The sequence below is a fragment of the Acetobacter cerevisiae genome, assembly GCF_001580535.1.
Classification (GTDB): domain Bacteria; phylum Pseudomonadota; class Alphaproteobacteria; order Acetobacterales; family Acetobacteraceae; genus Acetobacter; species Acetobacter cerevisiae.
On the sequence record NZ_LHZA01000144.1, the window covers coordinates 1 to 55931 of the forward strand.

A 55931-nucleotide genomic window follows, 5' to 3' on the forward strand; every position below is an offset into this window, starting at 1 on the left:
AGATTGAGAGGAAAACGCTCTAGGTTATTTTGCGTCGCTCAAGACCTCTCGCGGGGCGCAAGGTTTTGTTTCCGCGTTTCTTCATGTGAGCTTAACGGGCTTTTTCCGGGTTGAGCAGAGATTTGCACTGCACATAGGTCTCCTTGTGCCGGAAGACGAACAGCAGATAATAATCCAGTGCGCGGCTGCGGCGTTTGGATGTGTGCGTGTAGAACGGGAAGACATCAAACGGGCCTTCATACCCCGGGGGAATGGGGTCCTGCTCCAGAATGGTTTTAACGCGGAACAGCGGGATATAAATATGCGTAGCCCCGGCATTGCGGCGCACGTGCCAGAGGTTCTTGCGGAACTTCTTCAGCCGGTCGGGCAGAATGAAGATCATGTTCTCTTCAATAAAGCTTTCGTCCGGGGTGCTGTTGCGCAGGTAGCGCATGTCATCGGGCATATCACAGAAAAAATTATAGCCCTGAATAATCATGATGGTCTTTCTGGCTGGTCTGTCTGGTAGGAGTGGCCGCGGTTAGCGCAGGCCGCCATAGGGGTCATCGTGCACGGTCTCTGCCTTCTGGCCGCGCTTGCGATGCCTGAGATAAAGCACGAGACCGAGCGGCACAATCAGCAGGGTGCTGTAATGGCTCAGGTTCGGCCATTTTGAACTATGCAGCAGGATATCCGTGGCCTGCCCGGCACAATAGATCCCGCCTGCCAGGGTGCCCGCAGCCAGCAGCAGGCTGAACACACCGATGGCGATTTTCTGCGCGATGCTGTTTTCAGGCATGGAGCCCTCCCCTGTGGTTTTGCCGGCTGGACGGATGCGGGCAGCCTATCACGGCAGGCGTGGGGGCGTCACGGTTGAGGGGCTATGCGCCCGGACGATGGTGTGACGATAGCGCAACGGAGTGAGCACACCGGCGTTAGAGGCAGGCTGGCCCTGTTGTGTGAAATGGCAGTAGGATGGGGCAACGGCACAGGCCGACCAGAGGACTATGAGGAACCAGATGCACAGCACGGAAACAGGCGCACAGGCCACAGCACGACAGACGCGAACTGAGCGCGCTGAACAGACAGCGCGGCGTGGCCTGCGGCGCGGCGCAACGGGTGGCGTGCTGGCGCTTGGGCTGGCCGGTGTGCTGGCGGGCTGTGCGGGGCAGACGGCCACGCAGCCGGTAGCGACCTCTGGCAAGCCGGACGGGATTTATCAGGCCTCTGGCAATGAGCCCTCCTGGAACATGACGCTGGCGCAGAACATGCTGACGCTGGAAACGCCGGACGGGCCGCGTATGGCCGGGCCGGTTTTGCATGCGCATGCGGAAGGCGGGAACCGCACTTATGAAGCAAAAGCGATGCAGGTGGAGATTACCGCCAAAACCTGCTCCGACAGCATGAGCGGCCAGAGTTATGCGGACACGGTGCGGATTGTGACACAGGGCCGCACCCTGACCGGCTGTGGCGGTACGCCGCTGGCCCCGACCAACCTGAACGGCACGCGCTGGGTCGTGACGGCACTGGACGGGCACCGGCTGGCCGATGGCAGCAAGCCGCCCTCTGACACGGACCGCACCACGGATGAACCGGGCCTGAAAGCCGGAGCACCGGACATGGCCCCGACGCTGGATATTAATGGCAGCGGCAAGATTTCCGGCTCTGACGGGTGCAACCGTTATGTGGGTGGGCTGGAATTTGGCAAGGATGGGCGCGTAAAGGCCTCAGCGCAGGGGGGCATCAGCACCATGATGGCCTGCCCCGGCCGACAGGATACGATAGCCCGGCAGTTCTCCGCCCTGACCCGTGCTGTGACGCACTGGCGGACGGACGGGAACGTGCTGGTGTTAGAGACGGGTGATAAGAAAACTGTGCGGTTGCGGCAGGTTTTTTAAGGAAATCAGGCCCCGCTGCGGGCTGCCATGGCGGCGGCGCGGGCGGCGGCTTTTTCTTCTTCGGTCCAGATTTTGCGTTCACGGACTTTCTGCGGCTTGATCTGTTTGACCGGGCCGCCACCGAGGACGGGGGCGCGTTTGGTGGAGGTGCGGGCGTCTTCCGAATGCCAGGCGTGGTCTGTGTTGACTGTCAGAGTGCAGCCAATTTCACGCTCGACATCATGCAGCCAGGCGCGCTGCTCGGCATCGCACAGGGTAATGGCGTAACCGCTGCGCCCTGCCCGGCCTGTACGGCCAATACGGTGGACGTAGCTTTCCGGCAGGCTGGGCAGGTCGTGATTGAAAACATGCGTGACGGTATCAACATCAATGCCGCGGGCCGCAATATCGGTTGCCACCAGAACCTGTGCGGTGCCGGCGCGGAAGGCGTCCAGAGCGCGTTCCCGCTGACCCTGTGACTTGTTGCCGTGCAGGGCTTCCGCCGAAATACCGGCCTCGGTGATGAAGGCGCAGACCTCGTTGGCGATATTCTTTTGCAGGGTGAAGACCACGGCCTGACCCATGCCGGGTGTACGCAGCAGTTCCAGCAGGGCTTCTTTCTTGTGGGCTGCATCCATGAACATGACGGACTGCTCGATGCGGTCCACCGTGGTGGAGGGCGGCGCGATTTCGACATTGGCTGGATTTTGCAGCAGGCTTTCGGCCAGCGCTGCAATGGATTTCGGCATTGTTGCAGAGAGCAGAATGGTGTGGCGCTCTTTGGGCAGGGTGGCGACAATGCGTTCGATGGGTTTTGCAAAGCCCATATCGAGCATCTGGTCGGCTTCATCCAGCACCAGAGCTTCAAGCTGGGAGAGGTCACATTCGCCCTGCGTCACCAGATCCAGCAGGCGGCCGGGGGCGGCGACGATGACGTCCACGCCGTTTTTCAGCGCATTGATCTGATGCATCGGGCTGACACCACCGAAGATGGTGGTGACGGTGAACGGCAGATGCCGCCCGAAATTTTCAAACCCATCGGCAATCTGAGAGACCAGTTCCCGCGTGGGGGCCAGAACCAGCACACGTGCGCCACGTTTGGGGACCGGACGCGGGTTTTGTGCCATGCGGTGCAGTAGCGGCAACACGAAAGAGGCGGTTTTACCGGTGCCGGTCTGCGCCATGCCGAGCAGATCCCGCCCTTCCAGCAGCAGCGGAATGGACTGGGCCTGAATGGGCGTGGGGGTGGTGTAGCCTGTCTCGGCCAGGGCATCCTGCAGGGGCTGCGCCAGAGGGAGATCGGCAAATGTAATAGACGGGGACATGCGGGCAGCGCCTCCGGCGCTCAATAAGGCTGCGCCGGGTAGGGCATCGCGTGTTTGGAACGGGAGCTTTTTACGGGTGGGGAGAACGGGCGTCAACAGAGGGTATGGGGGGGATGCAGAATGATGTGGTGTTTATTTTGGTAATTTGCTAAATAGCGAATCATGAATGATGTGTTTAAAGCCCTTGCTGACCCGACCCGCCGCGCCATTCTGGAAATGCTGCGCGCGCGGGAGATGACGGCTGGCGACATTGCAGACTGCTTTACCCTCGCCAAGCCGACCCTTTCCGGGCATCTGGCCGTATTGCTTGCGGCGGACCTTGTGCATCGGGAACGGATTGGCACAACTTTAGTCTATCACCTCAAACTTTCGGTGTTGGAAGAGGCTTGGCTGCGGCTTGCTTCCACCATGCGCCTGGGAAAGAGTGACCCCTCATGCAGCACAGATACGGCCCCCGCCTCTCCTTCGCGCTGATTGCGGCAACGGCTGCCATTGGTCTGGTTATCCTCTGGCTTGCCCCGGCGGATGCGCTGGTGCCGGTCCATTTTTCCGGCCGGTGGGTGCCTGATCGGTTTGCGACGCCCCTGCATGGGATTTCGATATGGATCGGGTTGCTGAGCGCGCTGTGGCTTGTGTTTTTTGGCATCCAATACTGCTTTCGGTCCGACACCGGTTTGCAGGCGTCTCTGCCGGTTTATGATCTGGCGTGGATTACGCTCACAGCATCTCTTTGTGCTCTGGCTGTTGGGGCCATGGAGTATGCGGTGGGGATTAAAGTTGCTTTGGGGTCCCTCAATGCTGTGATGACCGGGGTTTTCTTACTGGTTGTTGGGAACTGTCTGGGGAAAATCCGGCCCAATAGTCTGGTGGGTATTCGCACCCCGTGGACAAAAGCCAATGCACGGGTTTGGGACCGCACGCATCGGGCCTGTGGACCGCTGTTTATTCTTGCAGGTGTCGGGTTGATTGCTGCCGGTTTTGGGATGCTCGGCCGACCGGTGGATCTGAAACTTATCAATTGTGTCATGCTGGGGATGCTTGCGTTTTGCTATGGTCTTTCATGGCTCTACTGGCGGCAGGAAAAGACGCGTGGGTGAACTGAAGAGGCTGGTTCTTCCGGTGGGTGCAGGTGGGCTTTTGATGGGTCCAACACAGGGGTTTGCGAACCCCGTGCAGTGGGAACTGTTTGACCCGCAGCATCAGTTTGCGTTGTCTGAGGGGGCACCCTGCCCGGATGGAGAAAAAGCGGTGGTGCTGCACTCTGCCACCGCCAGTCCGACGCAATATGCTGTGACGCAGACTGCGCTTTCAACAGATGGTTTGCAGAACAAGGTGTTGCGCCTGCGTGCGCAACTGAGCGTGCAGGATGTGCAGGCAGGCGCTGGTCTGTGGATGACGCTTTATGACGGCACAAAGCAGATCGGGTTTAGAAATACGCAAAAGGACATGGTGCGTGGGCAAAGTGTGACCCGCATGCAGGAGATGGTGGTGTGGGTGCCGCCGCAGGCGACACGGGTTGTTTATGGTGTGCTGCTGCGTGGACCGGGGACAGTGACCGCTTGCGGGCTGCATGTTGGGCCGGTTGTGCCCGCGGGAAAACAGAATGCTGATCAGTCTGTTGCTGTGCAGACCATGGCTTTTGCAATCAATACCATGCGCACACAGGCGCTGCATGCATCTTTGATTGACTGGGAGAGCCGCACGCCGCCTTTGCTGGAACTGGCCAGAGTGGGGTCGGCTGATGATCTTTATGCCGAGATCCGGACTCTGCTTGCTGACCTGCATGATGGGCATAGTTTTGTGATGCCGCCTGATACGGTGCGCAAGCTGGCCGCGCAACCTGAGCAGATGCCAGTCTTTACGAAAAAAGCGCCTGATATTGGAAGCATTTCACTCCCCTTTTTGATGTCTCATTCTGCTGAAGGGATGAAAGAATTTTCCCGCACGGGGCAGCAGATTTTTGCGCAGGCTGCTGCTATGCGCGGGTGGATTGTGGATCTGCGCCACGATAGAGGCGGGAATATGTGGCCGATGGTGCAGGCGTTGAGGCCGTTGCTTGGCAGTGGGGAGCTGGGCTTTTTTGAAGACAGGGCGGGCAAACGCTCTGCCCCTTGGCGAGCCGTGGCGCAAGGCGTGGTTCCGCAGGACGATGGACCGGATTTGTCCCACGTGCCGGTGGCGGTTCTGCTTGGCCCGCAGACCGCCAGCGCGGGGGAAGCGGTGGCGATTGCGCTAAAGGGGCGGCCTAACACGCGGTTTTTTGGGACCGCCACGCATGGTCAGACCAGTGGGAACAAGAGCTTCACCCTGCCTGATGGTGGGAGGCTGGCAGTGGCCGCAGAGTTTGAACTGGACCGGACGGGCAAGCGGTATGAGGGGCCGGTTCAGCCGGATGTGGTGGAGGCTGATCCTGATGCTGCCGAGCGGGCGGCGGAAGTGTGGTTGCGGCAGGGGTTTTAGGGCGGGTCAGCAAGAGGGTGTTGCGTTAACGCGTGCTTTTTAAAATGCGGGCCGGGTTGCCTGCGACGGTTACACCTGCGGGCACGTTGCGCGTGACGACGCTGCCTGCGCCGATGATGGCGCTATCTCCAATTGTGATACCAGGCAGGATGATGGCCCCGCCACCAATCCAGACAGTCTGACCGATAGTGACGGGGCGGCCAGACTCAAGAAGCTGGCGGCGTAAGGCTGGGTCTCGCGGGTGGTCCGCTGCAAGAATTTGCACGCCGGGACCAATTTGTGTGCCGTGGCCGATATGGACGGGCGCGATATCCAGAATGACACAGCCAAAATTCAGAAAAACATTATCGCCCAGGAAAATATTAAAACCATAATCACAATGGAACGGTGCGCGCACCGAGACATTTTCCCCCACCGCGCCAAGCTGTTGCCGCAGGGCCTGCGTGCGCTCTGCCTCTGGTGCGGTGCTGGCGGCGTTGTATTCGGCCAGCCATGCGGCGCACCGGGCCATGTCCTGCACCAGTTCCGGGTCACTCGCGCGATAGAGCTCGCCGGCCAGCATTTTCTGTTTTTCGGTCATGAGGGAAATCATGTCAGATCATGCAGGGCTTTGCCAAGGGGAGCGCCCAGAGACCACTCTGAAAACTGCACCTTGAGGCCAGCACGCTCCGGGGTGCAGCACATGGGGCCGACCAGATAAGACGCGGCCTGTGGAAACGGTGCCAGACGCACAAGCGGCCAGAATTTGCCATCTGCCGACACCTGAAGGCGCAAAACGCCATTTGCGACGGTTGCCCGCATCCAGAAATCCTTTGGGTTGCCCTCATAAGGAGCGGTGGCCCAGTCCGAACAGCCGTTTGTCAGAACGCTGCTAAGCATGGCGCGGCCATCTGACAGTTCGATCCCGGCTTTGACCCAGCGGCTTTCATCAACACGGACCATGATGCCAGCCTGATCATACAATTGTTCATACTCTGCACGAATCCGAAGCTGAGCTGTGAAGCTTCCCAGTGCCGGCATACCGTAAAAATGGCCGCTGTCACGCGTAAAGCCATAAAACGTTTCACGCCAGAAATCCGATCCTTCATCGGTTATCATCTCGAGCGTTTCCGGCGTGAGGGTGCTTTGGTGCGGTTTATTCAGCCAGATGCCGCCATGCCAGAGGGACTGTTTTTCTGCTTCTGACGTCATGGCGGGGGCTTCCCTGTGTTGGTGAGCACTTGGTCTATCGGGACTTTGATAGGCACGTGTCAGAGTGCCCTCTCTCCTTTTGGAAAGCAACTGACAGGGCCCCTGCTTTAAGGTGTCCGCCATGCAGCATTTCCATCGATACTGTATAGCGTTCGATAGTTTTCAGAAATTCGCCGTGACGGAGAAGCGGGCGGAGCGGGGTTCGAGGGGGTGGTAGGTGGCGCCGGTTTCGACGCGGGATGTGGGGGTCATGCGGTAATCGTAGGCGTATTGGGAGGCGGAGGCGTGGGTGTTGGTCAGGTTGTAGATGCTGGCCTGTACCTGAAGGTATTTTGTGATGTGGTAGCCGACATCCATGTTCACCTCCTTATAGCCGTGGGAGCGCAGGGAGTTATCTTCGATTAAGGGGTAGGAACCGAGCCAGCGGAACTGCACACCACCGAAAAAGCCGCTGGGGTGTTCCGCCAGCAGGCCGAAGGAACCGATGAAGTTAGGGGCGTTGGCCACATAGCGCCCCGGCAGGCCATAGAGGCCGGGATTGCCGGTGAAATAGCGGGCGTGGGTGGAAGCAATATCTGCGTTGAGTTCCAGCCAGGGCAGCGGGTGATACTGGCCGGAGAGTTCAAACCCCTGCCTGCGGCTGGGGGCACCGGCATCGTTCACGCCTTCATCCGCGTCGTAAGTGAGTTCTGAACTGAAATCGATGCGGAAAAAGGCGGCCTGCAGGTTCAGTTTTGGGATAATGTTGGTGCGGACGCCCAGTTCCTCACTGGTGGCACGGGTCATGAACGGGGTGGCGATGGCACCGTTGGCAATGCCATCAGTCGGCACGGTACCAAGGACGGCGCGGATATCGTTAGAATGGTAGCCCTGCCCTGCGCTGATATAAAATTCCGTTTTATACCACGGGCCGAAAATCAGGCTGCCTTTGGGCTGAAAAAGCCACTGATGCACACGGCCCCTATAACCGGAAACGAGGCTGTGATCTGAGCCTCCGTAATAATCGCCACGCAGGCCAACAACGGTACGCAGCCAGGGCAGCCAGTGGGTGATGTTCTGGCCGAACAGACCGACATTGCCTTGTGAGACGTTATCCGCATTACAGACATACTGGCCGGTGGGCACGCTGCTATCCGGGCAATCGGGCAGGACTTTGCGCTGGCGGGTGTGGCGACGGTCGATATAAATGCTGTCCCAGCGGCCTTGTACGCCAAAAATGGTGTCTGTAGCGCGGTGCAGGAAGATGTCGTGCCGCTGGTATGCCGATGTGCCGCCAAAGGTGGTGCGGGTTTCGTCCTGCTGTTCCTGATCGCCATTGATGGGGTCGTTCAGATAATGGCTAAAATCGTTCCATAGGGTCAGGCGGCTATGCACGACGTAAAGCGATGTTTTGAGCTGCCAGTTATCGTTATGCAGAATATGATGCGCGGAAACGCTGAACCGTTCGGAATAGCCGCCGTCGCTTGGGTCCAGAGAGCCGTAACGGCTGATGAGGCCTTTCTGGTAGGCCTCCAGAGGCTGGTCGGTCGTGTTGTTCCATTGGCCTCGGTAATACAGGCCGGTCAGGTTGAATTTGGTGTGTTCTGTGGTGTGGGTGTAGCGCGCGGCGGATTTGATGCCCCGGAAGTTGTCCGGGTGCGCCCACGGGCCGTTCAGATGGTCGATTGAGAAAGCGCCAAGCAGTTTATCGCCATTTTTGAAGTGCGCTGTATCGCCAATAAAGGCATGTTCATCGCCCAGTGTGCCGAGACTGCCAGAAGCCTGCCCGCGCAGGTCATCCGTTAAGCGGATATGGTCGGACCCGACGACGCCGAAGTCCCCGACATCCGCGTAAAAGGGGCCTTTGGTGTAGTCGATGCCCTGTGCGAGTTCCGGCATGAGGAAATTGACATCTGTATAGCCCTGCCCGTGGGCGTGGGTGGGTTCATTAACCGGGATATCATCCACAAAACTGGCGAGATCTGTGCCGTGGTCCAGATTGAAGCCGCGGAGAAGATACTGGTTGGCCTTGCCCTCGCCCGAATGCGCGGTGACGACCAGACCGGGGACAGATTCCAGCAACTGCCCCACTCGATAAACCGGCCGCAGGCGGAGTTCCTTGGCGGTAATGCTGCCCTGACTGGCCGTGAGCGCGCGGCCCATGGGATCTGTATGTGAGGCGATGACCTGAAGATGCTCTTCCCCGTGGGCCTCGGTTGTTTTGTGGCCGATGAGTTTTTGGGGTGACCCTGCCGGCGTGATGGGAGGCGTGACCGGGGAGGCGCGGCGGGCTGCATCTTTGGATGGCGTAGGTTTTGCAGACGGTGCGGCGTGTGCGGTGGTGGTGAAGGCAGAGGCGCAGAGGAGCGCGACGATAAACGGAGAGCGTCCGCGCCGGACAGGACGCAGAGACACAACGTGACCCATAACTGTTCCCCGATATCCGGCTCACCCCGTCCGGCTATCATGACTGAGCGACGAAGGCAGGTCTCCTGGCTCACGGGGGTTGTCTGATGCGCCTTCCCAGCCGTTATGGGGCCAGTGGCGTGATGCATCAGCGCACCGTTTACAGTTGCGGGGGCAGCCGCTGCCTGAACCCCGGGCCTGTGCGCCCAGCCGGATCCTTCAGCGTTCCCTTTTCACTCGCTTGCGCGAGACCTTCGACAGCCGCAGAGGTAGGGGATGGGCTTTGGGTGGGTCAAGGGTATGGGTGCCTTGATTTCAAAAAAACGTCACGTGCTGGCAGGAGCTGGCCGGTGTAGGAAGGAGGCGTGAAATCCTTCTGCTTGTGAGCAAGATGATGCCTCAGTCTTCCCGTCCCGGACCAGAAATTTCCTCTTCCTCTGTGCAGCGGGAGGCCGCGACGGAACGCTGGCTGGCCACGTTGCGCCAGAAAATAAAGGCAGATGGCACGCAGCCGCGTGTGCATTTTAGCCGCACGCCGGACCGGCCGCTGGACCATGAGGGCGTGATACGGGATTTTGAATAACCGTTCACATTCTGTGAGCGGAGGCAACGGCCTTTTGTCCTGAGCGTTTCAGGCAGGTGATGGCATCCGGCGTTCCGGATGCAGCGTGCTTTCTGACGTGATGAGGACCCTGCCGTGATGACCCTGCCCCGCAAACCGGTTTTGAGTATGGCGCTGGCTGCTGGCCTGCTGGCGGCTGGTGCGTTCATCGCCCCGGCACAGGCCCAGCGTAGCATGCTGTTTTCTGGCACCCTGGCGCCGGAGCATGGCGCGCCTGCGCAGGTGCATGGGAATGTGGTGGCGCTCTATTACGCCGGGGCGCATGTGCTGCGCTATACCGTGACATGGGACGGGCTGAGTGGGCCGGTAACAATTGCGCATCTGCATGGCCCTGCCCTGCCCGGCAAGGATGGGCCGCCGGAAGTGACGGTGCATGGCCCGTATAAAAGCCCGCTGAGTGGCAGTGTGATGCTGAGCACGGAGACGGAGCGGGATTTGCTGGACGGCCGTATTTACCTGAACCTGCACACCCAGAAATATCCGAATGGTGAGGCGCGGGCGTGGTTGGGGAAGAGTGAATAGTCCTCGAGAAACACGCAAGGTTTACTACATCTGAATACCGATTTTGGGGGCGAGCCAGACCATGCCCAGATAGAGCAGGATGGTGACGCCGCAGCCGGCGCCTAATGCCAGCCAGAAGGGCACGCCATGCCGCATGATCCACGGGATGAGCAGGAACATGGGCAGGGATGGCAGCACGTACCAGAACGTGGCCCCGACATGGGCCTCCATGCGGGCGGGATCTTTGGTTTCCAGCCAGAGCCAGATCATTCCAAAGACGGAAATAAGGGGGAGAGAGGCCACCAGCGCGCCAAGACCGGGGTAGCGGCGGGCGAGCGTGGAGACCAGAGCAATGGTCAGCCCGGAGAGAAGGGCTTTGAGCCAGAAAAACATCATTCTTTCCGGTGCAGAACCCCTCCCTCTGCTGAAAAGCTGACGGAGGGGCTGGCAGATTTTAGAGGTGGGTGTCGCCCTGCCGGGGCTGAGCAGCCTGCCCCTGCGGCGGCATCTGGCCGGGCTGTGCGCCGTTCTGCGGGGCACCTTCGGACGTCAGTTTGCCGGGCTGGGTAGAATGTTCCACGTCATACGCTGTGGCCTTCTGGGCGTAGGTGCCTTTTGCGCCGGGATGCTCCTGATCATACAGAGCAGCCTTCTGCTTGGCTTCCTTACGATAGACGTGGCGGCGATACATGCCGGTGACGCAGCCCCCCACGGCACCCAGAACGCCATGATTGGCGACATGGCCGCCCACAGCGCCCACAGCCCCGTATTTCAGGCAGCCGCCCGGTTCCGCCTGTGCGGCGGTAACTGTTGTGCCAGCCAGAGCGGCAAGAACGCTCAGAGTGATCAATCGACGCATCTCTATTTCCTTTCTTCTGCCAGATAATGAGGCAGATTTCCCTGTAAATGTATCGAAAGAGTGCTGCGGAGACAATGTGCGCCCGCTTGCGTCCCCTTTGCGCAGAAGAACAGGTCTTTCTTTGACGCTGCCCTTTTATTCAGCGGTACGGCACCCCATATTTAAAAGATAACAAAATGAAAAAAATAAGGAGGCCGTTATGAGACGCCCCTTTGACACCAGTCGCGCAGGCTCTGGTTTCCTGCATGGGTCTCGCTTTTCCCGGGGTATTTTGAACCCCCGCTCCAAACGGGCTGAGCGCCCGGAGACTGAGGCTGCTGCACAGACGTCAGGCACCACGGCCTCAGGGAACGCTGGCGCGGCTCAGGGACGCACACAGGAGCCGGACGGCGCATCCTCCGAAAAAACCGAGAAAAGCCCGGATGAAACCACCGATCAATGCTTTGCCTGAAAGCCGACGTCAGGCGGCGGGCAGTGTTGCGAGGAACGTTGTGACCAGCGTTTCCAGAAGAGTTTGATCTGCGGGAGAAAACCGATCTTTGCGCGGGCTGTCGAGATCCAGCACGCCGAGCAGGTGGCCTTGTGCGACCAGCGGAATGACGATTTCAGACGCCGAAGCGGCATCACACGCAATATGGCCGGGGAACGCATGCACATCCGCCACGCGCTGGGTGGTGCGGGTCTGGGCGGCGGTGCCACAAACCCCCTTCCCCATCGCAATGCGCGTGCAGGCCACACGGCCCTGAAAGGGGCCGAGGACCAGTTCACCCTGTGACGCGGACGCCTCTGGCTTTCCGGACGGCACAGCGGAGGCCAGCGTAAACAGCGTGGCCTGTGCTGTTGCGTGCGGACGGTAGAGGTAGAACCCGGCCCAGTTGAGATCTGGCAGCGCCTCAAAAATAAGGGCGGCCAGATTAGCCATATTGGCCAGAGGATCCTGCTCCGCCGCCAGCAGACCGGTAGCGGCGGAGAGCAGATCTTCCGGGGTGAGGCGATGGGCCGGGGCGCTCATGGTGTGCGCTTACTGAGCCAGCAGCGCCGGGCCGCGCAGAGCGGAGCGGCTGCAGACGGCTTCCTGCTGGTCCCGGTTGAGGGTTGTGATGTCAAACATCACGGTCGGGCTGAGCATCAGACGCCCCTGCCCGCCCCATGCGTAAGCCGGGTTGGTACGAATGCCCTCGCGGCTGGCGAGCTGGCGGCCGAGGGTGCGAACGGTGGTGTCCGTCACCAGTTTATGGGCGTCACAATAATACATCAGACCGCCAACGTTTTCCGCCGACGCATGTTCCACCGTGGGGATGCCATCATAATCCAGCACGCCGGGCGCTGCGGTGGCTGCTGTCATCGGGGCAGGACCGGCTGGCACCGTCAGCACGCCGGACGTGGGGGCCTGCGCCGCGTGCGCCTGCGGCAGAGCCGCGGACAGAGCGAGACAGCCGGTCAGGGCCAGAAAGACAGGGCGAAGTTTCAGCATAGGCTTGGTCCTCTTGGTATCTGCCAAACGGCAGTGAGGGGGACAGAATAAGGACAGACATCAGCACGCGGCAAGGGCGGGCTGCTCTGCGTTGGGTGGGGGGATGCCAGGAGGCTGGATGCGGGGAGGTGCATTACCAGACGGCTGAGATGGTGTTGCGTGTTGCCTGAAGGGGCTCGAAAGACTTAAGACGGGGTGCAGTTCTTTTGATGCACCCTTTTCTTTTGAGCAGGTCGTCTTTTTCCATGTCTTATGAGCCGCCTTTACTGGCACAAAACAGAAGACGTCTTGGCTCTTTTCTGTATCGTTCCTTCGCCATTGTTTTGTTTGGCCTGATTCTGTTTCCGGAATTTTATCATCTTGGCTCTCAGAGCATCGAACCATGGGATGAAGCCCGTCATATTGGCTCAGCCTATGAAATGCTTTTCCGGCATGACTATGTGGTCAATTACTGGCAGGGCAAAAAAGATTACTGGAACCTGAAGCCGGTTTTGAGTTTTTTGCCGATTATTCTGTCCGTCAAGCTATTTGGTAAGGGACTGATGGCGGCACGCCTCCCCTCCCTGCTGGGATTTGTGGCGATTGTTCTGGGGCTTTACCAGTTTGCGGCACGCAAATTCTCACGCGTGGAAGGGCTTTACGCCATCACGCTTTTTTCCATCTGGTCACAGGCTCTTAGTGTACACAGTTTTCGGGTAGCTGATGCGGATGCGCTTTATTCCACTTTTTACCTGTTCTGTATCCTGCTGTGCCTGAAGCGCACCAGCCTGTCCTTCTGCCTTGCGTGCGTAATGGGTGCCTTGTGTTTCCTGACTAAAAGCTGGCATGCCCTGACATTGCTGCCGCCGCTGGCGCTGACGTGTGTGCTGACGGAGCGCTCTATTCGCCTGCCCTTCAAAGGCATGCTGTGTGGTCTGGCCCCCATCCTGCTGTGGGTTGGGGTGCGGATCTATGAGGATGGTCCAAAGTTTCCGCAACGTATGGTGACATACGACCTGCTCAAACGAACAGGCATACAGATTGAAGGGCACCATAACCCTCCCTCTTTTTACATAACGGGCTTTGTGCACGATTATCCTGCTCTGCTCTGGCAGCTTGGATTTCTGACGCTGGCCTTTGGAGCGGCTTGCTGGTGGCCGCGGTTGCGAGCGGCCCGGTTTCGCTTTGGCATACCACGCGCGCTCAAAGCCGAAATGCTGATTCTGGCCGTGGCAGTACTCTCTGTTTTTGGGATGTTTACCGCAGCAAAGACGCGCCTGTTCTGGTACACATTTCCAGCTTACCCGATACTCTGCGTGCTGATGACCTACGCCTTTGCGCTGCTGCGGCCTGCGTTGAAAACCGTGGCGGGTGGCCTGGCGGCGGTGTTTTTTGTGATGTCCTTTTCCGCATCCTGGCAGCGGACGAAGGCTCTTGAACTTCCGGCTTTCTATTATCAGCTTCAGGCCGCGGCCTGGATGCCGATGACCAATGTGCAAAAGGAGGGCGTGATTGAGCAGGACGACTATGCTGCGCTGCTCACCTACCTGCCTGTCCCGCCGACTGCCATCCATATTGGACCAGACGAGGGCAAACCGCATACGCTGGTTATCCGCGATAAAGACGCGGGGGCGTGTGACGGATGTGCGTTGGTCTCCAAGGGGGACCGGTTTGATTTATTTTACCGGGACTAAGAGCAGAAGGACGAAAGAACTCGCTGATTCGAAGTGATCTGCCGAGGCTTTGCAGGGCACGTTCCGGCCTGTTTGTGGCGGTTAGGCAGGAAATTTACCCCTCCCCCGCAATACAGGCTTGGCAACCCCCCTGCCTTTGCGCTAGGGAGAAGCCCAAGGACCCGTAGATCAGTTGGATAGATCGTCAGATTCCGAATCTGAAGGCCGGAGGTTCGAATCCTCTCGGGTCCACCACTTCCGTAAAATTACCAATTAAAACAAGACGTTGAGATGCGATTTTTGTGCATCTGACGGGTTGTTTTGCGCCTGCTTTGGCGGCGAAGAGGCTACGGTCGTCTGGTTCTTTCTGCGCTGTTGTCTTCCTGGTATCCGCTTCCCGCGCTGGCCGCAGCTGGGCATTGCGCATTTGTGGATGCTGTTTTTGCGAAAAGGTATTGCGAATGGTTCTCATTCGTGCTTTTTAGGGGATCTCTCATCAGAGATAGGGGCTTTCTGAATGGTCATCTGCTCTTGCAACAGCCTGACTCACAAAGACGTCGAATCAGCCGTGGCGCATGGCGCTACCCGCCCCAGTGAAATTTACGCCTCCAAGCGCTGCAAGGCGCAGTGCGGGAACTGCGTGCCCGGTGTGGTGTGCATGCTGAAGGAAGTGCGGATGCGTCAGCGTCAGGCAGCCGAAACTGTTGCCCATGCGGCCTGCCTACCAGTTGTAGTCCAGTCCGAAGCGCTGAGCGCCTGATCGGATTGCTTCGGGCTTATCGTGCCTGTCAGCTTTGGCTTTCCGGCCTTGTAGGCACATTGCAGCGGCATGACATCGCCGCGCTCAAAAACGCTCTGATAACTGCCTGACAGCGTGAACGGATGCTTTGGCCGCTCCGCTGTGTTGGGCATTCGTCGCGCCTCTTCCCTCCTCCCTACCAAATCACATGCATGGCCTCAGGCTGTGGGCTGTGGGCTGTGGGCTGTGGGCTGTGGCGCAAGGATGTTAAGGGTGTCTGCGTAAAGAGCATGGCTGGCTCCATATGGCTTGCAACGGAACTTTTGCCTTCCCACGTCATTTGTAACAACAGAACGCTGCATCTGTAGCGCCTGAGCAAACAAGGACGAGATTCATGCCGAAAACAGCTCCGACTGCGAAAGAAGCTCATATCCGCGAATATCTTGGCACACCGACCGACCTGAAGGCCGATGCTGTTAAGGAAGTTGCGGCAGGTCTGGCCGATACGCTGGCCGACGTGTTTGCGCTGTACGTCAAGACGAAGAATTTCCACTGGCATATGAGCGGTCGCCACTTCCGCGACTACCATCTGCTGCTGGACGAACAGAGCGCGCAGATTTTTGCCATGACCGACCCGATGGCCGAACGTGCCCGCAAGATTGGTGGCACGACGCTGCATTCCATTGGTGAGATTTCCCGCCGCACGCAGGTGCTGGACAATGATGCGCTGTATGTGACGCCGGAAGACATGCTGGCCGAACTGCGCGACGACAATCTGGCGCTGACGACCCGGATGCGCAAAGTGCATGCCGTGTGTGATGACGCCAACGATGTGGCGACTGCCAGCCTGCTGGAAAACTGGATTGATGAGACGGAGCGCCGCACGTGGTTCCTGTTTGAAGCCACCCGCCCGGCGTTTGGTAAAAACGACTAAATGATGCTCCGGCGTCTTTTTCGCCCTTGAGAAAGACGTCGGATTCGCCTAAAAATTTTCAAAAATTGCATTTCAAAAAAGATTTTTATGAGAAAAATTTCTCATAAATAAGATTTTATCTCCATAAACCTGCATTCTTCTTATATAGAAAACAGAACCCCTTAAAATAATCTTTTTCTGGACATCACTTTTTTGAAAATTTCATTCAGAAAAAGTATTTATTCTTTTATTTTATCTGTATTTCATTGAATATAGTTTATGGGCAGATATACTTTCAAAAAAGACTCCAATCGCCCCTAGCGAAAAGGTCGCTTTCAATAGCTGGAAAGTACCTTTTCCTTTTTTTCTGCCTGCACGCAGGCGGCTGCGATTGTAAGCCGCGAAACCGTAGCAACACTAATTCCAAAATCTTTTGCCACGGATTTCAACGATTCTCCGTTTGATCGCCGCCGGATCACATCCTGCTTTTCCTGCTCGCTTATTTTGGAAGGGCGGCCCATACGCTTGCCTTGCTCAATGGCTCTGGCACGACCTTCCGCTGTACGCGTTCGGATCAGGTCGCGCTCAACATCTGCAAGACCAGCTAAAACGGCCAGCATCAGACGCCCCGTGCTGGTATTCGTATCGGCCCATGGCTCTGCCAAAGAATAAAAATGGCCCCCTTTTTTAGTAATGTCATGAACAATTGCGAAAAGGTCAAAAGTACTTCTTGCAAGCCGGTCAATTCTTGCAACGATCACAGTATCCTCTTTTTTGAGACTCCTGACCATTTTGCGAAGCTGATCACGCTGCGCATTCGCGCCACTGACTTTTTCACAGAAAATCTTTTCGCATCCGTAATTTTTTAGGGTTTTTAATTGCGTATCAAGGGTTTGTCCGATCGTACTCACCCGTGCGTATCCAATTTTTCTACGAATATCACGCTTCCTCGTCAGCTTATAACGTCACATAAAAGAGATTATTATTTTTTTAAATCCTGAATTCCGGTGTGTCGGGAACTCTTAACGTAGACCCAGCCACCGTTAATACGATTTATATTCAGGACAATAACGTATTCCATACCGGCTCTGGCAGCACAAATAACGAGACGGCCGTTATTAACGGTGTTTCACAAAACACCCATTTTGGCATTGCCGGCCTTGAGACAGCCCCGACCTCAGCTGCCTATACGGAAAACTCTGATGGGAGCTACACCCTCCAAATCACCATGGCTGATGGCAGCGATCTGACCTATAAAAACCTTCATATGGCAGACGGCTACACACCGCCTGCAACGCTTGCCATCGTCCCGGATAGCAGCAGCTCCGGCTGGGATGTTGAAGATACGTCCTCCGCTGCACCAACCGGCGGGTATACGGACAACGACCTGCACCAGCAGATGGCGGCCGTCGCCACAAGTTCAACAGCTGCCGGTGGGGATACGTCCCAGTACAGCAGCGCTGCCACAAGCTTCCACCAGCACGACATGTCCTGGCGCTGGACAGGTAGCACAGGCGGTGACTGGAATGATCCGGCAAACTGGACGCTCTATGACAGCACCAATAATGTCGTCGATACCTCCAACATGGGCAGCACAGCTATCCCGCAACTGGAGCAGAATGCTGACGTCAATATTGGCGATAGCAGCGGCAACTCGACGACGCCGATTACTGTTGTTGACAATGTTGCTGATTACAACCAGATCCGCAGCCTGAGTGTCTGGCAGAACGTAACTTTAAAAATTACCGCGCAGGCGGGCAACAATTACGTTGGCAATGTGTTTGCCACCGCCGGGTTTGAAAATAACGGTAATATTATTATTGATACCCCCTCTGATGTTGAACTGGGTGGTGTCGCGATGAATCGTTCAAGCGGCACGATTACCATCATGAACAACCAGGGGAACGTGACGCTTGATAACGGCGAACTGGACAATGGTGGCACACTGAACCTGATCAATGCCTCACTGGGAACCGTGGACAAGCCTGTCTGGGTACAGGGCGGCACGGTCAACATGACCGGCAATAGCACAGTGTTTGCTCAGCCCGGGATCAGCTACAGCAGCGCAACCACTGTTAATGTTGATCCTTCTACGATCAATACAGTCTATATTGACGACAGTGGGGATAAGACGACCGCACAGAACGTGGTTGTAAACGGTGTTTCTGCTGATACGCGTTTTGGCATTGCAGACCTGACCGCGGCCCCTGTTTCTGCGACGTATACACCCAACGCAGATAACTCTTCTTACACCCTGACCATCGGGCTCGCGAACGGGAAAAAAGTCACCTATGGCACCATTGTGCCGGCTGATGGTTACACGCCCACCTCTACCCAGATTGTGCAGGACGCCTCCAACAACGGATGGCTGATTGAAAATGCTGATACGGAGACCTGCTTCCTTCCTGGCAGCATGATCCGGACGACCAGCGGGGAAATGCCGGTTGAAAATGTTACGCTGGGCACCCAGCTTGTTACGTTTGACTGGAAGAACGGTCGTGAAGTTATCCGCCCTGTTGTTTGGGTTGGCAAGGCACACAGCAGAGTGCTTACCGAGTTGCCGCATGATGAAGCTGGCTACCCTGTGCGTGTTCTGAAAAATGCTATTTCTGACGGCGTTCCTTACAAGGATATGCTGATTACGCCTGAACATTGCCTGTTCTTTGATGGGCACTTTGTGCCTGTGCGTATGCTGGTTAATGGTAAATCAATTTTCTACGACACCAGCATTACTTCCTATGACTATTATCATGTGGAAACGGCAGAACATTCGGTGATCACTGCCGATGGGATGCTGACCGAAAGCTATCTGGATACCGGCAACCGTTCTACCTTCCGCCAGGATGGCAAGGTCGCAGCACTTCGCGCTACCGGCGCACGGAGCTGGGACGCTGATGCCGCTGCACCGCTGTGCGTTGCCAGAAACTTTGTGGAATCCCTGTTCCGCACTCTGGAAGCGCGGGGAAATCAGGTCGAAAATTGTCAGACGCCGGCAGCAGGCCTGACGATGACGCATGATGCGGATCTGCATCTGGTTATGGCAAATGGCGCTGTTATTCGCCCTGTCCGTCGCGATGGACAGGATTACAGCTTCATGATCCCGGCTGGCGTTGAGGCTGTCCGGATTGTCTCACGCGCAAGCCGCCCCAGTGATGTGATTGGCCCGTTTGTCGATGATGCCGGTATCTGGGCGTTGCTGTGAGTTCCATCCACTTCATGAGCAGCAAAATGCAGAACCAGATTACCACGTATCTGAATGATGCGGGTCTGGACGGCTGGCATGCAGCGAACGGCCAGAGCGAAACGATCTGGACAAACGGTAACGCCCTGCTTCCGCTGTCTGAACAGACAGACGGCAGAATGGGTCTGCTGATCATCACGGCTCTGCCGGCTGAAAACTATGGTGTTGATGCTGAACAGACGGCCGCTGTGAAAAAGCTTTCTGCCTGATTTTTCTGCATACTCTAATGAAAGGCACCATTCTTTGCGGAATGGTGCCTTTTTTCTTTGTGCTTCCTGGACTGGCTTTACAGGTCAAACCGGGCGTTGAGATAGACGCTTCTGGGGGCGCCGACGAAGAAGTAGTCGGAGGCCAGAACGCCCCAGTAGTGGGTGTTGGCGACGTTATCCAGTTCTGCCCGGAAGGTTACACGGTGTTTGCCGATATGTGTGCGGTAGCTGGCCCGCAGGTTGAGCAGGGTGTAGCCGGGGATGTGATAGACGTTCATGGCGTCCCCCCACATTCTGCCGGTGTAATGCACCTCGGCTGAGGCAGACAGGCCCGGCACGGCCTGAATGTTGTTTGTGAGCGTAAACATGTTCTGGAACGTGGGAATAGCTTCCGCCGTGTTGCCCTGAATGGAGGGATCGGTTTTTTTGTATTTTGAGGCCTCGATCCCCAGACTATCCGTCACCACAAAGCCGAGTGGCAGATCCACGTGGCCGTTCAGTTCAAACCCCTGATAAACCTGCGTGCCGCTTGAAACATAGTAATTGTCGGCATTGGCATATTGCGCGCCGCGCGTGATGCGATAGAGCGCGCCGGTCAGATCCCACGTGCGGCGGGTGATTTTGGCCCCGACTTCCACCTGATCGGACCGGATGGGTGGGAGCGTCTGGCGGGCGTTTTTATAGGTATCACCAACCGTGCCGCCATTTTCCAGAGCCTGAACATAGCTGGCATAGACTGTCATGTTCCGAACAGGATGGTAGAGCAGCGCCACCGTGGGGGTGACGGGATTGACCTTGTAGGTCGTTCGGACATCCGCAGCGCTATAGCTGTTCTGCTGGAAATTGGTGTAGCGCACCCCGGCCAGCAGAGACCATTGGGGCGTGAACGTGACTGTATCACTCAGGAACAGACCGACCTGATCTGACCGGTAATTCCGGTAAACGGGAGACTCGTTATTGACGTTCCACGACCGGGGGATAATCGGCGCGTACATGTTCTGGGAGCCAATATTCACATACTCGCTGTTGGTGGGGAGATATTTGGTCAGCCCCTGCCATGTGGCCCCGAGTGTCACGTCATGTTTGACAAAGCCGGTGTGAAAACTGCCCTCCAGAATACCCTGCGCCTGATTATAGTCGGACCAGCTGCGCGGGTCTGTGGACAGGTAGGAGTCATAATCCCCTGCCCTGTTATTGAGCGACATCCATTCGCTCTGATAGGAGCGCCAGTCCTGACTGTGGCTGTAATCCACACGGAATTTCCAGTTGTTGCTGATGTCCCACTTCAGGCCGGTTGTCAGAAACAGCACATGCGATGTGAACATGGAACCCGGATAGGCGTTCAGGTTTTTATTACCGCTGATGGGGTCAGGCAGTTTGTTTGAGGGGTAGGTTGTGGGGTCGATAAAGAAATCCTGCACCAGCCCGCGTATTTTTCTGTCCTGATAAATGGCATCGGCGGTCCAGAGCAGGTTTTTGGTAATGCGGGCATCCACGCCCAGAGAACCGGAATAGCGCTCCACGTGGGAGCCATTATAGGTCTCGCCTTTTTCATGCGTCAGGTTCAGGCGGTATCCGAACACCTTGTTGAACAGGCGGCCGCCAGTATCGATATGCTCACTGGCAATCGCGCCTGAACTATACCCGGCATCGACCTCGAACGTGCGATGTTCCGTGGGCTTTTTGGTCTGGTAGTTGATGATGCCGCCCGGCGCGTTGAAACCATACATATAGCCGGATGCGCCTTTGAGAAGCTGGACGTTTTCAAAACTTTCAAGCGGCAGCTCAACCGTTGTCATATAGAAGGGCGAGCCGTTGATCTTGTAGCCGTTATAATCATCCAGCGGCACGCCGCGCACCGTCACGCTGTAAGCGTTGAAGGAATAGGTATCCCCATTGGTGACGACAGACGCATCCTGAGACAGCAGGCGGGACAGGGATTTCACCTGTCGTTCCTGTATTTCCGCACTGGTGATGGTGCGAATGGAAAAGGGCGTATCCAGCGGCCTCTTGCTGCCCAGTGCTCCGCCAGAGAAGGCCGGGGTTGCGGTGCCATGCACATCCAGCTCTTCCCGCCTGGCAATTTGCGGTTTTCCGGGTGCGGTTGGAGCCGTTTGCACCGGAGCGGACGGGGATTTACCCGGCTGCGTCTGAGCAGAGTGGGGCTTATGGGCCTGCTGGGTGACCGGTTGCTGGTGGGGCGTGGCTGAGGTCTTTTTCTTTGCAGCAGTGCGGATTTCTGCGGGCGTTTTGGCGGCCGTTTCCTGCGCGTGCGCCATGACCATGCCCATGCCCATCCCGCAAGACGATACAGCAGTTCCAATTAAAACGAAACGTCTTGGTGATATCATTATAGCACGACCATGTTTAGTGTATTGAAGGTCTGAGATATCGGGAACAATTCACATCGTCAATCCGCATATAACGTTTCGTATCTTTATTTTTGTGTTATCTATTTAATACGATTTATATCGTGATATTAGCCCGCAGCACGAGCCTCGGCACATCCCCCGCAGAACTGGCGGCGGCACTGGCGCTTACGGGACCAAGCGGGAATTTGGGAGGAACGGGACGCCGTCTGGCAGTCCCATAGGGAAGAGGCGTGACACCTTAACGTGAAAGCCTGTGGAGGCAGAGCGGTCTCCCCTGCCCCGGGCTGTGGTGTTTGTGCGCTGGGTCTTACTACCAGAGCGGAATGAACTCAGGGCGTGTTTTTGCCTGTGGTGTCGGCGGCTTTTTCTTTTTTGTAGCGTTCGTAATATTCGTCCGCCATGCGGCGAAGCGCGGCACCAATGGCGGCGTATTGGTATTCGTTCAGGTTGGCGAGGGAAGCACGCGCTGAGGGGCGACGCACGGCAAAGCCATCACCCGGCAGCAGGACCACGCCGGTTTCATCCGCAATGCGGAACAGGATGGTCTGGTAGTCCACGCGCGTGATCAGCCAGCGGGCAAAGCGGGTGCCGTAAAGGTGGGTGGCGACGTTGGCGAGGTCAATCAGGGTGTAATAGTGCGTGCAGCCGGGGTCATTGGGGGCTGGCACACCGAGGTCTCGGTAGAGGGCGATTTCCCTCCGGTGCAGCAGGTTTTTCAGGGCCGTTTTATAGGCTTCCCGCCCGTCCATGAGGGCGAAGAGCGCAAACAGCACCATCTGCACCTGTTGCGGGGTGGAGAGGCCTGCGGTGTGGTTGAGCGCCACGGTGCGGCTGTCGGCTACCAGACGGTCAATAAACTTCAGGCCGCGCACATCCGGCGTGAGAGAGGCGTAGCGTTTGTCCAGCGCCTCCTTTTCCTCTTCCGGCAGGGCCGCGAGGGCCCGGTCCAGCACGTTTTGCGTGTGGGTTGCCACAACGCCCAGTCGCCAGCCGGTGGAGCCGAAATATTTTGAAAAGGAATAGACCAGAACGGTATTTTGCGGACAGACGCTGTAGAGCGAACGGAAATTGTCTGCAAACGTGCCATAGACATCATCCGTGACGATGATGAGGTCCGGGCGTTTGGTTTTGACGATTTCGGCAATGCGGGCCAGCCCGGCATTATTCATCTTCACCGAAGGCGGATTGCTGGGATTGACCACCAGAAAGACCTTAATGGCGGGGTCCAGCAGTTTGTCCAGTTCGCTATCCGGATATTGCCAGCCTGCTTCCGGCGCGGCGTAGATTGGGACTTCATCCAGCTGATAGTCCCGCAGTTCCGGGATTTCCACATACGGGGTGAAGACGGGCATGCCGATGGCGGCTTTATCACCGGGGCGGATCAGCCCGTTTTCCCGCAGGGAGGCGAAGATATAGCTGATAGCCGCTGTGCCGCCTTCCAGCGCGAACAGGTCCGTTGTGGCATCGGGCATGGTGCCGCCCGCCATTTCCCGCAGCAGATAATGCCGCACGACCTGCTCCGAGTAGCGCAGCATGCGCGGGGGTGTGGGATAGTCACAGCCCAGAATGCCGGCTGTCATTTCCTGCAGGAAGCCCTCGGCGGACAGGCCGAGCTGGTCCCGCACGTAGGACAGCGCGCGGCGGAGAAAAGCGACGCCGGGTTCGGCTTTATGGTCTGCTACAAAGGCGTTGAAGCGGGCCTCTATGCCGTCTTTCCGGGGGAAGCCGCCTACGCCTTCCGCCATATAGGAAAAGGAGAGTTCCGATTCCGCCGTAGCAAACAGGCCAAGCTGGAAAAACCCCTGCCGGGGGAGTGTGGCCAGAAAGTTTGGATTGCCGCGCCCGGCATCCAGCATGGCGCGCTGGGCGCGTCCGGACGCCAGTTTGATGAGCTGGTCCTTCAGCTCAAACGGACTGAGGGTGTTGAATTTCTCGTAGTCGGGAGGCGTAGGCATGGCCGTTTCCTGAAGCAGGGGCTGCGCAAAGAAGGGGCCAAACATGCACAAAAAAAGTGCCGGTTGCTACCTTTATAGTCAGATAAGGGGTGTGAGAGATCTGCGGGTCTCAGCGTTGTGATGAACGGCTTTCAGCGTTTGGGGGCTGCTCGGACTTTTTTCAGACTCTGGGTGATCCACCCATAGCCGCTGACCAATACCAGTCCGGCCACAACCAGCACCGCGCCGGTGACAAAGCCCGGCTCCACCGGCTCATGCAGCAACACGGCCCCCAGCACCACGCCGAATAAAGGCGTCATGAAAGACAGCACGCCAATGCGGGAGGCCTGGTAATGCCGCAGGAGCCAGAACCACAGCAGGAACGCGATGAAGGAGAGGACGAGCACCTGATAGCCCAGACTAAGCAGCAGGATGGGCGTGACAGTAAAAGCCGTCTGATGGAACAATATCGCCATAGGAAGCAGCAGCACGCAGGCCCCCACAAGCTGGTAGAGCAGCGTTTGTTTGGCGGGCAGACGTGCCAGAGAGGACATGCGGATAACAACCGTCGTGACACCCCAGCTTGCCCCGGCCAGCAGAGCCAGCGCATCCCCCAGCAGGGGCAGACCCGCGCCCTGCCCTGCCCCGGCGGAATGCCCGAGAAAGGCGGTGCCGATGCCGCCAAACGCCAGCAGGATACCCGCCCACTGGAGCGGAGCCATGCGTTCTGACGTTTCCATAAAATGCAGGATGAGGGCTGTGAAAATGGGGGCTGTATACAGGAACACAACCGAGCGTGAGGCTGAGGTGTAACGCAGCGCCTGCCCTAAAAACAGATATTCCAGAAAGAACAGCACGCCCACGGCCAGACCGGGCTTCCATGTCTGGGCCAGTTGCACCAGACGTTCCCGCCGGAAGAGCATGAGGACCACCACCAGCACGGCTGCCAGACCGGAGCGCAGCGCGATTTGCAGGATGGGGGCCATGTCCTGCGCCGAGGCTTTGAGCGCCACCTGTTGCAGCCCGAAACAGAAACACAGGCCGACCATCAGGCTGGTGGCTTTTGCATCCAGCGGCTTGCGCGTGTTCATGCTTGTTTGTCCCTTTCTGCCCGCAATATGGCGCACCCTATGCAGCATGTACGGGCGGGGCGAAAGAGAAGATTTATCCTGCGTGAAACAAAGGGTCTGCGGTGTGTTGGGCTAGTGCGCGGGAGGCTTTTTCCAGTCCGGGTAAACGGCGTAAAATCTGTCCATCAGACTGTTCAGATCCTCCTGCGCAATGGGGGCAATCTGTTCATAAAGGAGCGCAGTCACGCCCTGACTGAGACGATAGGACGCGCCGATTTTCCGGTAGGCGTGACCAATGCCGGTGCCGCTGAGAATCTCTGTGGCGGGGAGCGTAATCACCCGTTGTTCAGACGGGGCCAGATGCGTCTGCACGGGTGTGGTGACGACAAGATATCTGGCCCGCAGCAGACTGGGGTCAAAATGGTCGCGCAGATCAAGCTGCGAGATGCTGATCAGATGGAGTTTCTGGTCACCCAGTGTGTTCAGCATGCTCTCATTCAGCACGGCGCTGGAACTGAGAACCGCGATGCTTCCACGCGGCTGATAGTCCCGCACAAGATCTGCTGTGAGGTTTTGATAAGCGGGGTAGTTTTCAACCTGGAGGGGGTTTGTCTGCTCAGGCAGCAGGGCGTTCAGAACAAGCACGCGATACGGTGCCTGTGTAAACAGGGCGCAATACGTCGCCAGCCCGGAAAGCCCGAGTAGCGTGGTCCCATAGACTGTCTGGAGAGAGGCGCTGTGCAGCCTGCGTCCGGCAGCCAGCATGCCGTAGAGCGCGATGATCAGGCTCCAGAACGCAAAGGGAATAACGTGCTGGATGCCGGGGCTTTGGGTGCGGCAAAACAGGAAGAATGAGGTAAAAAGATTAAAGGCGGAAAACAGGACACAAAGTCTGACGCGCCGGTCTTTTTCCTGACGCAGGCTGACCAGCCCGAAGACAAAAAAGGGCAGGATCAACGTGCCGGGTGCCTTGAGCGTTGTGACCACAGACGCGCTGAACGGCTTTTGGTAGCCATGATAGATGGTGGCGTAATCTGTCTGGAGAATTTTTCTCAAAAGGCCGAACTGGAACAGCAGAACCAGCGCAACGGCCGAGAGACCAGCAAAAGCAAAATGAGCCAGCAGGGTTTTGAGACGCTGCCTGTCATAGATTTTCTGAAACAGGGCGTAATTCAGAACTGGCAGAGAAAGAAACAGAGAGACGATGGTGTAGGCATACCAGCGCCGGAACAGAAAGGCGCCCCAGAGCAGAGTGCCCAGCCAGAGGGCCTTTCTGGCAGACTGTTTTGCAGAAAAATCGGTTTTTAACGTGAGAAGGAGGGCCAGCTCTATGAAGGCAAGGCCGCCAATATCCACAAACCCGCGCAGGGTGGGTGCGATAAAAGCTACGGACGTAAGCGGGATAAGGCAGAGAAGACGTGTTTCCTGTCTGGTTGTTTGAGGGAAAATCGCCTTAAGAAGAGTGTTGAACAGAATAAGAGCTGGAAAAAAATAGAACAGGAGAATGGAGAGGATATAAAACTGCCTGTGGAAGCCGGTAAGGTTGACAAACAAAGACGGGATTATGGCCGCCAGATAATTGTAATCCGCCTTCCAGATAGACGAAAAAATCTTGAAAATCGGTTTTACGGGGCTTTGCGCAGCCAGCTCGTTGAGACGAACGGCACGGTCATAATAGGTGACGTAATCCCAGTAATAGACGTTCTGTTCAAGGTGGATGTAGAGCAGAGCAATGAGTGAAAAAAATACCGCACATACCCCGTACCATGCGAGGGGAAACCGCCTGAAAAACTGCATTCTGTCTGAACCATGCTGAAATAGATCAGGTCAGCACGGGGACGTCTGCCTGAGATAATGCCCCGCTTTTAGGCACTTCCTCAGGGAAAAAACAGGGGGTGCACAAGACCCCCGTGTTTTTTACAGCATGTCTTTTTCTTTTAACGGAGCAGAAAGGCGCGTGGCGACAGCCAGCAGAACGGCGGTGATGGGGGATGCGAAAATGAAGCCCCACATACCCAGAAACGCCCCGAAAATGGTTTGCGAAAGAATGGTGAGTGCGGGCGGCATGCTGACGGCGCGTTTCTGGATAAAGGGAGACATGACGTAGCCTTCAAACGCCTGAATGACGCCATACAGGCCCAGCACCATCAGGGCTTCCTGCGTGCTGACGGACAGGCCAATGAGCAACGCCGGAATAGCGCCCACAAAGGCCCCCAGATACGGGATGAAGTTGGCTGTGCCCGCGATGAGGCCGAGGGGGAGCGCCAGCGGCATGCCAATGGCCCACAGGCCGAGCCAGGTCAGCACGCCCACCACCGTCATATCCAGCATCTGCCCCGCCACCCAGGCGGAGAGGGTATGCGCAATGGTTTGCAGCAGGGAGCGGACCAGCGGGCGATGCCGTTCGGGCATCAGCCGCAGGATGCCATTGGCATAGAGGCGTGGGGAAAGCGCGAAATAGATCCCGGCAATGACAATGACCACCATCGTGCCGACGGAGCCGAAGGTGGACGTCAGCACATTGGTCATGGAGCCTGCAAAATCCAGCCCCGGTGCGCGGCTGCCGCCCCCGGTCTGGTTGCCGCCAAGTGATTGCGGGACGTGATCCAGAATGAGATGGCCGAACTGGCCGCTATTCAGCCGGTCATGCAACGTGCTGATCTGGGACACCAGAGCCGTGCGCAGGTGGCCGGCCTGCACCGTGAGTTCCGGCCCGAACACACGCACCAGCGCCGTGGCCGCCGCAGCCAGAGCCAGCACCATCAGCATGACGGACAGCCATTCCGGCAGGCGCAGCAGGTGCGTAATCCAGCGGGCCGCACCATGCAGCACCACGGCCACCAGTGCCGAGGCGCAGACAACCATCAGCACCGGGCCGCCTGTGCCGATAATCAGCCCCAGAACACCCAGCACGACGACAACCATCACCAGCCGGTAGAACCGGCCCAGCGTGTGCTCCAGCGCCTGCACGGCGGCGAGGGCTGTCGCTGGTTGAGAGGCGGTCGAGTGAGGTGGGTGCGAGTCGTGGGAAACGGAGGGGGCGCTTGCCGTGTCCGGGGTTTTTGTGGGGGGCGGCACCATGACGTTCTGCTTCTCCTGCTGCCCCGCCCTGTTGCCGGGTGGTAGGCAGACTTGCGTGATCTTGCGCCGTTTTACCCGCAGGCACCAGCGGCCAAAGTTTCACACATGCGAGAAGGGGTGAGGACAGGCTTTATCAGCATGGCAGATCCGGGCATGATGGCAGACGGACTGGCTTTCATCTTGTCTTTCACGCCAAAAAAGGCGAGACAACAGCGTACCGCCAGCCATTGATACGCCTTTCCCCGTCCGCTCTTTGAGGCCCGTTGCTTTATGACGAAACCTGACGCTGCCAGTCATCTGGACATGGCGCACCCCTGCCTTGAGGGGAAGAAGCGTCGATGCGGGCGGCCGACCCCATCCGGGACGGAGCAGCTGGACCAGCATTTGCTGGAGGTGGCGGCGAGCCTGTTTGTGAAACATGGTTATGCGGGAACATCGGTGGATCAGATTGCCCGCAAGGCGTCTGCCAGCAAACAGACGCTGTATCGGCGTTATCCGTCCAAGGAAGCGCTATTCAAGGCGGTGATTACCAACGTGACAGCCTGCCTGCTGCGCACCATGGCGGAAACGCCGCTGAAGGACCCGCTGCTGGAACTGAAGCATGTCAGCCGCCTGATGCTGGATTTTGTCGTGCGGCCTGACGCGCTGGGCACGTATCGGATTCTGATTTCTGACGCTTACCGCTACCCCAGCCTGATCACCCATGCGATTGAGAATATCAGCGAGCCGTTTCACGACAGCTTTCTGCGCCTGCTGAAAGCAGCGCAGGCAGCCGGGCAGATTGAAGAAGGGCATGCCGATTCCACGACAGCCTATTTATGGAGTGGGCTGCTGACAGGCTGGCCGATGAAGCAAAGCCTGTTTGGCCTGCCCCCGCTGGAAGATGAGGCCGCGCGCGATGCGTTTTTTGAGCGCGCGTGGGCGCTGTTCCTGCATGGGATTGGGGTAAAGCAGGACTAACGCACAGAGCGGTCTCTAGCGGGCCGTATGCCCGAAATACTGCTCCAGAAGCGCGACGTTCCGCAGATTGGCCTTGAAGGCCGCATCGAACAGATCCCCCGCGATCGGCACGGTATCGACCGCGGTTTCCAGCACCACATTCCCGATCATGCGGGCCAGCAGGCGCGTGGGCACGCGCAGGCGCCAGGCCTCCCACACGATATAGAGGGAGACGAGGCCCATCACCGCGCTACCGCCAACCGGCAGCAGGCCTACGATGGCGTCCACCCCCACCCGGAAGCGCGTGCCGGGGAGGCGGAAGGCGGCGTCCAGAATCCAGGCCAGCCGCCGGACACGACGCAGGCGATGCGCAATGTCCTCAGCGGTATGAGAGGCCGTATGGGGCGAGCCGTTTCCGGCTGTGGCATGAGCGTATGTCATGCCTCACAAAGTGGGAGAGGCCCGAACGGGATTCAAGAGGGGTGGAAATCCAGCGCCAGACCGTTCATGCAGTAGCGCAGGCCGGTGGGCAGCGGGCCATCCGGAAAGACGTGGCCCAGATGCCCCTTGCAGGACGCGCAATGCACCTCGGTCCGCACCATGCCGTGGCGGCTGTCCTCCGTGGTTTCCACAGCGCCCGGAATGGCATCGTAAAACGAGGGCCAGCCGCTACCGCTTTCATATTTTGTGTCGGATTCAAACAGCGTCTGGCCACAGCCCGCGCAATGATACTGGCCGGGACGTTTTTCATGGTTCAGAGGGCTGGACCCCGGATATTCCGTGCCGTGTTCTTTCAGAATATGTTCCTGCTCTGGCGTGAGCGGGCCGCAACCGGTGGGGGAACAGGACTGGGTCATGCGGAGGGTCCTTCTCTTTCTGGTCGTCTCTGGGAAATTTATGCCGTCTTTCTAGCGGGTTTTTTCATAAGTTGCACCGGGGCCATGAGGATATTGCCCAAACAGGCAGCGTTTGGCCCCGAACCGGAACGCTATTTAACGACAGCAGAGGCGAACGGTTGCATCAGGGCTGCTGCGCTGGCGCAAACGGGGCTGACCATTGCATAAGCGAGAGGAAGGCGGCACTCTCCCGCCATGACGGCTTCCATACCCCCCTCCCCTGTTCTTGTCCTTTTTCGGGATGATTTTCGCCTGAGCGACAACCCGGCGCTCCATGCCGCCTGCGCCACCGGCCAGCCTGTGCTGTGCGCCTATGTGCAGGATGAAGCCTGTCTGCCCAAAGGGGTGATTGGCTGGTGGCTGGGGCAGGCTGCGGGGGCGCTGGCCGAAGCACTCGGCAAGCGTGACGGCACCTTGCTGACCCCGCAGGGGGAAACGCTTGCGGTTGTGCAGGAGCTTGTAAAAGCAGCTGGCATTTCAGAAGTTTTCTGGAACCGGCGTTATGACCCGGTGGGCAAGGAGATTGATACGGCTCTGAAAGCCAGGCTGACGGAACAGGGCGTGGCGGTGCAGTCCCTTTCCGCCCGACTGCTGCATGAACCCTGGGCCGTGCGCACCGGGGCCGGACAGCCTTATCGGATTTTTACAGCATGGTGGCGCGCTGCGCGGGATCTGGGCGAACCCGGTCGCCCCCTGCCTGCCCCGCAGGACATTCAGTTTGCCGCTGTGCCGGAGGCGTTTAAAAAGCATGAGGCCTCCACAGCGTTGCTGAAACCAGCGTTGCCGGAAGATGCCACACAGGCTGCGCAATACTGGCCGTGCAGTGAAGAAAACGCCCATACCATTCTGGAAGATTTTCTGGACGATACGCTGGCGCACTATGAAACAGACAGCGACCGGCCCGACCGGGAGGGCACATCCGGCCTTTCCCCCTATCTGCGCGCCGGGCTGATTTCTGCCCGGCAGATCTGGCAGGCTGCCCGAAAAGCAGAAGCCCGCAGCGGTGACCATGTGAATACGGAAAAATTCCTGTCCGAACTGGGCTGGCGTGATTTTGGGTGGATGCAGCTTTTCTATGAACCCCAGATGCCCACCCGCAATCTGCGCTCGGAATTTGACCAGATGCCCTGGCAGAATGACCCCGAGGCTTTTACCGCGTGGACAGAAGGCCGCACCGGCTACCCGCTGGTGGATGCGGGAATGCGGGAATTACGCGCTACCGGCACCATGCATAACCGCGTCCGCATGGTTGTAGCCTCCTTTTTAACCAAACATCTTCTGACAGACTGGCGCAAAGGCGAACGCTGGTTTTATGAGCGGCTGGTGGATGCAGACCCGGCCTTAAACGCCATGAACTGGCAGTGGTGTGCAGGAACCGGGATTGATGCCTCGCCCTGGTTCCGCATTTTTAATCCGGTCGGGCAATCCGAAAAGTTTGATCCCTCAGGGGCTTATATCCGCACATGGGTGCCGGAACTGGCGGGTCTGCCGGACAAGCTGATCCACACCCCCTGGAAAATGGATGCCACACTGAGCCGCCATTTACGCTTTGTGCCCGGCACCACCTACCCGCATCCGATTGTGGAGCTAAAGCAGGCACGCGCCATTGCGCTGGAGAGTTACAAAAACCTGAAAGGCTCTGAGCAAAGCTGAGGCTTTAAATTACGCCCAACTGGTTTGCATTGAGAATGGCCATATCCGTTGTGGCCGCCCCCAGCTTGTGGCGTGCCACGCGCAGGCATAACCGCACGACAGGGTCTGACAGTTTGAGCTTGCGGGCAATTTCGTGCCCCAGAAGCCCCTCTGCCGCCAGCTTCAGGCAGGCTTTTTCCTCTGCAGAAAGATCCTGCACACCGTTCGCCTGAAAGGCTGTTATCCGCAGATAGGCCTCATGCACATAATTCGCCAGCATCTGGTAATCCCGCACAAAGCTGACCCGTGCGAGGCCCTCAAATTTACGGGGGTCATCACTGGTAATGGCGAACAGGCCGCGAGAGCCATCCGTCCCCAGCAGGGGGATGCTCAGCGCTGCATGACCCAGACTGTAATCCAGCCCTTCCATGAGCATACTGTAGCCCGGCGTGCCTTTTTCAATCTTCAGATCCCGCCATTCAAACGGCAGACCATTGTGCAAACCCCTTTTGACGACAGGGTCAATCAGCAGGTAGTTCTGATTATAATAGCGTTCCTGCCATTCCCGGGGATAGGTCGTGCAGGTGAAACCGTCGGGGTTCATGAAATCACCCCCGGAACCTGCAAAATAATAAACAACATTGCTCATGTTGCAGTTTTCAGGAAGCGTCTTCAAAACAGCGGATAAGTCTGGCAGCGACTGCGCGCGTGTAATGGACGACACAAGGCCTTGCAAAGCTTTTGGAAGAATAAAGGTCGGTGCTGTTGTTTGTCTCAATGTCATAACCCGAACTTTGATATCGTACCCTCAGGACTCTGGCCAGCATACGCCTGATACGACGACCCCTCTCATTAAAAATAAGTTGCTTTGTTCAAAACGGGCGGAGCTGCAGTTCAGCCAGATGCCGCAATGCCAGAGGGCTGACATCCCATACCCCTACACCGAACTCCTGCCCGTTGATCTCCCCCTCACAAATGGGAGATGGCAGACATTCCAGCCGCCGATACAGCCGCAGTTTGGACCGGGGATACGTTCCGATGATCTGCTTGATGCCATTCGCGAACGCGCGTGCATAAACCGTTTTCAGCACGTCCAGCATCAGGTTTCGCCCGGCCAGAGAGGATGTGTCAGCCGTTGTCGAGAAATAGGAAAGCTCCCAGATATCGGAACTGATGATATCCGGACATCCCTGAAAATAAGGGGCAAATTCATCCCGCAACATGGTTGGCCCCGTTGTCGGCATAATCCGGACCGAGGCAACGGCGTCTCCCCCATCCTGCAGGCCGACGATATAAAAGGGGCTACACCGCCGATCATAATCGTCTTCTACCGGGCACGGATGAAAGGCCCTGCTCCATTCCGGATAATTTTCGAAAAACTTTTTCCGTGAGCCAAGCATCTTCTCATAAACTGAAAGATACTGATCACGCTCATCATAAGAAAATTCATAAATCATAATTGCCACCTACCCTTAGTCTCAACTCCATATAATTTTGACGTCCTCCTCCTCTATCATGTTTGGCTTTTAACACTCTGCAAGACACCGTGGATATATTAGACAGCACGCAAAGTGATATCTAAAAATTCATATTATGACGTTTGTTTTAAGAATAAGAATTCAACCAATCATAGCTTACAACACGCAATAACCCCAAACGTTCCCTAAAAGAAGGACGCATTTTGAGGCGGGGCTTCTATGCAGAAAATGCAGCAGAATTATGCCAGACTGTTTTATCCAACCCTCCAGTTCCTGAAGAGGCCTTCTCTCTTTGTGATGCTTTGTGGAGAGTGAAGGCCAGAAAAGAAAAAGGGGAACACACCGCAATGCATTCCCCTTTTTTATAATCTGTGTTGGGAGGGATCAGAAATCAGCTTTTTCATGCTCGGTCGAGACGAACTTGATCAGCGTATGAGCCCTGACCGCTTCCGGCCCGCCTTCTGTGCCGTAACCGGAATCCTTGATACCACCGAAAGGCACTTCCGGCACGCCCAAACCGTGGTGGTTGATGGCGATCATCCCGGCTTCCACCTGTTCACCCAGCAGACGCTCCGTGCGCTCGTTGCGGGTGTAGGCATAAGCCGCCAGACCGTAGGGCAGACGGTTGGCTTCCTGCACAGCGTCTTTCAGAGCGGTGAATTCAGATACAATGGCAATCGGGCCGAACGGCTCTTCCTGCATCACGCGCATGGACAGGTTGGGGTTGAGAATCAGCGTGGGGGCGAAGAAGCAGCCTTCATTAGGCAGCGGCACGTCAGCCTGCCAGATGGTGCCCCCTTTCTCCCGTGCATCGGCGACCAGTTCTGTCAGAGCTTTCAGGCGGCGTTCGTTCACCACCGGGCCCATGGTCACGCCGTCATCAAGGCCTGACCCAACCTTGAGGGCGTTCATCTGCGCCTTGAATTTGTCCACAAAGCTGGAGGCAATGCTCTTGTGCAGCAGGAAGCGCGTGGGGGCGATGCACACCTGACCGGCATTGCGGAACTTGGCGGCACAGAGGCGCTGCGCAGCGGCGTCCAGATCCGCATCCTCACACACGATCACCGGGGCATGGCCACCCAGTTCCATGGTGACGGGCTTCATCTGCGCGCCGGCGAGAGAGGCCAGATGTTTGCCGACCGGAGTGGAGCCGGTGAAAGAGATTTTGCGCACCACGGGATGGGCGATCAGATATTCGGAAATTTCTGCCGGGTTGCCATACACCAGAGAGACCGCACCCGCCGGAACGCCAGCATCACAGAACGCGCGCAGCAGTTCCGCCGGAGAGGCCGGGGTATCTTCCGGGGCTTTGACGATTACGGCGCACCCGGCGGCAAGGGCAGCCCCCAGCTTGCGGGCAATCTGGTTGATGGGAAAGTTCCACGGCGTAAAGGCCGCGACCACACCCACGGGGCGATGCAGCACGCGCTGCTCCACATTGGGCACACGCGGCGGAATGAGCGTATCATTCAGGCGGCAGCCTTCCTCGCCAAAATATTCGATGACGTTGGCAGCGCCCTTGATTTCGATAATGGACTGCTCGAGCGGCTTGCCCTGCTCGCGGCTCATGATGCGGCCAATGCTCTCGGCGCGCTCACGCAGCAGATTGGCGGCTTTGCGCATGATGACAAAGCGGTCCCACGCCGTAAGCGCCCGCCATGCGGCGAAGCCCTGCGCGGCTCCGTCGGCCACCCGTGCCAGATCGGCCTTGGAGGCGTGGGCAATCTTGCCGATTTCCTCACCGGTGGCGGGGTTGAAGACCGGCAGTGTGCGGCCATCTGCCGCATCCTGCCACTGCCCGGCCACCAGAAGCTGTGTGCTGATAAAATCCTGTGACATTGCGTATCTCTCCCACTGGAACGACAGACACGCCACCATGACGTTGCCTTATGATCCTTAAGGAGAGAGCATCATCAGGATAGGGATGCAAGGGGGCACGGAGGCTGCCCCCTGCCCCGGTCAGGCGAACAGTTTTTTCAGCTCATTGATAACATGCACACTGGTAATGAGACGCGTGCATTCAAACTGGCGCGGCGTGTTTTCATGCCGGGGGCACCACAAGAAATTGTGATGATCAAACCGCTCCGTGGGGTCGTTCCAGCAGGAGTTGCAGGTGTGCCAGTTGATAACGCGGTAAGGCGTTTCAAACTCATTGGTGGGGTGTGTGAAGCCGGAGATCATCACGACCTCGGTGCCCGCAGCCCAGGCCAGCCAGGCCAGACCTGAACTGAGGCCGATAAAGGCATCCGCATGCTTCAGCCAGCGGGCACGCTCGGAGAGCGGGCGGTTGCCGGTTTCATCTTCCGCCCCATGCGGGATGTAGTTCCAGACAAGGCCGGTGCCGTGCACGGTTTTCTGGTCAATACAGATCACCCGGTAGCCTTTTTCCTTCAGGAAGGCGATGACCTCCTGCCAGCCGGTCGGGTTGTTCCAGTATTTGCACTGCGTGCTGGCTGCACGGCGATGCAGACATACGGCTCCGGGATGGGGCGGCTGTCATCCGGCATGTGCAGACGCGGGGCTTCCTCATGCGGGGAGACGCCCAGAATATAGCCTGCGGTGCGGTGCAGGCCGACAAAGCGGAAGTCCGTGGGCTGCTGGTTGCAGTCTTTGTCGTCAAAAAACAGACCGATGCATTACGTGGCGTAGGCCCTGGCCGGCACGCCTGCCTTCTCGGCGTCCTCGGAGGTCATGAGGGTAATGTTGGGATAGGCTTCCTTAAGCAACGGCAGGATGAGGCCGGACAGCAGGCAGGTGACTTTCGCGCCGCGTTCTTCCGCAAAGCGGGACACATAGGGGAACCATGCCAGCGTATCCCCCAGCGTGCCCACCGGCAGCTGAATGACAACCTCCTGCCCGCGTGCATCATACTCATGCTGGAAAACAGGGCGCTCGACACCATCCGCGCCGATATCAGTCACCTCAATCCCAAAGCGCACATAGTAGCGTTTGCTGGAGGAAATGGTGGCCCCGGCAGCCTCATGATGGAAGAGGATATTCCCGGTATCCAGATCGCGCAGAATGACGCGCCATTTGCCCTCTTTACGCTCGGGCACATGCACGCGTGCGCCGAGATTGAAATCGAAGCGGATCCCGTGCGGGCCTTCCAGCACCGGCAGCGGCGGCGGAGACAGGTAAGCCGGTTTGCCCTCGGGCTTGGCGGCAGGTTCCTGACCCGCCGGCTGCTGGGGGGCCGGCTGCGCGGCATGAGCCGGAGCATCGGCCTGTGGAGCAGGAGCGGGAGAAACGGGAGCTGCGGTTTCAGACAAAGAGAGTCACCTAGAAAAGACAAAATTTTTGTAATTAAAAATTACTAAATCAAGGCCTTATAAAGACAATTAGCATTTGTCTATATAATTCCTGATTTAACACCGGGTCATTCTTCATGACAACATCACCACACTAACACCTAAAAAAGAGTAAATTCTCTCAGACTATTTTCTAACTTAAGGTTGTTTTGATGCGGGTCTTGTCTCGTCGTTCTGCTCTGGTAACATCCTGTGCCGCAGCCTTCTGCGGGACTATACGACGGGCGGGAGCAGCCCCCTCCCTTGCCCCGCGCCCTCTGGTATTTGCGCACCGGGGTGCGTCCGCCTTGCGGCCCGAACACACGCTGGCGGCCTACGCCAAAGCCATTGCAGATGGGGCTGACTTTATCGAGCCCGACCTTGTGATGACCAAAGATGGCGTGATGATCTGTCGCCACGAAACCAATATTGCCGAGACCACGGACGTGGCGCAGCGGCCGGAGTTTGCCAGCCGCAAACGCACCGCCACCATTGATGGCAAGACAGCCACTGGCTGGTTCACGACGGACTTCACCCTTGCGGAGCTGAAAACCCTGCGGGCAAAGGAACGTCTGGCGACACTACGTGTGCATAACACCCGTTTTGACGGGCACTTTGACATTCCGACCTTTGAGGAAATGATTGATTTTGTGGCTGCTGAATCCGCCACATGCGGTCGGGTTCTGGGGCTGATCCCCGAAATCAAACACTCCACGCATTTCCATACGCTGGGGTTTGACCCGGAAGCCGTGTTCCTGCGCACGATTGCTGCGCATGAGTATACACGCATGGCCCCGCTGGAAGTGCAGTCCTTCGAGACCGGCAACCTCCAGCGCATTCGGGCCGATGTGCGGGCTATCAACCCGCAGGCGCGGCTGATGCTGCTGATGGGGGAACGGACAGAGGTGCCGCCGGATCTGGCCGCCAAGGGAGAGAAAACCACCTTTGGAGACCTGATGACCCCGGCGGGCCTGAAGGGCGTGCGGCGTTATGCGGATGTGATTGGCCCTTCCCTGACCGACCTTATCCCACGGGATGCACAGGGGGCGTGGCTTGAGCCATCCTCTCTGGTGGAGGATGCGCATGCGGCGGGGCTGCTAGTGCATGCCTATACCTGCCGCCCGGAAAACCATTTCCTGCCGCGCCAGTTGCGCAATACGGACGGGGATGCAGCCCGCAATGTGCGCGGGTCCATTCAGGAAATTCAGCGCTATCTGGATATGGGGCTGGACGGGTTCTTTACCGATGATCCGGCTATTGGCCGCCGGGCGGTGGACCACATCTGAGAATGGGTCACCGCTGACTCAGGCTGGTGGCATATCCTTGAGGACAAGGGGTAACCCTGCTGCAATAAACAGGACTTTTCCAGCTTTTTCGGCCAGACGCTGGTGGAGAAGACCTGCTTCATCCCGAAACTGCCGGGCCAGTTTATGTTCCGGCACAATGCCAAGCCCGACCTCATTCCCCACCAGCACGGTGGGCGCGCGACGTTCGGCCAGCGCGGTGATGAGCGCGTGTGTGGCGTCTGGAATACTGCGTTCTTCCAGCAGGAGATTGGTCAGCCACAGGGTCAGGCAGTCCAGTAAGAGCGGGCGGTCGGCATGGGCACGCAGAACATCAGCCACCGCAAAGGGTTCTTCCACAGTCTGCCAGCCCTCTGCCCGACCGGCGCGATGGTGCGCGATCCGGTCCTGCATTTCCGTATCAAACGCGCGGCCTGTGGCCAGATAGATCCACGGGGCGGGCAGCGCTGTGATCAGGGCTTCCGCATGGCGGCTCTTGCCGGACCGCGCGCCGCCCAGAATGAGTGTTGTGGCGGGCAGGCCTGCGGGGAGGTGCATGGTGTCGTTCTGCGTGGCCGTGACGGACGTGGGTTCAGACGTAGGCTGCCCGTCTGTTGGTGTGCCTGCCGGACTGGCCGGGTCTGCCCTGAGCGTGATGGGGGTCATGCGCAATCCGCTTTCTGCTGCCGTGTGCCTGTGGTGTTTATCACAGCATAGCAGGCGGGGTCATGCCTCGGTTTTTTTCTGGTGTTTCGCTGTGCCCTGTCTGTTTTGACGTGGACTGAAGCCGTTGCTTATGTACCTGGCGACTGAGAGCTCTTTCGCCTTTATCCTCAACATACAGGATTCTGATTTACTTTCCGCATAGAGAACAAACGTTGTTTGCCGTTTTGTCTCTAACATCGGCCATCTTAGGAATTTAAATGCTATGACCTTATCGCTCATAAAAGGGAAAGATACAGAAAAAAACGTTTGTCTTTTTCTCGAGAAAACCAAACTTCATGTCTTCGAAATACCATACCAACTCCGGCCTCTCTGGGCGACGAAACGCATTTCCACTGCTATCCACCGAGTAGCTGTTATAAAGGCGATCCATAAATTCAGGGTCGTCGAGGCTAGGTTCCAGTCGCTCAATCTCCATCGCGCAACGATCAGAAAATTGGACTAGGTCCGCTGGATGTCCAGACGCCATCACCGGTCGGCTCATAAATGCCTGACCTTCTGGAATATCTTTCGAAATATAAGCCTGGCAAACCTTGAAGAAGCGCAGATGCTCAGGTGTTCCAATTGTAAACGCTTGATGATTAGACAAGGCGACAATGCGGAATTCTTTTTCAAGAACCTCTGCGAATATTAGAGTGCCGCTTCGTCCTTTTGGGTTTCCTGCTTCTTTCCTTCCTATATGAAAATGATGCAGGCCGTCTCTTATGAGCACACTATCGATATCCTGCCCGCGAGCGCTCTGTGAGGCGCCTGGTAGCACCACGCCCTTTGTATTAACAAGGTCCGATAAATGGGGTTTCAGATCTTGACCTGATTCCACCTTGGATAAGAACGATCTGATTTTTGGTCTAATCGCCTTGAACTCTAACCGACTTACACCACTAGCCCATACTCTTACCTCTCTCGGCTTGATTGGTACCAGCCGCATACGCCATGTGAGAAACGCCAGAATGAGGCGGTTAGTCGGTTGCGCGCGCAACGCCTCTATCCCCTGCTTCGTATTGGGAGCCTTCGGGAGAGTGCGGATTATATCTTCTCGAAAGGTCTGAATACGAGGTCGATAGGAAGTGGTGAGCATAGTCTTACAAGCCTCCCGCTTGATCAAAATCAGTTTTCAGACCAAGCATTGAGAAAATGATAGATCGACAATTGACCGGTCGTCCATAACTGTTGACGTCGGTCGTGTGCTCTATTTTGTCCGAAAGCCGACATTCCGTTTCCTCTCTACAAAATCACCTCTCGGTTAAACGGTAACAGAGCATAAAGGCGTAACGCACTATCGGGCGTCGAAGCTGAAAGGGGGCTTTCTCTTTCATAAAGCGGCCTCTGTTCTGCGGGCCGCTCTCCTCATGAGACGATATTCCGACCCTGCAACAAGGCATCTTGTCAGGGGCGTCTTTCCGTGACACACATGTGTCATAACTACATATGTGTGTCACATGCTCCGCGACGAATATGCAGCCCAGACCCGGCAACGTATTATTGAGGCTTTCATTGCTCTGCTTGAAGAAAGCGAGGATAGCACTATTGCGACTTCTGCTCTTGCAAAAAGGGCGGGTGTCTCGCTGCGGACGGTGTATCGTTACTTTCCTTCCCGCGACGCTCTGCTTGCGGCAACGGCTGACTGGCTGAATACGGAAGTCTTTGGGCTGGCGTCACAGGATGACCCGGAGGGCGTTGTCAAAGGGTTTCAGGTCGCCGTCGGGAAGTTCGACAATCGTCCGGATCTTGCCCGCATTCTTGCGCTCACCCGCGTTGGGCGCTCCATGCGCAGCACGTTCCGAAATGAACTGGCTTCCCGGAGGCGGAGCCTCTTATGGAGTGACACACCCGGCATCCCTGCCCCTGACCGAGTGCGGGCAGAGGCTGTTCTGGCCTGTCTGGACAATGTTCAATCCTGGCTGACGCTCCGAGAAGAGTTTGACATGGATGCGAAGGAGATTGGAGCAGCCATCGGCTGGGCGATGGAACTGGTGCTGAATGAGACCCGGCGCTCCGCTCAGACCAAAAAGAAGAAGCCGTGATGCCCACTTTCCCGAACAGGCGGGCTGTGGCGCTCGGTTTTGGCATTCCATGCATTGCGATTGTTCTTGTCGCGCCGTTTCTCAGTTGTCTGCCGCTTTCAGTGTTTGGGATTCCCATTGTTTTTGTCTGGATTTTTGCGTGGTTTCCGCTGACATCGTTGTGTCTGTGGCTCTGTGAGAGACTGCGATGACCGGGGTTATTGTCGCCAGCGTCCTGCTTCTGTCGCTCGGGGCAGCGTGGCTTGCGCGCGTGCGGTCCCGACATATGTCGGTCGAAACGCTGCTTGTGGCAGACCGGGCATTGCCTGCGCCCATGCTGTTTATTCTCACTGTGGGTGAGATTTACAGTATTGGCTCGATTGTTGCGTTTCCCGCCGGGCTTTATGGGCATGGCGTGAGCTACGGATACTGGTTTCTGGGCTATCTGCTTCTGGCCTTTCCGGTTGGGTATTTTGTCGGGCCTGCCATCTGGCAACGCGCGAAACAGTATGATGCGTGCACTCTCCCCGAGGTTTTCGGACGGCATTTTAAAAGTGTTGCGTTCGAGCGGCTGACGGCGTGGGCCTGCGTGATCGCTCTGGTGCCGTGGGGACAGTTTCAGTTTATTGGGCTGCGCTCCGTTCTGGATACAATGGGATTTTCCGCAACACCGGCTGCGGGTCTGGCGGGGTGTGCTGTGATCGCATTCGCCTATGTGGCACTAGGCGGCGTGCGGGCTTCGACTTACGTCGCCTTCCTTAAGGATGTTTTGATGCTGTTTGGCATCGCCGCTGTCGGCGTCGGGGCGATCTGCATGCAGTATAAACTCTCGGGCGGGCATGCGGACATCGTCAGGCCGACGCTTGCGCTCCCTTCTGGCAGCAGTCTTGTCTTTGCCATCACCACAATCCTTTATCAGGGCATTGGGTTTTATTTTCAGCCATCCGTTACCCCCTATTTGTTTACGGCACGTTCGGCACAGGCTGTGCGCAAAGCCATGATTTTCATGCCGCTTTATATGTTGATGTATCCGTTTGCCGTGTTTGCGACGATTTTTGCCCTGCGGTTTCTTCCGCCCTTATCAAACCCGAACGCCGTGTTTTTCCATGTCGCGGGCGTGTTGCTCCCGCCGTGGATGGTAGCGTTGGCAGCCGCGGGCGCAGTGCTGGCCGGGTTGCTGGTTCTGGCGGCCACGTCTCTCAATATCGCGGCGATGATGACGCGCAATATCGCACCCAAACTGGGCCGTCGGCACCCCAAACGGGCCATCAATCTGGCGGTTGTCCTGTTTCTTGTGCTGGCGCTGGTCGCCACGGCGCATGCGCCTGCAATCATGCTGACGGCTTTGAATGTCAGCGGTTATATCGGGATTCAGTTTGCGTCTTTGTGGTTCCTGATTCTGACGGGCTGGCCTGCTTCTGCCCGGATTGCGGGGCTGGGGCTTTTTTCGGGGGCGGGCGTGGCGATCGCGTTATTTGCGTCCGGTGTGTCTCTTGGCGGTGTTAATCCGGGGCTGATCGGACTGCTGGCCAACTGTGCCATCGTGTTTTGTCCTCTGTGGCGTGGTCGAAGTGCGGTGCACGTTCACACTAAGAAAGATCTGTTATGAGCCTTGACACTCTTATAAGAGCCATTCCGAAAATTGACCTGCACTGTCATCTGGCAGGCTCGCTGAGTGCGGAAACCGTTATCGCTCTTGCGGCGAAGAACAATGTTCCTCTGCCGGTGACGGACCCTGACAAATTCTATGCATTTACGGATTTCTACGATTTTCTCGCGCGGCTTGAGGTCATAGGCCGGTGCATGATCACACGGGATGATTTTGCGCGCGTGTCTTACGAGGCGCTTGCGGACGGGTATCGGAAAGGCAACCTGCGCTACGCCGAGTTTTTCTTTAGTCCGAATTACCATTACCCGCACGGGGTCCGTTACGAGACCATGGTGGACGGGTTTGTTGATGGTCTTCGACAGGCAAAAGAAGACTTCGGCATTACTGGCCGCCTGATCCCTGCCATCAACCGGGAACTCGGGCCGGAGGTCGCGATAGCGATGGTGAAAGACGTCCTCGCCCATCGGCGGGAGGAAGTTATCGGGATCGGCATGGACTGTGCCGAATTCAAAGGCCCGCCGGAGTTGTTTAAGGATGCCTATGCTCTGGCCCGGTCCGCCGGTCTGCGCTGCACGGCGCATGCCTGTGAGGATAATCAGACGCTGGCACAGGCACCGCCGCGCAATGTCGAAACCTGCCTTGATGTTCTGGGCTGTGACCGGATTGACCATGGCTATAATATGCTGGCGGATCCGGTTCTGACGTGCCGGTGCAGGGACCGCGGGGTGCCGTTTACGGTCTGCTCCCATACCTGTGTGCCGCAGCGCATGGAAAAGCGGGCAGAAACGCTGAAAGCGATGCATGAGGCGGGGCTGTTTCTGGTTCCCTGTACGGACGACCCGCCGATGTTCGGGACGGATATTGGCACGACGTACGTGACGATGGCGCGTAGTCTGTCCCTGAGTGTGGAAGAGGTCGCGGCGATGTCTCTGCGGACACTCGACGCCTCGTGGCTTTCGGACGCGGAAAAAGCAGCCATGAAGACGGAGTTTCAGGCCGAAATTCAGTCTCTCGGTGTCATGAAGGCCTAAAAGAGTAGGGAGGAAAAAGGTCTCCCCCTCGTTTCCATACCCCATGCTGGATGGAGCGTTCGAAAAACAGGGTTATGATGTCGGGTCTTTAGATTGTATCCATGCGGCCCATGAAAACGAGCATACTCCACGATCCGAAACGGTCGATTGACTCCCTCTCCGCCCTGCGGGCTGCCTGTACGGCGTTGCCGGGGGTTGATGCGGCGGCGAAGCAGCAGATTGCAGACCGCGAGGCCGAGCTGACCAAACCAGCCGGCAGTCTGGGGCGGCTGGAAGAGCTGACGCGCTGGCTCGGCGGCTGGCAGAAGCGGGCGCGGCCTCAGCTTGAGCAGGTGCATATCCTGATTTTTGCGGGCAATCATGGCGTGGTGCGGCAAGGGGTTTCGCCCTGGCCGCAGGATGTGACGGCCCAGATGGTCCAGAATTTTGAAAGCGGCGGGGCGGCTATCAATCAGCTGGCCCGCGTGGCAGACGCCCGGTTGCGGGTGGTGCCGGTGCTGGGGCTGGCCTCCACGGCAGATTTCACCACCGCTCCGGCCATGACAGAAGCCGCGTTTCTGGAGGCTGTGCAGACGGGGTATGACGCCGTGCCGCGTGCGTGTGACCTGCTGTGTCTGGGGGAAATGGGCATTGGCAACACCACGGCGGCCTCAGCACTGGCGGCGGCGCTGTTTGGTGGCACCGGGGCAGACTGGGCCGGGCGAGGTACGGGGCTGGATGCTCCGGGTGTGGCGCACAAGGCGCGGGTGATTGATGCCGCGTTAGCGTTCCATAAAGCGGAAATGGCAGCGACGCAGGGTGCCGCTGAGGCAGTGGCCGAGTTTGACCCGCTGGAAATAGCCCGCAGACTGGGCGGGTATGAACTCGCGGCCTTGCTGGGGGCGACGCTGGCGGCGCGGCATTACGGCATTCCGGTGCTGCTGGATGGATTTGTCTGCACGGCGGCAGTGGCTCCACTGGCGCGGCTGGCAGCAGGCGGGCTGGACCATACGCGCCTCTCCCATTGTTCTGCGGAAGCAGGCCATGCACGGCTGGCGGAAAAGCTGGGGCTGATGCCGTTGCTGGACCTTGGTTTGCGGCTGGGGGAAGCCTCTGGCGCAGCGCTGGCAGTGCCTCTGCTTCGGGCGGCGGTGTCCTGCCATAATGGTATGGCGACGTTTGCGCAGGCTGCGGTTTCGGGCCGCACATGAGCCCCCCCGCCCCGGCTGAGTCCTTTGGTGCGCGGCTGCGGCTGGATCTGGCCTGCGGGCTGAGTTTACTGACACGCCTGCCCGTGGGCTGGCTGCTCTCCCCCGCGCAACGCGCCAGCACGGCGCTATGGCCGATGGGCCGTTCCATCTGGTGCTGGCCGCTGATTGGCGCGGCGATTGGGGCGGTCGTCGGGGCAGTCTTCTGGCTGCTGCGGCTGGGCCATGTGGCGGCGTTGCCGGCGGCGGGGCTGGCGCTGGCGTTCCAGTGCGTGCTGACCGGCGGCCTGCATGAAGACGGGCTGGCTGACATGGCCGACGGCTGTGGCGGGGCCACGCGGGAGCGTCGGCTGGAGATTATGCGGGACAGCCGGATTGGCAGTTACGGCGTCATGGCGCTGGGCCTGAGTCTGTTAGTGCGGGCCTCGGCTGTGGCAGCCCTTCCGGCTGAAGTGGCGGTGCTGGCGCTAGCCGTCTCCGCGTGTCTGGCGCGGGCGGTGCTGCTGGTGTTACCCGCCTGCCTGCCCCCTGCCCGGCCTGATGGTCTGGCCCGCTCGCTCAACCCCCTGCCGCGTGGGCCGCTCTGGGTAGGGCTGGCTCTGGCTGGGGTGAGCGTTGTGGCGTTGGCGGGAGAGATGACGGTGCTGATCAGCCTCTCCGCTGTGGCGATAGCCCTTGCGGCCTGCGGGCTGGTGGGCATGGCCGCGCGGCGGTTGCTGGGCGGCTATACCGGCGATGTGCTGGGGGCGGCTGCGGTGTTCACCGAGTGTCTGGTGCTGGCGGGTTTCACCGCGCTGTTCTGACTCCAGAGGTCCCACCTGCTTTTGTATGAATTGACAGGGGCGGAGGGGCCGTTCAGACTATGCGCTGATCTGAGGAAGCTGGTGAGAGTCCGGCACGGTCGCGCCACTGTAATCCGCTTTTTTAGAGCGGGAAGTCAGACCCTCAGCGTCGTTTTTTCCACCGCGGAACGCGTTTTTACCAGCGGAGCCTGTTTGATGATGCACCCCTCTTCCTCCCGCGCACGGGCCATTGCGGCTCCTGCTCCTGTTGCAATTCCGGTTGGCGCTCTGCTGCCCTGGGCTGTGTTTGGCCTGCTGCTGTCTGTGCTGATGCTGTATTTTGTGGGTGCGGAACAGGGTGCTGTCTCCCTGATTTCCGGCCATGAAGTGCATGAGTTTGTGCATGATGGCCGCCATCTGCTGGGCTTCCCCTGCCACTAAAGAGCAGGGATTTTTCCTGATGATTGCTGGACGTTTGCTGGCACGCGGCATGATTGCCGGGTGCCTTGCGGCGGCGCTCGCCTTTGTGTTTGCCCGTTTTTTTGGCGAACCACAGGTGGCGCTGGCCATTGCGTTTGAAGCGGCTCGTAGTGCGGCAGAAGGCGCTGCGCCCGAACACGAGATGATCAGCCGCTCCGTGCAGGCCAGTTACGGTCTGGCCACAGCCACGGTGCTCTATGGCGCGGGCTTTGGCGGGTTGTTTGCGCTGGTGTTTTCCTTTGCCTATGGGCGGCTGTCTTTCCAGTCCCCTCGCGTGCTGGCGCTTTTGCTGGCCGTGGCGGGGTTTGTGACCGTGGTGCTGGTGCCGGACCTGAAATATCCACCCAACCCACCCGCTGTGGGCAACCCGGCTACGCTGGCACTGCGCACGGAAACCTATTTTGTGATGATTGCGCTGTCCATTTGCGTAGCCGCCATTGCCTGCCTGATTGGCCAGAAGGTTGCGCAGATGCGGGATGCGTGGACCGGGTGGCTATGTGGTGGGGCAGTGTTTGTTCTGCTGGTGGCCCTTGTGCAGTTTGGTCTGCCTGATGTGAATGAGGTGCCGGACGGATTTCCCGCTGTGGTGCTCTGGCGCTTTCGGGAGTCTGCGCTTGGCATGCAGGCTGTGCTCTGGGGCAGCATGGGGCTGATTTTTGGGGCACTGGCCACGCCGGTGCTAATGGGCCGCGCTCAGAAATTTTAAATTTCATTTTACAGAGGCCAGCAAAGAAACCTTGTATGTTTCCTTCTGCTGGCCCGGCGGGCTGGAAAACCATTCAGGCAAAAGCCCCTTCGGATCTCTATGTCTCTGCGCGCTCCCTTTTTTAAAACGCTTTTCCACCACCGTTTTATGCCTGCCGTCCTGCTTCTGCTCTTTACGGTTGCCTCGCGTTTTCAGACATTCGGAAATCCTCTCCTTAATATTGATGAAGAATTCTACCTCTTTGGCGGAGGTCGGATTTTACACGGGGATCTGCCCTATCTCGCCTTCTGGGACAGAAAGCCTGCGCTTTTATTTGTGCTTTACGCGGGTTTTCATCTTTTTGGGGCGTATCGTGTGCTGGCCTATCAAATAGGTGCGGCACTGGCGGTGTGGGGCACCAGCCTTTTGCTCTACAAAATGGCCCGCACCCTGACATCGCGCGGCGGCGCAGTGGTGGCGGCCATGCTGTATTGCACCGGCCTTACCCTGTGCGGGGGTGAAGGCGGGCAAACACCGGTTTTCTATACGCTGCTTGTCGCAGCCGCCATGGCGCTGGTTCTGTTCAAAGTGGTGCTGGCACCAGATGGCCCCCGGCAGGTACGCCGGGTGGGCATGCTGGCCATGGGGCTGTTTGGCCTGTCCATGCAGATCAAATACACCACAGTGTTTGAAGGCTGTTTTCTGGGCCTTTACCTGCTCTGGTATGCGGCGCGCCATGGGCAGACACGGCGCGGCCTGTGTGCGGATGCCACCCTTTGGGTGCTCCCGGCAGTCCTGCCCACGGCGGCAGTTTTCCTGTTTTACGCCATCATCGGCCATGCGCATGACTGGTTTTTTGCCAATGTGGATTCCATTTTTCTGCGTGCGGCGATGCCGCCAGCCGAAACGGCCGCTCTGAGAATAAGGCTGCTCAAAGCCATTGCCCCGCTGCTTGCCGGGGGCGTTGTTGCGGTCTGGTTGTTCCGCCATGCGCCGGGGCAGGCCCAGCGACAGTTTCTCAGCTTGTGGGCGGTGGCCGCCTGCTGCGGTGTGGCCGTATTTGGCGGCTGGTATTTCCATTATGCGCTGCCGCTTTTTGCACCACTTGCCGTCATCAGCAGCCCTTTGTGGAACCGGAAAGCGGGCCGGTTCTGGCTGGTGCTTGTGCTGGCTGTGCAGACCGTCACCGCACAGAAGCGTCTGCACAAGCACCGTCTTGAGAATGGCAATATGCGGACCTATCAGGCCTATCTGGCTGCTATGCCGGACCCTAAAGGCTGCCTGTTTGTGTATGAAGGGCCGCCCATTTTGTATGACACCTCACACTGGTGCGGCCTGACAAACCACCCCTTCCCCGGCCATTTCAATGAGCAGGCGGAAATCCACTCGACCGGGATGAACCCCTCTGCGGAGCTGGACCATGTGCTGGCACAAAAGCCCCGCTACGTTGTGACGCAGGCTCCGGCCTGGGCGGGTGAAAACCTGAGCATCCGCGCCCACCTGTTCCAGACGCTGACACAGGATTACCGGGAAGTTTACCGCCATCAGGGTCCGCAAACTGCGGTTGTGGTGTATCAGCGCGCTCCGTGACCCCGCCGAGGCCGTATCCGGCACGAAGAGTCTTGCGCCGGACGGCAGGGTGTGCGAGCGTTTTCATTGCGATTTGTGAGTGAGTCGTTTGCAGAAAAGGGATTGGACAATGCCTGCACGGTACAAAGCAAAGGCTGTGAAAAAGTCGTCTTTCCAGAACATGCTGCTGTTTCCCATCATGTTCATGCCTCTGGCGATACTGTATGTGGCAAACCTGCCCATAAGCGACCTTGATAAAGGGCTGCTGGATGGGGCCGTGGCGGGTATGCAGGTGCTGATGGTTCTGGCGCTTTACCGGTTCAAAACCTCTAAAAAGTAACGCTCTGCTCGGGCGTATGCTCCGCAGGGCATGCGCCTGATGCCTGCTTTGCCGTCAGAGCGTCCAGCTCAGCCGCGTGGTCAATGGCCCATGTGTAGAGCATTTCTATGGGTTCAATAAAAATCAGGCCTGCGGGTGTCAGGCGATACTCCACGCTGGGCGGCATGATCTGCTGAACATGGCGGCTGACGAGGCCGGACTGTTCCAGTTCACGCAACGTCTGGGTCATCATTTTTTTGGACAGGCCCGGCACACTCCGCTGGAGTTTGCCCGGTCGTGATGCGTCCCCCAGCAGATGCAGCGTATGCAGGATCATGGTGGTCCATTTTCCGCTGAACAGACGCAGCACGCGGCGCGGCGCGCAATCTTCCACAAACGGAGCCTGACGATAAACCGACGGTAGCGAAGAAGGCATGGTGTGGGCACCTTTTGGTAACCAGGGCACGAAATAGTGCCGTCTGGCGCACGAAAAACCAGAAGCGCAGAGTGCAGGACAGAGGATAAACCGGAAAGGAAAATCTGATGTCCAGAATAGCTCTTGTTGTGGGTGCGACAGGTATTGTCGGGCAAAATCTCTCCGCGCGGCTGGTGGCGGATGGCTGGGTGGTTTACGGGCTGGCCCGCAGGCCGCGCACGGAGAGCGCGGGGGTCTTGCCGGTGGCAGCGGATTTACTCAACCCGGAGGCCCTCTCTGCGGCGCTGGCGGGGCTGCGGCCCACACATGTGTTTTTCTGCTCATGGTTGCGGCATGCAACGGAAGCTGAAAACTGCCGCGTGAACAGCGCCATGGTGCGCAATCTGTTTCACGCCCTGCCCGCACCGGACGCTGTGGAGCACGCGGCGCTGACCACGGGCTTGAAGCATTATCTCGGCCCGTTTGAAGCCTACGCCAGCGGCACCCCGCCGCAGACACCCTTCCGCGAGGACATGCCACGCCTGCCGCTGGAAAACTTCTATTACGATCAGGAAGACGCGCTGTATGAAGCGGCGCAACAGCACGGATTTTCATGGAGCGTGCATCGCCCGCATACCGTGATTGGTTATGCCGTGGGGAATGCCATGAATATGGGTTCGACGCTGGCGGTTTATGCGTCTCTCTGCAAGGAAACGGGCCGTCCGTTTGTGTTCCCCGGCTCCCCTATGCAGTGGCACGGGCTGACGGATCTGACCGATGCCCGCCAGCTTGCCCGGCACCTTGTGTGGGCCTCCACCAGTGCGGCAGGGCGGAATGAGGCGTTTAATATCGTGAATGGGGATGTGATCCGCTGGAAGTGGCTGTGGCCGCAACTGGCTGCATGGTTCGGGCTGGACGCAGCACCCTACCCGGAAGAGGCTTCCCCCCTCGCCCCGAAGCTGGCGCAGGATGGAGAACTCTGGGCCAGCCTGAGCAAGAAGCATGGATTGCGGGAGCCTGACATCACACACCTGGCCTCGGCCTGGCACACGGATGCTGATCTGGGCCGCCCGGTGGAATGTGTAACGGACATGACCAAAAGCCGACTGGCGGGCTTTACCGATTATTGCGCCACCCCCACCGCGTTTTTTGACCTGTTTACGCGGATGCGGGCGGAGCGGTTGATTCCGTAAGGCGGGTTTCTGCTCCTACCGCAGCTTTACGGCACACCCAGCGCGCGCACGCGCCAGTTCCCGGCGTGGCGGGTGAAGAGGCTGGTGGTTTGCGGGGCGATGTCCAGCCGGGTGGCCATCTCCGGGCCGCCTTGCAGAATATGCGTTGCGAGTGCGCGCACTACGGCGGGGCGGGCAATGAGCAGGTGCGTGCGAGCGCTTGTGTCTGACCGTGTGCGTGACTGTTTACCGGAGGGGGCTCTGGGGCGAGCGCCGCTGCTGGAGGGACTGTTTGAAAGGTCGGCAGCACCCGGTTCGACTGCTGCCATTTCCCCTTGGGATGCGGCGGTGAGCCACGCACCAATTCGGGTGTGAAACTGGCGGAGGCTTTCGCCCTCCGGTGGGGCAAAATCTGGATCGTGCAGGAAGATATTCAGGGCGTCTGGCGGAAGATCACGCAAGGCCTGTCCGTGCCATGCGCCGTAATTCCGGTCCTTCAGGTTGGCGGTGCGTATTACGGGGAGGTCGGCAAAGACCGTTGATAAACCGGTGCTTTCGGGCACGTCTTTTGCCTGAAGATTGTGGAGCTGCCCGGCAGATTGGGGGGCGTGGCCTGACGCGATGGCGTCGGGATCAGGGAGGGGACGTGCCGTGTCCAAACCCTCGCACGCGCAGTCCTCGGCCAGAATGATCTGTGTAAAGCGTGGTGGCTTGCGGAGGTGGGGGAGAAGGAAGCCCTCCGCTCCAGTAGGATAGCGGGCGACCGTTTTTGCCTCGCGGGGTGGGATGCGGCCTTGTTTGGCGGCGTCTGGAAGCGTTGTGGTCAGGCAGACAAGCCGGATGGTCTGGGGCTGCGGAACCGGAGACCGGGACGGAGTGGGCGTGGGGGTCTGAGACATAGTCAGGAGCCGGATCGGGATACGGGGCTTTTGGGGGATGCAGCCCATGCCTGCAAGGCGGTTTCCAGTCGGGACCATGCGGCGTCTGTCGCAGGCAGGCCGAGGCGGAGGCGGCCCGGCTGGTCTGCAAAAATGCGGGTCACGAGGCCGTAGGTGCAGAAATGTCGCCAGAGGCTCGCGGCATCGGGATGCAGCACTAAGGTGAACAGGCTGGCCTGCCCGGTGTGGCGCAGGGCGGCGGCATCCAGAAGAGTGGTCAGGCGGGTATGGGCAGCGCGGGCCTGTGTTTTGGCGGTGCGGAGCCATCCGGTGTCTCGCAGGGCTTGTCGTCCGGCCGCCAGACCGAGACTGCCCACAGGCCATGACCCGAGCACAGCGCGGGCTTGTGCGGCGACTTCCGGGCTGGCGAGCAGAAAGCCCAGCCGCACACCGGGCAGGCCGTAGGTTTTGCCGAAGGACCGCAAGACAACCAGTGCGGGATGCGGCAGGAGGGGAGCAATGCTCTCCTGCTCAAAATCCGCGAAGGCTTCATCTACAATCAGAACAGTGCCGTGCGCGGCGCAAGTGTTGGCCAGTGTGTGCAGCCACGCCGCAGAGAGAAGGCGACCATCGGGGTTGTTGGGGTTACAGACCACGCAGACCGTGCCGGGTTGAGTGGCGGCCTGCTCCAGTGCTGCGGGGTCCGTCACCTGCTGCACGGGCACGCCCTGCAAACGCCATGCCTGCGCGTGGCCGGAATAGGTTGGCCCCAGCAGGCACACGCGCTGCGCGGGCAGCAGGCGCGGCAGCAGGGCAATCAGGCTTTGGCTCCCGGCCCCGGCCACCACCATGTCGGGACTGCTCAGCCCGTAGGCGAAGGCAGCGGCAGCCTGAAGGTCGGCTTCCTCGTCTTCTTCCGGCAGGCGGGCCAGCACGGTCGGGTCTGGCATCCGAAGGGGATAAGCATACGGGCTGATGCCGGTGGAGAGGTCATAATAAGGCCGGGGTGCTTCCGGAAAATGCGCTATGACGGCCCGGACCTGCCCGCCGTGGGTGGGAAATGGGAGAGCCTCTGGCGACGCGGACGCGGGAGCAGAAACCGGCACGGGTGGCGCAGTGCGCACCGTGGGGGAGGCAGCGCGCATTGGTGGCACGGATGCTGACTCAGGGATGGCAGCGGATGGGGCGTGCGTGGTAGTCTGCGGGCTTCCCTGCATGCTTTTGGTCGGTTCTGCTCCGGCCTGCCCGCTTAGTGAGTCTGCTACCCGCATGGTGTTCCCTCTTTCCGTCACGCTCCCCGTAGCAGCCCTTGCCGCCATTCTGGAAGCCGCTTGCGGTTATCCCCCTGCCCTGCTGGCGGCTATCGGGCATCCGGTAATGTGGTTTGGGGCCTTGATAGACAGGCTGGACACAGCCCTCAACCAGCCAGAATTTTCCGATCGAAAACGCCGCTGGATGGGCGTGCTGGCGTTGATCCTGATTGTAGGCGTGCCGCTCTGGATTACCGGGGCGGTGCTGGATGTGGGGTATCGTTTTCTGCCAGCCCCCGTCATGCTGGGTGTGCAGGCCTTGGGCACCTGCACGCTGGTCGCGCAGAAATCCTTATGGGAGCATGTGCGCGCTGTGGGCATTGGCCTGCGGCAGAACGGGCTGGCCGGAGGGCGGCAGGCTGTGGCGCAGATTGTCGGGCGGGACACCGCCGCGCTGGATGAAGCCGGGATTGTGCGGGCCGCGCTGGAAAGTCTGGCCGAGAATTTCTCCGATGGCATTGTGGCCCCCCTGCTGTGGGCAGCGGTATTCGGCCTGCCGGGGGCGGTGTTCTACAAGGCGGTCAATACGGCGGACAGCATGATTGGCCACCTCACCCCGCGCCATGCCGCTTTTGGCTGGGCGGCGGCCAAACTGGATGATGCGGTAAATCTGCCTGCCTCCCGCGTTGCGGCACTCTGCCTGATCTTAGCCGCCCCGGCGGAGAACCGGGCCGCAGCCCGCGCGGCAGTGCGACGGGATGCGCCGCGCCATCGGTCCCCCAACGCAGGCTGGCCGGAAGCCGCCATGGCAGGAGCGTTGGGCCTGCGGCTGGCGGGGCCGCGCCTTTATAAAGGGGTGCGCGTGGAGGATGCGTGGATGGGGGCCGGAACGCCGGATGCAACCGTGGCGGATCTGGACCGGGGGCTGGTGCTGTATCGGCGCGCCTGCCTTATTCTGGTGGGGGTCTTGCTGGTGGGGGCACTTCTCTTCATGATCCCGGCATGACAGCCCCCCTCTTCTCCCCCGCTTTTCGTGCCTCTCTGGACCAGCTTTTTACCTGGCGACGCGATGTGCGCCATTTCCGCACGGACCCGGTGCCCGAGGCCGTGCTGTCTCGCCTTCTGGAAACCGCCTGCCTTGCCCCCTCCGTGGGGTTGAGTGAACCCTGGCGCTTTGTGCGCGTGGATGCTCCGGCACGTCGCGCTGAAATCCGGGAAAACTTTGCCCGCTGTAATGCGGAAGCACTGACGGGCCATAGCGGCGATGATGCCCAGCGTTACGCCACGCTCAAGCTGGCCGGGCTGGATGATGCGCCGCACCATATTGCCGTCTTTTGTGACACCAACCCCGCACAGGGGCGCGGGCTGGGGCGTGGCACCATGCCGGAAACCACAGTGTGGTCTGCCGTCATGGCCATTCACACCTTCTGGCTGGCGGCCACGGCGGAGGGTGTCGGGCTGGGGTGGGTCTCCATCCTGAACCCGCAGGACGCCAGCCGCACGCTCTGCATTACGCCGGACTGGCAGTTTCTGGCCTATCTGTGTGTGGGCTATCCGGCGGAACAGGCCGACACACCGGAGCTGGAACGCCGGGGATGGGAGCAACGCAACCCGGCCCGCAGGCAATGGATTAACCGCTGAATCTGGCCTGTTGCCGGAGCGTATGACGGCGTGGGAACGAGTCCGGCACATTCGTCTCAAAATTAAGAATCCATGACGCGGCCTGCGCTTCTGCATGCTGCGGACCGGAGGGCTGCCCTGCGCGCCTGCCGAAAAATCATGACAGATTTTTGATGGTTTATGAGACTTTCTGATAAATTAAGGCAGTCTTTCAAACCAGAAATCGGCCCGAAAAGCCCCCTGACACGACCAGTAATTTTCTCTTTCCTGCGTTTTCAAAGCGTCAGAAGATCATAAAGTTTATTTTAAGGTTTTTTGGTATATACTCGCTTTTTATAAATCTCATCTCACGAAATATTGTCAGACTCTTTTTGATATAATTAACACTATGTAATATTGACATGAATCATTGAGATTTCTACCTATTTCACAGAAAACCAGTTTATCTATAACAAAGTTTTATAATTTTCTGAGGATTTAGTGTGAAAGCGCCTGCGCTCCGGGGTTCTACCGACACCAGAAAACTGGATACCAGACTTCTCCTCGGAACGGCTCTTGTCTGTGTTCTGAGTGAACCATCGCTCGCTCATGCGGATGATGCGCAGGAACTCGCAGCCATTAAAGAGCAGATGCGCAAGCTGGCAGCACAGGTGGAAGCCATTGAGCATCGGCAGGCGCTCAAACACGGACAAAACGGGCGTCAGGTCGCCTCAGCCCACACTACGGCTGGGGTGCGGACGGCCAGTGCAAAGAATGCGTCCTCCGGGGGGATGCGCACCGCCGCCAGCACGCATGGTGGTTTCTCTGAGGGGCTTTCCGGCCTGCGAACTGATGGTCCGGCTGATCCGGGTATTCGCTTCTCCGGCGGGGCACAGCCGATTGAAATTGGCGCCAGTCAGAACCCGACCCTGAACAGTGGCTCCGGGTTTGCCGGGTTCCGGTGGATGCCGCAGCAGCCGGAAGCCCAGCCGTCCAAATCCGCTATCGACCTGACTTCTTCCAGCCCGTCCTCCATTACCCAGACGGACGTGGACCGCCTGCCCCCCATTTTCAGCATTGGCGGCATTTCCGCCCGGCTGGGCGGGTTTATTGATTTCTCCAATATCTGGCGCAGTTCCAACATGACCAGTGGCCCCGCCACGGCATGGAACAACTTCCCCTACGCCAACAGCCCCAACCATGGGCTGAGTGAAGAGCGGATGTCGGCACAGCTCAGCCGTATGTCTGTGCTGATGGAAGCGAACCCGTCCAAGGACGTCCGCTTGCAGGCCTATGTGGAAAGTGACTTTGCCGGGGCTGGCGGCACGACAAACAGTGTGCAGATCAGCGGTTACACGCCGCGCCTGCGGCAGGGCTACTTTACCTTCACGCAGAAGGAGTGGGGCCTGCATATCCTGATGGGTCAGGCCTGGAGCCTTGCCACCAACTACGCCAAGGGCATTCTGCCGCGCCAGGAACAGTTGCCTGCGGTGACGGATAACAACCAGATCCCTGGTATTACCTTTACCCGCGTCCCGCAGATCCGCATTGGCAAGGACTGGCACCAGAAATACTGGCTGGGCCTTTCCGTGGAAGATCCGCAGGCGACGGTTGCCTTCTCTTCCGCTCTGTCTTCGGGCGGCACCCTGCCCGCTGCTTACGGAGAGAAGGCGGGGACACGCGTCTTTTATTCCAACGCAGGCGGCGTGCTGCTGAACCCCAACACGCAATATACCTACAACCCCGCGCCGGACATTATTCTGAAAGGTGCTGTGGATACATCTGTCGGGCATTATGAAGTGTTTGGTCTGGCCCGCTGGTTCCGCTCCCTTGCGGTGGAACCGGGCATGACCACCACCCGCAAACACACCACATTTGGCGGTGGCGTCGGCGCGGGCATGACAGTGCCGCTGGGCACAAAAAAGCTCCAGATGGCCGGGAATGTGACAGCCGGTGAAGGCATTGGCCGCTATGGACCAAGCCTGATTCCGGACACCACGCCAAACGCGCGGGGTGCGTTGTCCCCCGTGCCGGAGTTGATGGGTTCCCTTGGTCTTATCGGGCATCCCACACCGTCCGTGCTGCTCTACACCTACGGGGGTATCGAGACAGCCGGACGCAAGCGTTACATGGGCGCAGATGGCGCACAGTATGGCTACGGTGTGAATGACCTCAATCTGGGCGGGTGCGATGTGGAGTTTGGCTCCTGTAACGCCCAGACGCGCACGCTGGCATCCCTCACCACTGGCGGCTGGTGGCACTTCGTTGAAGGCCGCTACGGCAGTGTGATGGGGGGCCTGCAATACACCTATATCCGGAAGTTTGCCTTCAGAGGCAATGACGGCAGCAACAACAGTGTGTACCCGACAACTTCGGGCAACACAGTTTACGTCACCTTCCGATATTTGCCGTTCCAGTAAACTGGAATGGTAAAATACTCACCAAAGGAGAGAGAACTCGATGTCTTATACAGTTGGCACTTATCTTGCTGAGCGTCTTGCCCAGATTGGTCTGAAGCATCACTTTGCAGTGGCAGGGGATTATAACCTTGTGCTGCTCGACCAGCTTCTGATGAACAAAGAATGCGAGCAGGTTTACTGCTGTAACGAGCTGAACTGCGGTTTCTCTGCTGAAGGCTATGCCCGTGCAAACGGCGCTGGTGCTGCCGTTGTGACCTTTAGCGTTGGTGCGCTGTCCGCACTGAACGCCATTGGTGGCGCTTATGCAGAAAACCTGCCGGTTATTCTGATTTCCGCCGCTCCCAACTCCAATGACCACGGCAGCGGGCACATCCTGCACCACACCATTGGCACGACGGACTATTCCTACC

Annotated in this window: 55 protein-coding genes, 1 tRNA gene, 1 pseudogene and 2 riboswitches (1 of these 59 running past the window's edge); of the genes and pseudogenes, 30 read left to right on the forward strand and 27 right to left on the reverse strand. The window is 58.5% G+C overall.

Features of this window, described 5'->3' with window-relative positions; all coding sequences use genetic code 11:
- Positions 1–91: 91 nt before the first annotated feature.
- Together AD928_RS07725 and AD928_RS07730 are read right to left on the reverse strand one after the other, a co-directional pair.
- Entirely contained in the window at positions 92–478 is a 387-nt protein-coding gene (locus tag AD928_RS07725; protein WP_062144304.1) for a hypothetical protein, read from the reverse strand.
- Between the two features lie 42 nt (positions 479–520).
- Positions 521–778, reverse strand: coding sequence for a hypothetical protein (locus tag AD928_RS07730; RefSeq protein ID WP_062249581.1), 258 nt, complete (start codon positions 776–778; stop codon positions 521–523).
- 220 nt (positions 779–998) lie between these two features.
- Between AD928_RS07730 and AD928_RS07735 the strand changes: the two genes are divergently transcribed.
- The gene (locus AD928_RS07735) at positions 999–1877 is read left to right on the forward strand and encodes an META domain-containing protein (protein WP_082779811.1); all 879 of its coding nucleotides are present in this window, start codon (positions 999–1001) and stop codon (positions 1875–1877) included.
- Between the two features lie 5 nt (positions 1878–1882).
- Here AD928_RS07735 and AD928_RS07740 read toward each other — a convergent pair whose 3' ends face one another.
- Positions 1883–3181 carry a DEAD/DEAH box helicase gene (locus AD928_RS07740; RefSeq protein WP_062249582.1) on the reverse strand — a complete coding sequence of 433 codons (1299 nt, stop codon included), beginning with the start codon at positions 3179–3181 and terminating at the stop codon, positions 1883–1885.
- 162 nt (positions 3182–3343) lie between these two features.
- On the opposite strand from AD928_RS07740, the gene AD928_RS07745 reads away from it, so the two are divergent.
- From AD928_RS07745 to AD928_RS07755, 3 genes are read left to right on the forward strand one after another with little or no spacing between them, the layout of a single operon-like run.
- Positions 3344–3655 (forward strand): metalloregulator ArsR/SmtB family transcription factor, encoded by a 312-nt coding sequence (locus AD928_RS07745; RefSeq protein WP_062249583.1) that lies wholly within the window; start codon positions 3344–3346, stop codon positions 3653–3655.
- A complete protein-coding gene (locus AD928_RS07750; RefSeq protein WP_062249584.1) occupies positions 3616–4278 on the forward strand; it encodes an SdpI family protein in 663 nt (220 codons plus the stop codon). The genes AD928_RS07745 and AD928_RS07750 overlap by 40 nt, the downstream gene beginning before the upstream one ends.
- A gap of 43 nt (positions 4279–4321) precedes the next feature.
- The gene (locus tag AD928_RS07755; protein WP_167347354.1) at positions 4322–5641 is read left to right on the forward strand and encodes a S41 family peptidase; all 1320 of its coding nucleotides are present in this window, start codon (positions 4322–4324) and stop codon (positions 5639–5641) included.
- A 25-nt stretch (positions 5642–5666) separates the two neighbouring features.
- Here AD928_RS07755 and AD928_RS07760 read toward each other — a convergent pair whose 3' ends face one another.
- The 3 genes from AD928_RS07760 to AD928_RS07770 all read right to left on the reverse strand — a co-directional run bounded on the left by AD928_RS07760 (position 5667) and on the right by AD928_RS07770 (position 9226).
- Positions 5667–6221, reverse strand: coding sequence for a sugar O-acetyltransferase (locus AD928_RS07760; protein ID WP_456304666.1), 555 nt, complete (start codon positions 6219–6221; stop codon positions 5667–5669).
- An 8-nt stretch (positions 6222–6229) separates the two neighbouring features.
- Positions 6230–6832, reverse strand: a complete 603-nt coding sequence (locus AD928_RS07765) for a DUF1349 domain-containing protein (RefSeq protein ID WP_062249591.1) — start codon at positions 6830–6832, stop codon at positions 6230–6232.
- A 162-nt stretch (positions 6833–6994) separates the two neighbouring features.
- A complete protein-coding gene (locus AD928_RS07770) occupies positions 6995–9226 on the reverse strand; it encodes a TonB-dependent receptor (protein ID WP_233420004.1) in 2232 nt (743 codons plus the stop codon).
- Positions 9227–9276: 50 nt separating this feature from the next.
- A riboswitch (cobalamin riboswitch) is annotated at positions 9277–9488 on the reverse strand.
- Positions 9489–9599: 111 nt separating this feature from the next.
- Here AD928_RS07770 and AD928_RS07775 point away from each other — a divergent pair.
- A complete protein-coding gene (locus tag AD928_RS07775) occupies positions 9600–9800 on the forward strand; it encodes a hypothetical protein (RefSeq protein ID WP_156470145.1) in 201 nt (66 codons plus the stop codon).
- A gap of 117 nt (positions 9801–9917) precedes the next feature.
- Entirely contained in the window at positions 9918–10361 is a 444-nt protein-coding gene (locus tag AD928_RS07780) for a CHRD domain-containing protein (protein WP_062144252.1), read from the forward strand.
- Between the two features lie 24 nt (positions 10362–10385).
- On the opposite strand, the gene AD928_RS07785 is transcribed toward AD928_RS07780, so the two are convergent.
- Both AD928_RS07785 and AD928_RS07790 read right to left on the reverse strand, forming a co-directional pair.
- On the reverse strand, positions 10386–10733 hold the full coding sequence (locus tag AD928_RS07785) for a DUF3147 family protein (RefSeq protein WP_063907787.1): 348 nt from the start codon (positions 10731–10733) through the stop codon (positions 10386–10388).
- Positions 10734–10794: 61 nt separating this feature from the next.
- The gene (locus tag AD928_RS07790) at positions 10795–11199 is read right to left on the reverse strand and encodes a hypothetical protein (protein WP_062144258.1); all 405 of its coding nucleotides are present in this window, start codon (positions 11197–11199) and stop codon (positions 10795–10797) included.
- A 199-nt stretch (positions 11200–11398) separates the two neighbouring features.
- Between AD928_RS07790 and AD928_RS07795 the strand changes: the two genes are divergently transcribed.
- Entirely contained in the window at positions 11399–11650 is a 252-nt protein-coding gene (locus tag AD928_RS07795) for a hypothetical protein (protein ID WP_062249597.1), read from the forward strand.
- Positions 11651–11659: 9 nt separating this feature from the next.
- On the opposite strand, the gene AD928_RS07800 is transcribed toward AD928_RS07795, so the two are convergent.
- Together AD928_RS07800 and AD928_RS07805 are read right to left on the reverse strand one after the other, a co-directional pair.
- Positions 11660–12211, reverse strand: a complete 552-nt coding sequence (locus AD928_RS07800) for a GAF domain-containing protein (RefSeq protein WP_062249598.1) — start codon at positions 12209–12211, stop codon at positions 11660–11662.
- Positions 12212–12220: 9 nt separating this feature from the next.
- The gene (locus AD928_RS07805; RefSeq protein WP_062144267.1) at positions 12221–12673 is read right to left on the reverse strand and encodes a hypothetical protein; all 453 of its coding nucleotides are present in this window, start codon (positions 12671–12673) and stop codon (positions 12221–12223) included.
- A gap of 245 nt (positions 12674–12918) precedes the next feature.
- On the opposite strand from AD928_RS07805, the gene AD928_RS07810 reads away from it, so the two are divergent.
- The 4 genes from AD928_RS07810 (at position 12919) to AD928_RS07825 (ending at position 15998) form a co-directional block, all read left to right on the forward strand.
- Positions 12919–14346, forward strand: coding sequence for an ArnT family glycosyltransferase (locus tag AD928_RS07810; RefSeq protein WP_062249599.1), 1428 nt, complete (start codon positions 12919–12921; stop codon positions 14344–14346).
- 157 nt (positions 14347–14503) lie between these two features.
- Positions 14504–14580, forward strand: a tRNA-Arg gene (locus AD928_RS07815).
- A 262-nt stretch (positions 14581–14842) separates the two neighbouring features.
- The gene (locus tag AD928_RS07820; protein ID WP_062142460.1) at positions 14843–15085 is read left to right on the forward strand and encodes a (2Fe-2S)-binding protein; all 243 of its coding nucleotides are present in this window, start codon (positions 14843–14845) and stop codon (positions 15083–15085) included.
- A 373-nt stretch (positions 15086–15458) separates the two neighbouring features.
- Positions 15459–15998 carry a Dps family protein gene (locus AD928_RS07825; protein WP_062142458.1) on the forward strand — a complete coding sequence of 180 codons (540 nt, stop codon included), beginning with the start codon at positions 15459–15461 and terminating at the stop codon, positions 15996–15998.
- A gap of 314 nt (positions 15999–16312) precedes the next feature.
- Here the strand turns inward: AD928_RS07825 and AD928_RS07830 are convergent, their stop codons facing one another.
- Positions 16313–16915 (reverse strand): recombinase family protein, encoded by a 603-nt coding sequence (locus tag AD928_RS07830; protein WP_062249605.1) that lies wholly within the window; start codon positions 16913–16915, stop codon positions 16313–16315.
- A gap of 71 nt (positions 16916–16986) precedes the next feature.
- Between AD928_RS07830 and AD928_RS07835 the strand changes: the two genes are divergently transcribed.
- On the forward strand, positions 16987–19179 hold the full coding sequence (locus AD928_RS07835) for a Hint domain-containing protein (protein WP_062249607.1): 2193 nt from the start codon (positions 16987–16989) through the stop codon (positions 19177–19179).
- A gap of 26 nt (positions 19180–19205) precedes the next feature.
- Positions 19206–19427 (forward strand): hypothetical protein, encoded by a 222-nt coding sequence (locus tag AD928_RS15215; RefSeq protein ID WP_062249609.1) that lies wholly within the window; start codon positions 19206–19208, stop codon positions 19425–19427.
- A gap of 77 nt (positions 19428–19504) precedes the next feature.
- On the opposite strand, the gene AD928_RS07845 is transcribed toward AD928_RS15215, so the two are convergent.
- From AD928_RS07845 to AD928_RS07865, 5 genes are all read right to left on the reverse strand, one after another.
- Positions 19505–21712, reverse strand: coding sequence for a TonB-dependent siderophore receptor (locus AD928_RS07845; RefSeq protein ID WP_233420006.1), 2208 nt, complete (start codon positions 21710–21712; stop codon positions 19505–19507).
- Between the two features lie 416 nt (positions 21713–22128).
- Positions 22129–23754 carry a bifunctional aspartate transaminase/aspartate 4-decarboxylase gene (locus tag AD928_RS07850; RefSeq protein ID WP_062249656.1) on the reverse strand — a complete coding sequence of 542 codons (1626 nt, stop codon included), beginning with the start codon at positions 23752–23754 and terminating at the stop codon, positions 22129–22131.
- A gap of 131 nt (positions 23755–23885) precedes the next feature.
- Complete coding sequence (locus AD928_RS07855; RefSeq protein ID WP_062249611.1) at positions 23886–24824, reverse strand: DMT family transporter; 939 nt, start codon at positions 24822–24824, stop codon at positions 23886–23888.
- Between the two features lie 111 nt (positions 24825–24935).
- Positions 24936–26600, reverse strand: a complete 1665-nt coding sequence (locus tag AD928_RS07860; RefSeq protein ID WP_062249613.1) for a hypothetical protein — start codon at positions 26598–26600, stop codon at positions 24936–24938.
- A gap of 120 nt (positions 26601–26720) precedes the next feature.
- Positions 26721–27884 (reverse strand): AI-2E family transporter, encoded by a 1164-nt coding sequence (locus AD928_RS07865; RefSeq protein ID WP_082779814.1) that lies wholly within the window; start codon positions 27882–27884, stop codon positions 26721–26723.
- 270 nt (positions 27885–28154) lie between these two features.
- Between AD928_RS07865 and AD928_RS07870 the strand changes: the two genes are divergently transcribed.
- Positions 28155–28844: a TetR/AcrR family transcriptional regulator gene (locus AD928_RS07870; RefSeq protein WP_233420007.1), complete on the forward strand. Its 690-nt coding sequence runs from the start codon at positions 28155–28157 to the stop codon at positions 28842–28844.
- Positions 28845–28859: 15 nt separating this feature from the next.
- On the opposite strand, the gene AD928_RS07875 is transcribed toward AD928_RS07870, so the two are convergent.
- A complete protein-coding gene (locus AD928_RS07875; RefSeq protein ID WP_062142451.1) occupies positions 28860–29264 on the reverse strand; it encodes a DUF4112 domain-containing protein in 405 nt (134 codons plus the stop codon).
- A gap of 32 nt (positions 29265–29296) precedes the next feature.
- Positions 29297–29680: a peptide-methionine (R)-S-oxide reductase MsrB gene (gene msrB, locus AD928_RS07880; RefSeq protein ID WP_062142449.1), complete on the reverse strand. Its 384-nt coding sequence runs from the start codon at positions 29678–29680 to the stop codon at positions 29297–29299.
- Between the two features lie 234 nt (positions 29681–29914).
- On the opposite strand from msrB, the gene AD928_RS07885 reads away from it, so the two are divergent.
- The gene (locus AD928_RS07885; RefSeq protein ID WP_062249615.1) at positions 29915–31372 is read left to right on the forward strand and encodes a cryptochrome/photolyase family protein; all 1458 of its coding nucleotides are present in this window, start codon (positions 29915–29917) and stop codon (positions 31370–31372) included.
- Positions 31373–31376: 4 nt separating this feature from the next.
- Here the strand turns inward: AD928_RS07885 and AD928_RS07890 are convergent, their stop codons facing one another.
- The 4 genes and pseudogenes from AD928_RS07890 to AD928_RS07905 form a co-directional block, all read right to left on the reverse strand.
- The gene (locus AD928_RS07890; RefSeq protein ID WP_082779815.1) at positions 31377–32135 is read right to left on the reverse strand and encodes a helix-turn-helix transcriptional regulator; all 759 of its coding nucleotides are present in this window, start codon (positions 32133–32135) and stop codon (positions 31377–31379) included.
- An 88-nt stretch (positions 32136–32223) separates the two neighbouring features.
- Positions 32224–32808, reverse strand: a complete 585-nt coding sequence (locus AD928_RS07895; RefSeq protein ID WP_062249619.1) for an acyl-homoserine-lactone synthase — start codon at positions 32806–32808, stop codon at positions 32224–32226.
- A gap of 405 nt (positions 32809–33213) precedes the next feature.
- A complete protein-coding gene (locus AD928_RS07900) occupies positions 33214–34668 on the reverse strand; it encodes an NAD-dependent succinate-semialdehyde dehydrogenase (RefSeq protein WP_062249620.1) in 1455 nt (484 codons plus the stop codon).
- Between the two features lie 120 nt (positions 34669–34788).
- Positions 34789–35963: pseudogene (locus AD928_RS07905) on the reverse strand (autotransporter strand-loop-strand O-heptosyltransferase).
- 326 nt (positions 35964–36289) lie between these two features.
- Between AD928_RS07905 and AD928_RS07910 the strand changes: the two are divergent.
- A complete protein-coding gene (locus AD928_RS07910) occupies positions 36290–37402 on the forward strand; it encodes a glycerophosphodiester phosphodiesterase (RefSeq protein ID WP_062249623.1) in 1113 nt (370 codons plus the stop codon).
- An 18-nt stretch (positions 37403–37420) separates the two neighbouring features.
- Here the strand turns inward: AD928_RS07910 and cobU are convergent, their stop codons facing one another.
- Both cobU and AD928_RS07925 read right to left on the reverse strand, forming a co-directional pair.
- Positions 37421–37957 carry a bifunctional adenosylcobinamide kinase/adenosylcobinamide-phosphate guanylyltransferase gene (gene cobU / locus AD928_RS07915; protein WP_062249663.1) on the reverse strand — a complete coding sequence of 179 codons (537 nt, stop codon included), beginning with the start codon at positions 37955–37957 and terminating at the stop codon, positions 37421–37423.
- Positions 37958–38333: 376 nt separating this feature from the next.
- Positions 38334–39200, reverse strand: coding sequence for a hypothetical protein (locus tag AD928_RS07925; protein WP_061500081.1), 867 nt, complete (start codon positions 39198–39200; stop codon positions 38334–38336).
- 361 nt (positions 39201–39561) lie between these two features.
- Here AD928_RS07925 and AD928_RS07930 point away from each other — a divergent pair, with 361 nt between their 5' ends.
- From AD928_RS07930 to AD928_RS07975, 9 genes are all read left to right on the forward strand, one after another.
- Positions 39562–40146 carry a TetR/AcrR family transcriptional regulator gene (locus AD928_RS07930; RefSeq protein WP_062249626.1) on the forward strand — a complete coding sequence of 195 codons (585 nt, stop codon included), beginning with the start codon at positions 39562–39564 and terminating at the stop codon, positions 40144–40146.
- 187 nt (positions 40147–40333) lie between these two features.
- Complete coding sequence (locus AD928_RS07940) at positions 40334–41734, forward strand: sodium:solute symporter family transporter (RefSeq protein WP_062249630.1); 1401 nt, start codon at positions 40334–40336, stop codon at positions 41732–41734.
- Entirely contained in the window at positions 41731–42765 is a 1035-nt protein-coding gene (gene add / locus AD928_RS07945) for an adenosine deaminase (protein WP_062249632.1), read from the forward strand. Before AD928_RS07940 ends, add begins: the two co-directional genes overlap by 4 nt.
- 110 nt (positions 42766–42875) lie before the next feature.
- Complete coding sequence (gene cobT, locus AD928_RS07950) at positions 42876–43955, forward strand: nicotinate-nucleotide--dimethylbenzimidazole phosphoribosyltransferase (RefSeq protein WP_062249665.1); 1080 nt, start codon at positions 42876–42878, stop codon at positions 43953–43955.
- Positions 43952–44755, forward strand: a complete 804-nt coding sequence (gene cobS, locus AD928_RS07955; RefSeq protein ID WP_062249634.1) for an adenosylcobinamide-GDP ribazoletransferase — start codon at positions 43952–43954, stop codon at positions 44753–44755. Before cobT ends, cobS begins: the two co-directional genes overlap by 4 nt.
- A 46-nt stretch (positions 44756–44801) precedes the next feature.
- Positions 44802–44931: riboswitch (adenosylcobalamin (AdoCbl) riboswitch) on the forward strand.
- Positions 44932–44950: 19 nt separating this feature from the next.
- Positions 44951–45175 carry a CbtB domain-containing protein gene (locus AD928_RS07960; RefSeq protein WP_043549773.1) on the forward strand — a complete coding sequence of 75 codons (225 nt, stop codon included), beginning with the start codon at positions 44951–44953 and terminating at the stop codon, positions 45173–45175.
- 22 nt (positions 45176–45197) lie between these two features.
- Positions 45198–45920, forward strand: a complete 723-nt coding sequence (locus AD928_RS07965) for a CbtA family protein (protein WP_062249667.1) — start codon at positions 45198–45200, stop codon at positions 45918–45920.
- A 99-nt stretch (positions 45921–46019) separates the two neighbouring features.
- Positions 46020–47489 carry an ArnT family glycosyltransferase gene (locus tag AD928_RS07970; RefSeq protein WP_233420008.1) on the forward strand — a complete coding sequence of 490 codons (1470 nt, stop codon included), beginning with the start codon at positions 46020–46022 and terminating at the stop codon, positions 47487–47489.
- Positions 47490–47598: 109 nt separating this feature from the next.
- Positions 47599–47808 carry a hypothetical protein gene (locus AD928_RS07975; RefSeq protein ID WP_062249636.1) on the forward strand — a complete coding sequence of 70 codons (210 nt, stop codon included), beginning with the start codon at positions 47599–47601 and terminating at the stop codon, positions 47806–47808.
- Here the strand turns inward: AD928_RS07975 and AD928_RS07980 are convergent.
- Positions 47798–48223 carry a winged helix-turn-helix transcriptional regulator gene (locus tag AD928_RS07980; RefSeq protein ID WP_062249639.1) on the reverse strand — a complete coding sequence of 142 codons (426 nt, stop codon included), beginning with the start codon at positions 48221–48223 and terminating at the stop codon, positions 47798–47800. The two genes, AD928_RS07975 and AD928_RS07980, sit on opposite strands and share 11 nt — an antisense overlap.
- A gap of 107 nt (positions 48224–48330) precedes the next feature.
- Between AD928_RS07980 and AD928_RS07985 the strand changes: the two genes are divergently transcribed.
- Positions 48331–49395, forward strand: a complete 1065-nt coding sequence (locus AD928_RS07985) for an SDR family oxidoreductase (RefSeq protein ID WP_062249640.1) — start codon at positions 48331–48333, stop codon at positions 49393–49395.
- A 26-nt stretch (positions 49396–49421) separates the two neighbouring features.
- Here AD928_RS07985 and AD928_RS07990 read toward each other — a convergent pair whose 3' ends face one another.
- Together AD928_RS07990 and cobD are read right to left on the reverse strand one after the other, a co-directional pair.
- Positions 49422–50273, reverse strand: a complete 852-nt coding sequence (locus AD928_RS07990) for a histidine phosphatase family protein (protein WP_062249641.1) — start codon at positions 50271–50273, stop codon at positions 49422–49424.
- Between the two features lie 2 nt (positions 50274–50275).
- Positions 50276–51397 (reverse strand): threonine-phosphate decarboxylase CobD, encoded by a 1122-nt coding sequence (gene cobD, locus AD928_RS07995; protein ID WP_082779817.1) that lies wholly within the window; start codon positions 51395–51397, stop codon positions 50276–50278.
- 124 nt (positions 51398–51521) lie between these two features.
- On the opposite strand from cobD, the gene cbiB reads away from it, so the two are divergent.
- The 4 genes from cbiB to AD928_RS08015 all read left to right on the forward strand — a co-directional run.
- Positions 51522–52508, forward strand: a complete 987-nt coding sequence (gene cbiB / locus AD928_RS08000) for an adenosylcobinamide-phosphate synthase CbiB (RefSeq protein ID WP_062249673.1) — start codon at positions 51522–51524, stop codon at positions 52506–52508.
- Positions 52505–53143, forward strand: a complete 639-nt coding sequence (gene bluB, locus AD928_RS08005; protein ID WP_062249644.1) for a 5,6-dimethylbenzimidazole synthase — start codon at positions 52505–52507, stop codon at positions 53141–53143. The genes cbiB and bluB overlap by 4 nt, the downstream gene beginning before the upstream one ends.
- A gap of 461 nt (positions 53144–53604) precedes the next feature.
- Entirely contained in the window at positions 53605–55521 is a 1917-nt protein-coding gene (locus AD928_RS08010; RefSeq protein WP_082779818.1) for a hypothetical protein, read from the forward strand.
- A gap of 40 nt (positions 55522–55561) precedes the next feature.
- Positions 55562–55931: the 5' portion of an alpha-keto acid decarboxylase family protein gene (locus AD928_RS08015; RefSeq protein ID WP_062249646.1), read on the forward strand. 1322 nt of this gene lie beyond the right edge of the window; 370 of the gene's 1692 nt are visible here — the first part of the coding sequence; it begins with the start codon at positions 55562–55564; the stop codon falls past the right edge of the window.

Bases quoted from the DNA above. Each gene is read 5' to 3' on its own strand.
- AD928_RS07975 (WP_062249636.1), top strand. From the start codon at position 47,599: ATGCCTGCACGGTACAAAGCAAAGGCTGTGAAAAAGTCGTCTTTCCAG.
- cobD (WP_082779817.1), bottom strand. From the start codon at position 51,397: ATGCGCGCTGCCTCCCCCACGGTGCGCACTGCGCCACCCGTGCCGGTT.
- AD928_RS07755 (WP_167347354.1), top strand. From the start codon at position 4,322: ATGGGTCCAACACAGGGGTTTGCGAACCCCGTGCAGTGGGAACTGTTT.
- AD928_RS07800 (WP_062249598.1), bottom strand. From the start codon at position 12,211: ATGAGCGCCCCGGCCCATCGCCTCACCCCGGAAGATCTGCTCTCCGCC.
- AD928_RS07970 (WP_233420008.1), top strand. From the start codon at position 46,020: ATGTCTCTGCGCGCTCCCTTTTTTAAAACGCTTTTCCACCACCGTTTT.
- AD928_RS07930 (WP_062249626.1), top strand. From the start codon at position 39,562: ATGCTCCGCGACGAATATGCAGCCCAGACCCGGCAACGTATTATTGAG.
- AD928_RS07750 (WP_062249584.1), top strand. From the start codon at position 3,616: ATGCAGCACAGATACGGCCCCCGCCTCTCCTTCGCGCTGATTGCGGCA.
- AD928_RS07890 (WP_082779815.1), bottom strand. From the start codon at position 32,135: ATGACATTGAGACAAACAACAGCACCGACCTTTATTCTTCCAAAAGCT.
- AD928_RS07745 (WP_062249583.1), top strand. From the start codon at position 3,344: ATGAATGATGTGTTTAAAGCCCTTGCTGACCCGACCCGCCGCGCCATT.
- AD928_RS07865 (WP_082779814.1), bottom strand. From the start codon at position 27,884: ATGGTGCCGCCCCCCACAAAAACCCCGGACACGGCAAGCGCCCCCTCC.
- AD928_RS07850 (WP_062249656.1), bottom strand. From the start codon at position 23,754: ATGCCTACGCCTCCCGACTACGAGAAATTCAACACCCTCAGTCCGTTT.
- AD928_RS07885 (WP_062249615.1), top strand. From the start codon at position 29,915: ATGACGGCTTCCATACCCCCCTCCCCTGTTCTTGTCCTTTTTCGGGAT.
- AD928_RS07795 (WP_062249597.1), top strand. From the start codon at position 11,399: ATGAGACGCCCCTTTGACACCAGTCGCGCAGGCTCTGGTTTCCTGCAT.
- AD928_RS07765 (WP_062249591.1), bottom strand. From the start codon at position 6,832: ATGACGTCAGAAGCAGAAAAACAGTCCCTCTGGCATGGCGGCATCTGG.
- AD928_RS07845 (WP_233420006.1), bottom strand. From the start codon at position 21,712: ATGGTCATGGCGCACGCGCAGGAAACGGCCGCCAAAACGCCCGCAGAA.
- msrB (WP_062142449.1), bottom strand. From the start codon at position 29,680: ATGACCCAGTCCTGTTCCCCCACCGGTTGCGGCCCGCTCACGCCAGAG.
- AD928_RS07805 (WP_062144267.1), bottom strand. From the start codon at position 12,673: ATGCTGAAACTTCGCCCTGTCTTTCTGGCCCTGACCGGCTGTCTCGCT.
- add (WP_062249632.1), top strand. From the start codon at position 41,731: ATGAGCCTTGACACTCTTATAAGAGCCATTCCGAAAATTGACCTGCAC.
- AD928_RS07730 (WP_062249581.1), bottom strand. From the start codon at position 778: ATGCCTGAAAACAGCATCGCGCAGAAAATCGCCATCGGTGTGTTCAGC.
- cbiB (WP_062249673.1), top strand. From the start codon at position 51,522: ATGGTGTTCCCTCTTTCCGTCACGCTCCCCGTAGCAGCCCTTGCCGCC.
- bluB (WP_062249644.1), top strand. From the start codon at position 52,505: ATGACAGCCCCCCTCTTCTCCCCCGCTTTTCGTGCCTCTCTGGACCAG.
- AD928_RS15215 (WP_062249609.1), top strand. From the start codon at position 19,206: ATGCAGAACCAGATTACCACGTATCTGAATGATGCGGGTCTGGACGGC.
- AD928_RS07985 (WP_062249640.1), top strand. From the start codon at position 48,331: ATGTCCAGAATAGCTCTTGTTGTGGGTGCGACAGGTATTGTCGGGCAA.
- AD928_RS07785 (WP_063907787.1), bottom strand. From the start codon at position 10,733: ATGTTTTTCTGGCTCAAAGCCCTTCTCTCCGGGCTGACCATTGCTCTG.
- AD928_RS07875 (WP_062142451.1), bottom strand. From the start codon at position 29,264: ATGACATACGCTCATGCCACAGCCGGAAACGGCTCGCCCCATACGGCC.
- cobU (WP_062249663.1), bottom strand. From the start codon at position 37,957: ATGCACCTCCCCGCAGGCCTGCCCGCCACAACACTCATTCTGGGCGGC.
- AD928_RS07895 (WP_062249619.1), bottom strand. From the start codon at position 32,808: ATGATTTATGAATTTTCTTATGATGAGCGTGATCAGTATCTTTCAGTT.
- AD928_RS07790 (WP_062144258.1), bottom strand. From the start codon at position 11,199: ATGCGTCGATTGATCACTCTGAGCGTTCTTGCCGCTCTGGCTGGCACA.
- AD928_RS07980 (WP_062249639.1), bottom strand. From the start codon at position 48,223: ATGCCTTCTTCGCTACCGTCGGTTTATCGTCAGGCTCCGTTTGTGGAA.
- cobT (WP_062249665.1), top strand. From the start codon at position 42,876: ATGAAAACGAGCATACTCCACGATCCGAAACGGTCGATTGACTCCCTC.
- AD928_RS07910 (WP_062249623.1), top strand. From the start codon at position 36,290: ATGCGGGTCTTGTCTCGTCGTTCTGCTCTGGTAACATCCTGTGCCGCA.
- AD928_RS07820 (WP_062142460.1), top strand. From the start codon at position 14,843: ATGGTCATCTGCTCTTGCAACAGCCTGACTCACAAAGACGTCGAATCA.
- AD928_RS07990 (WP_062249641.1), bottom strand. From the start codon at position 50,273: ATGTCTCAGACCCCCACGCCCACTCCGTCCCGGTCTCCGGTTCCGCAG.
- AD928_RS07760 (WP_456304666.1), bottom strand. From the start codon at position 6,221: ATGACCGAAAAACAGAAAATGCTGGCCGGCGAGCTCTATCGCGCGAGT.
- AD928_RS07735 (WP_082779811.1), top strand. From the start codon at position 999: ATGCACAGCACGGAAACAGGCGCACAGGCCACAGCACGACAGACGCGA.
- AD928_RS07740 (WP_062249582.1), bottom strand. From the start codon at position 3,181: ATGTCCCCGTCTATTACATTTGCCGATCTCCCTCTGGCGCAGCCCCTG.
- AD928_RS07925 (WP_061500081.1), bottom strand. From the start codon at position 39,200: ATGCTCACCACTTCCTATCGACCTCGTATTCAGACCTTTCGAGAAGAT.
- AD928_RS07960 (WP_043549773.1), top strand. From the start codon at position 44,951: ATGATGCACCCCTCTTCCTCCCGCGCACGGGCCATTGCGGCTCCTGCT.
- AD928_RS07810 (WP_062249599.1), top strand. From the start codon at position 12,919: ATGTCTTATGAGCCGCCTTTACTGGCACAAAACAGAAGACGTCTTGGC.
- AD928_RS07940 (WP_062249630.1), top strand. From the start codon at position 40,334: ATGACCGGGGTTATTGTCGCCAGCGTCCTGCTTCTGTCGCTCGGGGCA.
- AD928_RS07860 (WP_062249613.1), bottom strand. From the start codon at position 26,600: ATGCAGTTTTTCAGGCGGTTTCCCCTCGCATGGTACGGGGTATGTGCG.
- AD928_RS07780 (WP_062144252.1), top strand. From the start codon at position 9,918: ATGACCCTGCCCCGCAAACCGGTTTTGAGTATGGCGCTGGCTGCTGGC.
- AD928_RS07855 (WP_062249611.1), bottom strand. From the start codon at position 24,824: ATGAACACGCGCAAGCCGCTGGATGCAAAAGCCACCAGCCTGATGGTC.
- AD928_RS07900 (WP_062249620.1), bottom strand. From the start codon at position 34,668: ATGTCACAGGATTTTATCAGCACACAGCTTCTGGTGGCCGGGCAGTGG.
- AD928_RS07725 (WP_062144304.1), bottom strand. From the start codon at position 478: ATGATTATTCAGGGCTATAATTTTTTCTGTGATATGCCCGATGACATG.
- cobS (WP_062249634.1), top strand. From the start codon at position 43,952: ATGAGCCCCCCCGCCCCGGCTGAGTCCTTTGGTGCGCGGCTGCGGCTG.
- AD928_RS07825 (WP_062142458.1), top strand. From the start codon at position 15,459: ATGCCGAAAACAGCTCCGACTGCGAAAGAAGCTCATATCCGCGAATAT.
- AD928_RS07870 (WP_233420007.1), top strand. From the start codon at position 28,155: ATGACGAAACCTGACGCTGCCAGTCATCTGGACATGGCGCACCCCTGC.